The 57,671-nt window shown below is 55.3% G+C and carries 52 protein-coding genes and 1 tRNA gene (2 of these 53 only partly in view); 16 read left to right on the top strand and 37 right to left on the bottom strand.

From position 1 onward, the window contains the following. The 4 genes from EDD53_RS09290 to EDD53_RS09275 form a co-directional block, all read left to right on the top strand. On the top strand, nucleotides 1–1,385 hold the 3' portion of the coding sequence (locus EDD53_RS09290; protein ID WP_425464057.1) for a bifunctional 3-(3-hydroxy-phenyl)propionate/3-hydroxycinnamic acid hydroxylase. Its footprint begins 262 nt before the window's first position; 1,385 of the gene's 1,647 nt are visible here — the last part of the coding sequence; its start codon lies beyond the left edge, outside the window; the stop codon is at nucleotides 1,383–1,385. Between the two features lie 52 nt (nucleotides 1,386–1,437). Continuing rightward, complete coding sequence (locus EDD53_RS09285; protein ID WP_123792935.1) at nucleotides 1,438–1,971, top strand: TRAP transporter small permease; 534 nt, start codon at nucleotides 1,438–1,440, stop codon at nucleotides 1,969–1,971. Between the two features lie 27 nt (nucleotides 1,972–1,998). Continuing rightward, nucleotides 1,999–3,300 (top strand): TRAP transporter large permease, encoded by a 1,302-nt coding sequence (locus tag EDD53_RS09280; protein ID WP_123792934.1) that lies wholly within the window; start codon nucleotides 1,999–2,001, stop codon nucleotides 3,298–3,300. A 90-nt stretch (nucleotides 3,301–3,390) separates the two neighbouring features. Beyond that, nucleotides 3,391–4,398: a TRAP transporter substrate-binding protein gene (locus EDD53_RS09275; protein ID WP_123792933.1), complete on the top strand. Its 1,008-nt coding sequence runs from the start codon at nucleotides 3,391–3,393 to the stop codon at nucleotides 4,396–4,398. Between the two features lie 387 nt (nucleotides 4,399–4,785). Here EDD53_RS09275 and EDD53_RS09270 read toward each other — a convergent pair whose 3' ends face one another. Continuing rightward, the gene (locus EDD53_RS09270; RefSeq protein ID WP_281277948.1) at nucleotides 4,786–5,565 is read right to left on the bottom strand and encodes a helix-turn-helix domain-containing protein; all 780 of its coding nucleotides are present in this window, start codon (nucleotides 5,563–5,565) and stop codon (nucleotides 4,786–4,788) included. Nucleotides 5,566–5,576: 11 nt separating this feature from the next. Further along, the gene (locus tag EDD53_RS14745) at nucleotides 5,577–5,726 is read right to left on the bottom strand and encodes a hypothetical protein (RefSeq protein ID WP_170162730.1); all 150 of its coding nucleotides are present in this window, start codon (nucleotides 5,724–5,726) and stop codon (nucleotides 5,577–5,579) included. A gap of 40 nt (nucleotides 5,727–5,766) precedes the next feature. Here EDD53_RS14745 and EDD53_RS09265 point away from each other — a divergent pair, with 40 nt between their 5' ends. The 3 genes from EDD53_RS09265 to EDD53_RS09255 all read left to right on the top strand — a co-directional run bounded on the left by EDD53_RS09265 (nucleotide 5,767) and on the right by EDD53_RS09255 (nucleotide 8,739). Beyond that, on the top strand, nucleotides 5,767–6,747 hold the full coding sequence (locus tag EDD53_RS09265; RefSeq protein WP_123792931.1) for a VOC family protein: 981 nt from the start codon (nucleotides 5,767–5,769) through the stop codon (nucleotides 6,745–6,747). A 53-nt stretch (nucleotides 6,748–6,800) separates the two neighbouring features. Then, nucleotides 6,801–7,790 carry an NAD(P)H-quinone oxidoreductase gene (locus EDD53_RS09260; RefSeq protein WP_123792930.1) on the top strand — a complete coding sequence of 330 codons (990 nt, stop codon included), beginning with the start codon at nucleotides 6,801–6,803 and terminating at the stop codon, nucleotides 7,788–7,790. Between the two features lie 94 nt (nucleotides 7,791–7,884). Next, nucleotides 7,885–8,739 carry a fumarylacetoacetate hydrolase family protein gene (locus EDD53_RS09255; RefSeq protein ID WP_123792929.1) on the top strand — a complete coding sequence of 285 codons (855 nt, stop codon included), beginning with the start codon at nucleotides 7,885–7,887 and terminating at the stop codon, nucleotides 8,737–8,739. Nucleotides 8,740–10,140: 1,401 nt separating this feature from the next. Here EDD53_RS09255 and EDD53_RS09250 read toward each other — a convergent pair. After that, nucleotides 10,141–10,347: a ParD-like family protein gene (locus EDD53_RS09250; protein ID WP_123792928.1), complete on the bottom strand. Its 207-nt coding sequence runs from the start codon at nucleotides 10,345–10,347 to the stop codon at nucleotides 10,141–10,143. A gap of 112 nt (nucleotides 10,348–10,459) precedes the next feature. On the opposite strand from EDD53_RS09250, the gene map reads away from it, so the two are divergent. Next, nucleotides 10,460–11,302 (top strand): type I methionyl aminopeptidase, encoded by an 843-nt coding sequence (gene map, locus EDD53_RS09245; RefSeq protein WP_123792927.1) that lies wholly within the window; start codon nucleotides 10,460–10,462, stop codon nucleotides 11,300–11,302. 223 nt (nucleotides 11,303–11,525) lie between these two features. Here the strand turns inward: map and EDD53_RS09240 are convergent, their stop codons facing one another. The 6 genes from EDD53_RS09240 to phnD all read right to left on the bottom strand — a co-directional run bounded on the left by EDD53_RS09240 (nucleotide 11,526) and on the right by phnD (nucleotide 16,956). Beyond that, nucleotides 11,526–13,061, bottom strand: a complete 1,536-nt coding sequence (locus tag EDD53_RS09240; RefSeq protein ID WP_123792926.1) for an FAD-binding domain-containing protein — start codon at nucleotides 13,059–13,061, stop codon at nucleotides 11,526–11,528. Between the two features lie 56 nt (nucleotides 13,062–13,117). Further along, a complete protein-coding gene (locus EDD53_RS09235) occupies nucleotides 13,118–13,333 on the bottom strand; it encodes a DUF2805 domain-containing protein (RefSeq protein WP_170162729.1) in 216 nt (71 codons plus the stop codon). Between the two features lie 220 nt (nucleotides 13,334–13,553). Next, nucleotides 13,554–14,351 (bottom strand): phosphonate ABC transporter, permease protein PhnE, encoded by a 798-nt coding sequence (phnE, locus tag EDD53_RS09230; protein WP_123792925.1) that lies wholly within the window; start codon nucleotides 14,349–14,351, stop codon nucleotides 13,554–13,556. Next, nucleotides 14,348–15,139, bottom strand: coding sequence for a phosphonate ABC transporter, permease protein PhnE (gene phnE / locus EDD53_RS09225; protein WP_123792924.1), 792 nt, complete (start codon nucleotides 15,137–15,139; stop codon nucleotides 14,348–14,350). The genes phnE (EDD53_RS09230) and phnE (EDD53_RS09225) overlap by 4 nt, the downstream gene beginning before the upstream one ends. Next, nucleotides 15,136–15,909: a phosphonate ABC transporter ATP-binding protein gene (gene phnC / locus EDD53_RS09220; protein WP_123792923.1), complete on the bottom strand. Its 774-nt coding sequence runs from the start codon at nucleotides 15,907–15,909 to the stop codon at nucleotides 15,136–15,138. The genes phnE (EDD53_RS09225) and phnC overlap by 4 nt, the downstream gene beginning before the upstream one ends. Nucleotides 15,910–15,972: 63 nt before the next feature. Beyond that, a complete protein-coding gene (gene phnD / locus EDD53_RS09215; protein ID WP_123792922.1) occupies nucleotides 15,973–16,956 on the bottom strand; it encodes a phosphate/phosphite/phosphonate ABC transporter substrate-binding protein in 984 nt (327 codons plus the stop codon). Between the two features lie 239 nt (nucleotides 16,957–17,195). On the opposite strand from phnD, the gene EDD53_RS09210 reads away from it, so the two are divergent. Then, the gene (locus EDD53_RS09210; protein WP_123792921.1) at nucleotides 17,196–17,933 is read left to right on the top strand and encodes a winged helix-turn-helix domain-containing protein; all 738 of its coding nucleotides are present in this window, start codon (nucleotides 17,196–17,198) and stop codon (nucleotides 17,931–17,933) included. A 4-nt stretch (nucleotides 17,934–17,937) separates the two neighbouring features. Continuing rightward, nucleotides 17,938–20,442, top strand: coding sequence for an ATP-binding protein (locus EDD53_RS09205; protein WP_123792920.1), 2,505 nt, complete (start codon nucleotides 17,938–17,940; stop codon nucleotides 20,440–20,442). Between the two features lie 519 nt (nucleotides 20,443–20,961). Here the strand turns inward: EDD53_RS09205 and EDD53_RS09200 are convergent. From EDD53_RS09200 to EDD53_RS09160, 9 genes are all read right to left on the bottom strand, one after another. Beyond that, nucleotides 20,962–22,086: an NAD(P)/FAD-dependent oxidoreductase gene (locus EDD53_RS09200; protein WP_123792919.1), complete on the bottom strand. Its 1,125-nt coding sequence runs from the start codon at nucleotides 22,084–22,086 to the stop codon at nucleotides 20,962–20,964. Nucleotides 22,087–22,135: 49 nt separating this feature from the next. Then, nucleotides 22,136–22,480, bottom strand: coding sequence for a RidA family protein (locus tag EDD53_RS09195; protein WP_123792918.1), 345 nt, complete (start codon nucleotides 22,478–22,480; stop codon nucleotides 22,136–22,138). Beyond that, on the bottom strand, nucleotides 22,477–23,877 hold the full coding sequence (locus EDD53_RS09190; protein WP_211331604.1) for an NAD(P)/FAD-dependent oxidoreductase: 1,401 nt from the start codon (nucleotides 23,875–23,877) through the stop codon (nucleotides 22,477–22,479). The genes EDD53_RS09195 and EDD53_RS09190 overlap by 4 nt, the downstream gene beginning before the upstream one ends. Further along, nucleotides 23,877–24,173, bottom strand: coding sequence for a (2Fe-2S)-binding protein (locus tag EDD53_RS09185; RefSeq protein ID WP_123792916.1), 297 nt, complete (start codon nucleotides 24,171–24,173; stop codon nucleotides 23,877–23,879). The genes EDD53_RS09190 and EDD53_RS09185 overlap by 1 nt, the downstream gene beginning before the upstream one ends. Further along, nucleotides 24,166–25,260: an NAD(P)/FAD-dependent oxidoreductase gene (locus EDD53_RS09180; RefSeq protein ID WP_123792915.1), complete on the bottom strand. Its 1,095-nt coding sequence runs from the start codon at nucleotides 25,258–25,260 to the stop codon at nucleotides 24,166–24,168. Before EDD53_RS09180 ends, EDD53_RS09185 begins: the two co-directional genes overlap by 8 nt. 3 nt (nucleotides 25,261–25,263) lie before the next feature. Next, on the bottom strand, nucleotides 25,264–26,058 hold the full coding sequence (locus EDD53_RS09175) for an ABC transporter permease (protein ID WP_123792914.1): 795 nt from the start codon (nucleotides 26,056–26,058) through the stop codon (nucleotides 25,264–25,266). 9 nt (nucleotides 26,059–26,067) lie between these two features. Beyond that, nucleotides 26,068–26,931: an ABC transporter permease gene (locus EDD53_RS09170; protein WP_123792913.1), complete on the bottom strand. Its 864-nt coding sequence runs from the start codon at nucleotides 26,929–26,931 to the stop codon at nucleotides 26,068–26,070. Next, a complete protein-coding gene (locus EDD53_RS09165; RefSeq protein ID WP_123792912.1) occupies nucleotides 26,928–27,974 on the bottom strand; it encodes an ABC transporter ATP-binding protein in 1,047 nt (348 codons plus the stop codon). Before EDD53_RS09165 ends, EDD53_RS09170 begins: the two co-directional genes overlap by 4 nt. A gap of 92 nt (nucleotides 27,975–28,066) precedes the next feature. Then, entirely contained in the window at nucleotides 28,067–29,206 is a 1,140-nt protein-coding gene (locus EDD53_RS09160) for an ABC transporter substrate-binding protein (RefSeq protein ID WP_246002329.1), read from the bottom strand. 57 nt (nucleotides 29,207–29,263) lie between these two features. Here EDD53_RS09160 and EDD53_RS09155 point away from each other — a divergent pair, with 57 nt between their 5' ends. Next, a complete protein-coding gene (locus EDD53_RS09155; RefSeq protein WP_123792911.1) occupies nucleotides 29,264–30,175 on the top strand; it encodes a LysR substrate-binding domain-containing protein in 912 nt (303 codons plus the stop codon). Nucleotides 30,176–30,589: 414 nt separating this feature from the next. On the opposite strand, the gene EDD53_RS09150 is transcribed toward EDD53_RS09155, so the two are convergent. The 9 genes from EDD53_RS09150 to EDD53_RS09110 all read right to left on the bottom strand — a co-directional run bounded on the left by EDD53_RS09150 (nucleotide 30,590) and on the right by EDD53_RS09110 (nucleotide 41,828). Next, nucleotides 30,590–33,898 (bottom strand): error-prone DNA polymerase, encoded by a 3,309-nt coding sequence (locus EDD53_RS09150; protein ID WP_123792910.1) that lies wholly within the window; start codon nucleotides 33,896–33,898, stop codon nucleotides 30,590–30,592. After that, the gene (locus EDD53_RS09145) at nucleotides 33,895–35,349 is read right to left on the bottom strand and encodes a Y-family DNA polymerase (protein ID WP_123792909.1); all 1,455 of its coding nucleotides are present in this window, start codon (nucleotides 35,347–35,349) and stop codon (nucleotides 33,895–33,897) included. Before EDD53_RS09145 ends, EDD53_RS09150 begins: the two co-directional genes overlap by 4 nt. Beyond that, the gene (locus tag EDD53_RS09140) at nucleotides 35,291–35,842 is read right to left on the bottom strand and encodes an ImuA family protein (RefSeq protein ID WP_123792908.1); all 552 of its coding nucleotides are present in this window, start codon (nucleotides 35,840–35,842) and stop codon (nucleotides 35,291–35,293) included. The genes EDD53_RS09145 and EDD53_RS09140 overlap by 59 nt, the downstream gene beginning before the upstream one ends. Before the next feature lie 322 nt (nucleotides 35,843–36,164). Beyond that, entirely contained in the window at nucleotides 36,165–36,860 is a 696-nt protein-coding gene (locus EDD53_RS09135) for a GAD-like domain-containing protein (protein ID WP_123792907.1), read from the bottom strand. A gap of 185 nt (nucleotides 36,861–37,045) precedes the next feature. After that, on the bottom strand, nucleotides 37,046–37,297 hold the full coding sequence (locus tag EDD53_RS09130) for a hypothetical protein (protein ID WP_123792906.1): 252 nt from the start codon (nucleotides 37,295–37,297) through the stop codon (nucleotides 37,046–37,048). A 33-nt stretch (nucleotides 37,298–37,330) separates the two neighbouring features. Beyond that, the gene (locus EDD53_RS09125) at nucleotides 37,331–37,684 is read right to left on the bottom strand and encodes an SMI1/KNR4 family protein (RefSeq protein WP_123792905.1); all 354 of its coding nucleotides are present in this window, start codon (nucleotides 37,682–37,684) and stop codon (nucleotides 37,331–37,333) included. Between the two features lie 246 nt (nucleotides 37,685–37,930). Then, nucleotides 37,931–38,389, bottom strand: coding sequence for a DUF3237 domain-containing protein (locus EDD53_RS09120; RefSeq protein WP_123792904.1), 459 nt, complete (start codon nucleotides 38,387–38,389; stop codon nucleotides 37,931–37,933). Next, a complete protein-coding gene (locus tag EDD53_RS09115; RefSeq protein ID WP_246002327.1) occupies nucleotides 38,370–40,670 on the bottom strand; it encodes a TRAP transporter permease in 2,301 nt (766 codons plus the stop codon). The genes EDD53_RS09120 and EDD53_RS09115 overlap by 20 nt, the downstream gene beginning before the upstream one ends. 102 nt (nucleotides 40,671–40,772) lie before the next feature. Continuing rightward, nucleotides 40,773–41,828: a TAXI family TRAP transporter solute-binding subunit gene (locus EDD53_RS09110; protein WP_123792903.1), complete on the bottom strand. Its 1,056-nt coding sequence runs from the start codon at nucleotides 41,826–41,828 to the stop codon at nucleotides 40,773–40,775. Nucleotides 41,829–41,994: 166 nt separating this feature from the next. On the opposite strand from EDD53_RS09110, the gene EDD53_RS09105 reads away from it, so the two are divergent. The 3 genes from EDD53_RS09105 (at nucleotide 41,995) to EDD53_RS09095 (ending at nucleotide 45,274) form a co-directional block, all read left to right on the top strand. Beyond that, nucleotides 41,995–42,516: a MarR family winged helix-turn-helix transcriptional regulator gene (locus EDD53_RS09105; protein WP_170162728.1), complete on the top strand. Its 522-nt coding sequence runs from the start codon at nucleotides 41,995–41,997 to the stop codon at nucleotides 42,514–42,516. Then, nucleotides 42,513–44,159, top strand: a complete 1,647-nt coding sequence (locus EDD53_RS09100) for a sulfatase-like hydrolase/transferase (protein ID WP_123792901.1) — start codon at nucleotides 42,513–42,515, stop codon at nucleotides 44,157–44,159. Before EDD53_RS09105 ends, EDD53_RS09100 begins: the two co-directional genes overlap by 4 nt. A gap of 551 nt (nucleotides 44,160–44,710) precedes the next feature. Continuing rightward, a complete protein-coding gene (locus tag EDD53_RS09095) occupies nucleotides 44,711–45,274 on the top strand; it encodes a rhomboid family intramembrane serine protease (protein WP_170162727.1) in 564 nt (187 codons plus the stop codon). A 384-nt stretch (nucleotides 45,275–45,658) separates the two neighbouring features. Here EDD53_RS09095 and EDD53_RS09090 read toward each other — a convergent pair. From EDD53_RS09090 to EDD53_RS09075, 4 genes are all read right to left on the bottom strand, one after another. Then, nucleotides 45,659–45,733, bottom strand: a tRNA-Gln gene (locus tag EDD53_RS09090). Between the two features lie 220 nt (nucleotides 45,734–45,953). Further along, on the bottom strand, nucleotides 45,954–47,792 hold the full coding sequence (locus EDD53_RS09085; protein WP_123792899.1) for a capsule biosynthesis protein: 1,839 nt from the start codon (nucleotides 47,790–47,792) through the stop codon (nucleotides 45,954–45,956). Continuing rightward, nucleotides 47,776–48,429 (bottom strand): ABC transporter ATP-binding protein, encoded by a 654-nt coding sequence (locus EDD53_RS09080; protein WP_123792898.1) that lies wholly within the window; start codon nucleotides 48,427–48,429, stop codon nucleotides 47,776–47,778. Before EDD53_RS09080 ends, EDD53_RS09085 begins: the two co-directional genes overlap by 17 nt. Before the next feature lie 198 nt (nucleotides 48,430–48,627). Next, nucleotides 48,628–49,908 (bottom strand): Na+/H+ antiporter NhaA, encoded by a 1,281-nt coding sequence (locus EDD53_RS09075; RefSeq protein WP_123792897.1) that lies wholly within the window; start codon nucleotides 49,906–49,908, stop codon nucleotides 48,628–48,630. A 228-nt stretch (nucleotides 49,909–50,136) separates the two neighbouring features. Between EDD53_RS09075 and EDD53_RS09070 the strand changes: the two genes are divergently transcribed. Beyond that, nucleotides 50,137–50,706 (top strand): uracil-DNA glycosylase family protein, encoded by a 570-nt coding sequence (locus tag EDD53_RS09070; protein WP_123792896.1) that lies wholly within the window; start codon nucleotides 50,137–50,139, stop codon nucleotides 50,704–50,706. A 127-nt stretch (nucleotides 50,707–50,833) separates the two neighbouring features. Continuing rightward, a complete protein-coding gene (locus tag EDD53_RS09065; protein WP_123792895.1) occupies nucleotides 50,834–51,637 on the top strand; it encodes an SseB family protein in 804 nt (267 codons plus the stop codon). A 22-nt stretch (nucleotides 51,638–51,659) separates the two neighbouring features. Here EDD53_RS09065 and EDD53_RS09060 read toward each other — a convergent pair whose 3' ends face one another. From EDD53_RS09060 to EDD53_RS09035, 6 genes are all read right to left on the bottom strand, one after another. Beyond that, a complete protein-coding gene (locus EDD53_RS09060) occupies nucleotides 51,660–52,592 on the bottom strand; it encodes a 2-hydroxyacid dehydrogenase (RefSeq protein WP_123792894.1) in 933 nt (310 codons plus the stop codon). Between the two features lie 33 nt (nucleotides 52,593–52,625). After that, the gene (rodA, locus tag EDD53_RS09055) at nucleotides 52,626–53,774 is read right to left on the bottom strand and encodes a rod shape-determining protein RodA (RefSeq protein ID WP_123792893.1); all 1,149 of its coding nucleotides are present in this window, start codon (nucleotides 53,772–53,774) and stop codon (nucleotides 52,626–52,628) included. Next, nucleotides 53,771–55,690 (bottom strand): penicillin-binding protein 2, encoded by a 1,920-nt coding sequence (mrdA, locus tag EDD53_RS09050; RefSeq protein WP_123792892.1) that lies wholly within the window; start codon nucleotides 55,688–55,690, stop codon nucleotides 53,771–53,773. The genes rodA and mrdA overlap by 4 nt, the downstream gene beginning before the upstream one ends. After that, a complete protein-coding gene (locus EDD53_RS09045; RefSeq protein ID WP_123792891.1) occupies nucleotides 55,687–56,226 on the bottom strand; it encodes a rod shape-determining protein MreD in 540 nt (179 codons plus the stop codon). Before EDD53_RS09045 ends, mrdA begins: the two co-directional genes overlap by 4 nt. Then, nucleotides 56,219–57,163 (bottom strand): rod shape-determining protein MreC, encoded by a 945-nt coding sequence (gene mreC / locus EDD53_RS09040; protein ID WP_123792890.1) that lies wholly within the window; start codon nucleotides 57,161–57,163, stop codon nucleotides 56,219–56,221. The genes EDD53_RS09045 and mreC overlap by 8 nt, the downstream gene beginning before the upstream one ends. Before the next feature lie 63 nt (nucleotides 57,164–57,226). Then, nucleotides 57,227–57,671: the end of a rod shape-determining protein gene (locus EDD53_RS09035; protein WP_123792889.1), read on the bottom strand. The gene runs 593 nt beyond the window's last position; only the last 445 of its 1,038 coding nucleotides appear in the window; the start codon falls outside the window, past its right edge; it ends in the stop codon at nucleotides 57,227–57,229.

Genomic DNA, 57,671 nt, shown 5'->3' with positions numbered 1-57,671 from the left:
GATCGCGGTATTACGACGACGAGGGTAACTGCTTTGCAGCGACGGGGCGGGGGGCGCGCAACTTTGGATTTGCCAAGCGAATTTTCTTCTTCCAGCCCGAGCTTGAGGCGGCGCTGCGCGAAGTGTCGGCACAAAGGTCTCCGGGCACACTGCACTTCGGGGCCCAAGTGACCGATGTACGCAACGGGCCTGATCATGCGCTGGTCACGGTGCAAGATGCGGAGGGTCATAGCCATCAGATCCGCACACAATGGGTGCTGGCCTGTGACGGTGGGCGCAGCCCGATCCGAGAGCGGTTGGGCATTCCCATGTCCGGCAACACATATGCAGAAGACTGGATTGTTGTCGACACAGTGAACGATCCTGACCAGACCCTTTATTCCAAGTTCTTTTGTAGCGGTTCGCGGCCAACGGTCAGCGTGCCTGCCCCGTATGGCGGGCGGCGCTACGAATTCATGCTGCAACCGGGCGAGACCCGCGAACAGGTTCTGGAGGACGGGTTCCTTGAGGCGCTGATGGCCCCTTATCGGCCCTACCGCACCAAAGATATTATCCGCAAAACCGTCTACCGCTTCCATGCCCGCATGGCCGAGCAATTCCAGTCGGGACGCATTGTGTTGATGGGGGATGCGGCGCATCTGACACCGCCTTTTGCCGGTCAGGGCATGAACGCGGGCCTGCGCGACGCGCTCAATGTCGCTTGGAAACTTGCCGCAATCCTGCGCGGCGGTGCCGATGCGCATATCATGCAAAGCTACGAGGCAGAGCGGCGCAAGCCCGCGTGGGACATGATCCAGCTTGCCGTCGCTATGGGCAGCATCGTGATGCCCGCCGGGCGCGACCAGATCGTGTTCCGCGACCTGATGATGCAGGCGCTTGAACCGTTTCCAGCTGTGAAAGACTGGCTGGTCCACATGCGGTTTAAGCCAAAGCCGCGGTATCGTGAGGGTCTGTTTCTGGATCTGGATACCCCTCTTTTCGAGGCATCCTTGGTGGGCGAAATGATCCCCCAGCCTGAGGTGCACAAGGACAGCAAGGTGCAGTTGCTTGACGACGTGACAGGGCCGGGCTTCTGCCTGATCGCACAAAATGCTGCAGGGGCGGCGGCGCTGGCCGCGCTAGAGCAGGACACATTGCTTGACCTGCCGCTGACTGCGATCACGCTAGACACCATGGGCAGCGGAGATCTGGGCGCGCTGAGTCCTGTCGATCCGCAAGCCATCCGCCCGTTTTTGACCCACCGCGACCAGATCATGCTGGTCCGGCCCGACCGGTATTGCGCCGCGGCATTCTACCCCGAGGCATTGTCGGCCACCTTGGAACGCTACGCAGCGCTGTTGACACAGACCGATACGGCACGCAAGGCTGTCGACATGACGGCCTGAGAACGGGGCAGAAAAGAGCTGCCAAAGACATTGCGAGGGGGGAGGAGACCCAATGCAACTTATCTGGAAAAGATCCTATGCTCTGGCGCGGGGACTGGCATTAGTTGGCTTCACTGGCCTGCTGGTACTGGCGCTGATGACAACCTCTGACGTGCTGATGCGCTGGCTGTTCAAGGCACCCCTTCAGGGCGTCAATGATGTCAGTTCGGTCGTCATGGCCGTGGTTATTTCTGCCTGTATTCCCGCCAACCTTGCGATGAAGCAAAACATCCGCGTCGAGGTTTTCGGGGCAATAGCCAGCCCGCGCATGAAGGCATTGCTTGAGGTGTTTTCAAGCGTGCTGACCTTTGCCCTGATCGCGCTGATTGCTTGGCAATTTGTCGGTTACGTCGGCTCACTAAAGGCTAACGGCGACCGGACTTGGGTCTTGGGCTGGCAGGTCTGGCCGTGGTGGAGCGTGGCCACAGTGATGCTGTGGCTGGCGGCTTTCGTGCAGGCAATGGTGCTGATCAGCGACATTTCATCCTTGTTTGGCGGCCGCGACACAGACGCGGCGCGGCCCAACGACCCATCTTCTTCGCTCTGACCGCGCAAAGACTTAAAGGAAACGGATATGGATCCTCTTGTTATTGCCATGATCGGCTGCGCCGCCATGATGGGGCTGATTTTTATGCACGTTCCGATTGGTATTTCGATGGCGCTGGTTGGCGTTGTGGGATTTGCGCAGGTCGTCGGCTGGGGCCCTGCGATTTCGCTGCTGGCCAGCGAACCGGCTTCGGCGATGGGCTCGCTTGATCTTGCGGTGATCCCGCTGTTCATGCTGATGGGCAGCCTTGCCGCAGCAAGCGGGCTGGCATCGGATGTCTATGATATGGCCAGCGCGTTGTTTGGCCATCGCCGTGGCGGTCTGGCGACGACGACCGTTGTGGCCAGCGCAGGCTTTGGTGCGATCTGTGGATCGGGGGTGGCAACAACGGCCACCTTCGGACGGGTCGCTATGCCCGAGATGCTGGCGCGGGGTTATCATCCGGCATTGGCATCGGGCGCAGTCGCTGCAGGCGGAACGCTGGGGATAATCGTGCCACCGTCTGCGATGATGATCCTGTATTCGGTGCTGACCGAACAATCGGTGCTTCAACTGTTTACGGCCGCGATCATTCCTGCCCTGCTGGCTGTTCTGTTCTATGCCGCTGCGGTTCAAGTGACGGTGATGCGCAACCCCGACAGCGCCCCGCGTTCTGACAAACTGCCGCTCAAGCTGCGGCTGGCGGCCATCGGCCGCGCTTGGGGCGTGATCTTGTTGGCGGTTGTGGTGCTGGGCGGCATCTATTCTGGCATCTTCACCGTGAACGAGGCCGCCGCCATCGGGGTGGTCATCACCTTCCTCTTTGCGCTGCTGCGTCGCCGACTGGATCGCGCCACTTTCCTGCGCGTGATGGCCGAGGCCAGCGGCTCTACCGCGATGATCTACATCATGGTCTTCGGCGCGACGATCTTTTCCTACTTCATCTCGGTCACGGGCGGCGCGTCCTATATCGTTGGGGTGATCTCGCAGGCGTCGGTCGATCCGTTGATGGTGATCTTTGGCATCTTGGTCCTGTATATCATCTTGGGCGCCTTCTTTGACGAGGTGGCGGCGATGGTCATCACCTTGCCCTTCGTCATCCCAGTCATTCAGGGGCTGGGCTATGATCTGGTCTGGTGGGGTATCATCAACGTTGTGGTGATCGGCATAGGCCTGATTACCCCACCGATCGGCATCAACGTGATGCTGCTGAAAGTGATGTATCGCGATGTTAGGATCACCACGATCTACCGCGGCATCGTGCCGTTCCTTGTGGCCGATCTGGTGCGGCTGATCATTCTGGTGCTGTTTCCCGCGCTCACACTCTGGCTGCCCAGCATCATCGGCTGACCACCTGTCCATCTTGCGGACGAGTTTGACTGGGCCGTCGAGCGCAACCCGCAACAGCGCTACAATGACGACACAAACAGGGAGGATACCATGAACCTACGACATATCCTAATCGCGACCGCCGCGGCCGTCGCCTTTGCCAGCACCGCCAGTGCCGAGATCTTGCGGTTTTCCAGCTTTGAGCCCCCCGTGGCGCATGTCACCAAGAACATCCTGACGCCCTGGGCGGCCAAGGTGAATGCCGCCTCTGACGGCGAACTTGACATTCAGATCTTTCCCGGCGGCACGCTGGGGCGCAATCCTGCGCAGCAGCTTCAGTTGGTCGAAGACGGCGTGGCCGACATCGCTTGGGTGATCCCTGGCTATACTCCCGGACGCTTTGACCAGGGCACTATCGGAGGATTGCCGTTCTTGGTGCCCAATGGCACGGTCGGCTCAAAGGCGATGTGGTCGCTCTATGAGCAGGGGCTGCTCACCGGCGATTATGAGAAGTTCAAATTGATCGGTGTCATGACATCCTCCCCCAACGCCGTGGCCAGCACCGTCGAGGTGCGCACTCCTGCCGACATGAAGGGCCAGAACTTCCGCGCGCCTGGTCCGACCATGCTGAGCGCGATCGACGCGCTTGGTGCGGTGCCGGTGGGCGGGATCACCGGACCGGGGATGGCCGAGGCGATGAGTCGCGGTCTGATCTCGGGGACATTCACCCAGTTCAGCGCGATCGAAACCTTCCGCGTCGGTGAAACAATCAACTATTATCTGGACATGCCGCTGGGCGCGACGCCGATGCTGATCGTGATGAATCAGGCCAAATACGACAGCCTGTCGGAGAAGGCCAAAGCCGCAATCGACCAATTTTCGGGCAAGGTATTTTCCGAAGATTTCAGTAAATCCTTTGACCAGGACGTCGCTGAAGCACGCGAACGGGTGCTGGCGGCCAACGACATCAGCGTGATCGAGCCAGATGACGCACTGACCCAGCAGTGGAAAGACGCGCTTTCGCTGTCCACGACCGAATGGATCGCGGGCCACGAAAACGGGCAGGTCATCTATGACGCCTTCGTCATGGCGATCGACGAGGCCGCAGCCGCGAATTGATCCAGCGCTCGGGCGCCGCCAAACCCGTCGGCACCGGAGCGGCTTTGAGCAAGGATTCTGGCAATGGATGCAGCCAAAGACATCGCCGAGATCGCGCAGCTGATCTAGGTCTAGGGCCTATGTCGCGACCAGCGGCGCTGAGACGATCCGCGCGCCTACTTCACCCCGAAGGGCACGATCTTTGTCACTCGGTTTCGGGGCGGCTTCACCGATTTCATGATCCAGACCGTTTTTTCCGCGCTCCCTGAACGCTATCGCTATCTTGGCTTTCGTCTGCTGCCTGCGGGCCGGCCTTTTGCAGGACGGGATCATCTGCGACGGCACGCCCGAGGCCGACGCCCTGATCTGGGATGCATATCGCTGGGCGTCGCAGGCGGCGGGGCGCGATTAATCTAGGGTGTCGAGCTGTTCCAACGCGTCGGTGATCCCCTTCGTACTCGCCAACAGCTTGTCGCGATACTGCTCCAGCGCCTTGTCAAAGGACAAGGCGCTGCCAGTCCAGATCACAGTCAGACAGGCCACGACCTGCGCGCCGCGATAGATTGGCGCAGAGATGCTTTGCGTGCCAAGCCGGTAGCCTTCCTTGCGGTAGCCGACGCCCAGTTTCACGCAAGTGTCCAGTACATGCCCCAAGGGCCCGTCTTGCAATATCACCGGATGTTGCAGGCCCTGCCGCGCGCGCAGGCCTGCTAGGGTCTGCTCGCGTACGTCCTCGCGCGAAAAGGCCAGATAGGCGCGCCCCCCCGCGGTATCGAGCACCGGCAATTGCACCCCGACCATCCCGTGGTCGATGGAGTAGGGACTGATGTTATGCGTCGCTTCCCTGATTTCCATTTGATAATCGTTGAACGTCACCAGAGCGAGCGGCCACAGGATTTCGCGCCCTAGCCGCACCATTTCCGGCACGGCGGATTGCATGACCCAATCCTCATGCCGAAACCCAGAGCTGAGCGTTTTGGCCTGCAAGGTCGGGCGCCATTTTTCCGACGAATAGTCGCGGCTCACAAATCCCAGCCCTTCGAGCGTTTCCAGCAGCCGGTAGACGGTGGGGCGCGGAATGGCGGTCACCGCCGCGACCTCGGCCGCTTTCAGCCCGTTGCGTTGGTTCAGCGTCTGAAGGATGAGCAATCCTCGCTCTAGCGACCGGACGGATCCAAAGTTTGAAATGTTAAATCTCCTTATTTCCGCACGGGGCCTTTGTCGATCATGACACCGACACAGGCTAAGTCAACAAAGCGCTGGTTCTGGCGGGGCACACCAGTCGATTTGTCCGACAGGCGAACAAGTGCGGTTGCCGCCAGTGCAAGATCCGCCGCTTGGTTTACCATAGTTTGCAGCACTCGCTTACACCCGAAAGGAATCTGGCCCATGACCCTCAGTTCACTTGGATATATCGGCATCCGGTCCTCAAAGACCGAAGATTGGAGCGGCTTTGCCACCAACCTTCTGGGCATGCAGCAAGTGGATCGCGGCGGCAATTCGCGGGCCTTTCGTATGGACGACCGTAAGCAGCGTCTTCTGGTCACCGATGACGGGCAAGAGGGGCTGGATTTCATGGGGTGGGAAGTGGACCACCCCGACGAGCTGGACCGTCTGGCCAGCCGCCTTGAAAACGCAGGCGTGGCGGTGCGCGTTGAAACCGCCGCTTTGGCCGATCAACGTTTGGTCAGTCAGCTGATTTCCTTTAACGATCCAGATGGCAACCACATCGAAGTTTTTTGGAAACCGCAGATCGCCAGTGATCCCTTCGTCCCAGCGCGACCCATTTCGGGGTTCAAGACGGGTACGCTGGGCATGGGCCATGCGGTGTTGCACGTCGAAGATGCCTCCGCCCTTTTGCCGTTCTACCGCGATCTTCTTGGCTTTAGCGTTACCGATTATGGGCTGACCCCATTTCCGCTGTATTTCTTCCACATTAACGGGCGTCACCACAGCTTTGCCATGGTCGGATCGGGCCGCAAAGGGTTGCATCATTTCATGGTCGAGCTGCAATCTCTGGACGATGTAGGCCAAGGCTATGACATCGCCCAACAAGAAGAGGGGCGCGTGGCCTATACGCTGGGGCGGCATTCCAATGACCATATGATGAGCTTTTACGCCAAAACACCCTCCGGTTTTTTCGTCGAATATGGCTGGGGCGCACGGGTGATCGAGCCCGAGACATGGGAGGCGCACGAAACGACAGACGGACCCAGCTATTGGGGCCACGAACGGGTGCATCTGCCAGACGGCGATCCGGCCCGCGAACGCATGCGCGAGATGCGGATAGACGCGGCCAGCCGTGGCAAGCGCGCCGCCGATCCTGTGCCCAATTGCGCCTGGCTGGATTCGGTTGTTCGGCAGGACTGACCGCGGCCAAAAATACCAGTCGCTATAATCACGGCACGGAGCGATTTATGCGCATGACCAAGTTACCAGATCTTCAGACCGCAATCATCATCTCCGAAGCGGGCGGGCCAGAGGTCTTGCAACCCGCGCAGATGACCCTACCGCAACCTGGAGCGCATCAAGTGCTGATCCGCGTCGTGGCAGCGGGCATCAACCGCCACGACTGTTTGCAACGTGCTGCGGGCATTCACCATGATGGCAACCCGGTACCGGGGCTCGAAGCCTCTGGCGTTGTCGTTGCGCTGGGGCCGGGGGTGACTGAGTTGGACATCGGCGCGCCGGTGATGGCGTTGTTGCAAGGCGGCGGTTACGCCGAATATGCTCTGGCAGATGTGGCCCTGACGATGCCGGTGCCCGAAGGATTAAGCATGACAGAGGCCGCAGCAGTGCCCGAAGCCCTGTTCACCGCATGGTGGAACTTCTTTTTCCTGATGCAGCTTCGACCCGACGAATTCGCCCTGATGCACGGCGGCACCAGCGGCGTCGGCCATCTGGCGCTTCAGGCAATGTCCGGGCTGGGATATAGCGTTCTGGCCACCTGCGGCAGCGCCGATAAGGTCGCCGCCGCCAAACGGTTCGGCGCGCGCAATGCGTTCAACTACAATGACACCGAACTGGCTATGAAAGTACTGGATGCCACAGGCGGTCAGGGCATCAGTGCGCTTTTGGATGTCTCTGCAGGTGCGCATCTTGACGCGGATCTAGAGATGATGGCCCCTGACGGGCGCATTGCGCATCTGTCGGGCGGTGGCGCGCTGAGCGTGCCGCTAAAAAAACTGATGGCCAAGCGCATCTCGATCACCGGATCATTGCTGCGCCCGCTGGCGCTTGCGCGAAAAACAGAGGTGGCACAGATGATCCGCCGCGATGTCTGGCCCTTGCTGGGCACGCAGGTGCGTCCGGCACTGGCCGCTGTCCTGCCGCTGTCCGACGCCGCACAGGCGCATCGGGAAATGGGAAAGGGCCACCACATCGGCAAGATCGTTCTGGCTGTTTCAGACTAGGGCTGTCCACGATGTGGACACGAGCCAATAGGCTGGGGTCCAGTTCTGCCGCTCGCGCTAGAACCCAATCAACACCAATTAACGGAGCTTAGCGATGCGTATTTCTTCTTATATCACTTCAGACGGTACCGCATCTTACGGTATTGTGCAGGACGGTAAACTTCACGACGCAGGCAAGGCGCTGCACGCCACACTCCCCGACCTGCGGGCGGTGATGGCGGCGGGCGCACTGGATCAGCTCGAAGCCGCCGCTGAAACGGGCGAAGTGCTGGACATGGAATCGGTCAAATTGCTGTCGCCCTTGCCGAATCCGGACAAGATCATTTGCATCGGCCTGAACTACATGACCCACATCACCGAAACAGGCCGCGACAAGCCGGCCAAACCGTCGATTTTCACCCGCTACCCGTCTTCGGTGGTCGGCCACGATGTGCCGATGATCCGCCCGCAGGCGTCCGACTGGTTCGATTTCGAAGGCGAACTGGCGGTGATTATCGGCAAAGCGGGGCGCAACATCTCGGAAGCCGACGCCATGGCGTATGTGGGCGGCTACAGCTGCTTTAACGACGGGTCGATCCGTGACTACCAGCGCCACACCTCGCAGTTCTGGGCAGGCAAGAACTTTGTCGACAGTGGGTCAATGGGGCCTTGGCTGGTCACAGCTGACGAGATGACCGATCCGGCAGCACAGACCATGGAAACCCGGCTGAACGGCGAAGTCGTGCAATCGACACCGATTTCTGATCTGGCCTTCAACATCCCCGAACTGATCGCCTATCTATCGATCGTAACCGAACTGCTGCCGGGGGATGTCATTGCCACAGGCACGCCCAGCGGTGTCGGCCTGTTCCGCGAGCCCAAGCTGTTCATGAAAGATGGCGACCGGATCGAAGTGGAAATCTCGGGCATCGGGACGCTTTCCAATCCGATCCGCGACGAGGGCCAGTGATTATACCGCCGGTCTTACGGGCATACATCTGACGGACATTTCTATCAGAGCGTTCTGCGCAATCACCTCCCCAAGTGACAGGCTTGGGCAGGGAGAAAGGTAGACATATGACCAATCCGATTAAAACCAAGCGACCGATCTGCGAGACCGACCTTTACGCCGATGATGTCATCCTCGGTCCACACCCAGTTTACCGTCAGATGCGAGGCACAGGGCCGGCCGTCTGGTTGCCTTAAAATGACCTCTGGGCACTCCATGTGCCTTGAATCGTGATGGCCCAAAAAGAACCCGCAAAACGCGAGTGCGATGGCAAGCTGAGAAGATCGCCGCAAGAGCCATTGCTGATGTCATTGAAAAGAACGAGACTGAGACAAAGGCACTGGAATGAGAGGTCCGCGCGTTATGCACCCAGTCTGATACTCTCGATAATGCTGAACATGAGAACTTGGCGGCTCGTTAAAAAGACCGAAGATGATCGTGCAAACGTCACCAGAGATCGCAGAAAATTGCATCAGGATCGCGAAAGGCTCAATTGAGATCGCGCCAAGTTCAACAAGACAATCGACACGGTGAGAGAGGGCATTCAGCAAATCTTCGATATTGCTGCCGATAAGCTTGGTGTGTCAATCGCGGGTGGAGCAAAAGTACTTGATGATTTGAACACACTCATCAAGGCTGCTGATGAACTGCAGACCGTCGATCCAGATGATGAACTAAGCTTGTGGCAAGCCCCTTTGTGGGATCGTCATATGCAGGCCGCGCCGAAGACGTCAGCAACACCGTCACACCGGCGGGTTCAGAGACGATGGTCCTCTACAAAAAAGACATCCAAAATTTTGCACATTGCTGAAACACCGCACTCAGCAATGTGCTTTCGATCCGTCGTAACAGTGCTCGCTTGCGCTATGCCCTATTACCGCCGTTCGACCGGGGCACCCGGACCCGTGGTCTAAGAAACGGCCGCTGAAGGTAGGAAGGGAAGTTAGTGAAAAAAGAAACGTTGTTGCTATGCTTGATCGGTGTTCAGCGGTTTGAAACGTCAGGCTACACCACGCACTTCAGCATGCATAGGCTTCGGCGGTTGCGCCCTCCCGCATGTAAACATGCTTCCGGGGTCATAAGCCCCAATCAAATGTTCGAGTTTGAAGAAAGAGAAGGGTCGCCAGTCCAGATTACGTGGTCGCACCACAAGGAGCTAACGGCGTACACCTTCCCGATCCGGTATCTTGCAAAGCGCTGGATCGGGATAAAGATGGCAAACTTCCGATACATAAGGGGCTATTCATTTTGCAGCCTTTTTGACAGGCGCGTGGCGGCTTCGCGGACTTTACTGCCGTTTGATGCTGCGGTTCAAATGATCGCTTGATCCAAATCCCAATCTCATTGCGGCAGCACCGTGTCTCAAGCTGCCTCGATCTTCGGCGCCTCCACATTGGCGTTCCGCAGTTGCTGTGCCATTATTTCCGTATATGGCAAAGTTGGATTTGCCTCGGCAAGCATACCGACCTTCATCCAGAATTCGGCCTGCGCATTGATCGAACGGCACATGACCGAACTTGACTTGCGCAGTTCCTCATGAAGGTCGTTCCCTATTTTTACGATCCCCATCGACGTATCTCCTATTTGTCAATATATAAAACATATATGATTCGTATATAATGTGGGTGGCTGCTGGTCAATCAGACCTCTATCGCCACCCTAGATGACGCAGTGAGGATGCATGAAGGACAGTTATATCAATGTGCCCGTCGCACCGAGGCCGCAGGATGCACACAGGACCGAAAGCATCAAGCTTTACGGACCTGACGCCTTTGAAGGGATGCGCCGTGCGGGTGCGCTAACCGCCAGATGCCTCGACGGTGTATCCGATCTTGTCCGCGAGGGCACCGCTTTGTCAGAGATCAATGCCTTCGTTCTCGACTTCGCGGCAGACCATGACGCCACGCCCGCGACACTGGGCTACAAGGGCTATCAGTATGCCTGCTGCACATCGGTCAACCATGTCGTCTGCCACGGCTTTCCAAACGAAAAGAAGCTGCGCGACGGCGATATCGTGAATGTCGATGTCACGCTGATACATAATGGGTGGTATGGCGATTCAAGTCGGATGTATGTGGCAGGCAAGCTGAAACGCACGGCTGAGAGGCTAATCCAGATCGCACATGAGGCGATGATGCAAGGCATCAGGACTGTGCGGCCAGGTGCGCGATTGGGGGATATTGGTCATGCAATCCAAACATACGCACACTCCAAACGCTGTTCTGTCGTCCGCGACTTTTGCGGCCACGGGATCGGTCAGGTTTTTCACGACTCCCCCAATATCTTGAACTTCGGCAGAGCTGGAACCGGCCCAGAACTTCGAGAGGGCATGATTTTTACTGTTGAACCGATGATCAATCTGGGACGCGCCGACGTAAAAATGCTGGCTGACGACTGGACTGCCGTAACGCGGGACAAGTCACTTTCGGCACAATTTGAGCATTCGGTGGGTGTGACATCAGACGGTGTCGAGATATTTACACTCTCGCCTTTGGGCCTTCACGCGCCTGGGATTGAGCTCTGAACCCTTTCCGCTTAGCCGACGTTCATGGCGCTATTTCCCAGCGCCGGCAAAGCGGGACGAAGCAGTCGTCCACCATTCATACGCCAAAGGCTGCTTTCTAAATTTCACACTCATTGCACTGTACTCCTTGCTGATGATCGTCGTGATGAGCATGCTGAATTGAGTGCAACAGCGTAGCGCTGCTTATAAAAACCGAGGTTTTAAACCTAATGACCTTGGTGGTTTAAAATAGCGACAACTGGGCATTATCTTCGGCTTTGGGTTTTTTCTTGCGTTTAGATGCCGATTTCCGGCTTCCCAATTTTACAAAAACCGCTTTCGCCGCGAGCCGAAAATCCGGACTATTGCGCACATCGGTGATCTTCTGCTTTGCTATCCTTGCAGATGCGGCTTGATCAACGATTGGCGCAGGATAATCTTGCCCAAGCGTAAAGTCACGATCGTCGATCAGTGTCTTCTCCCAAGTCCAAGGTTCGTGAATGAATTCATCTGGAATATTCTTGAGTTCGGGAACCCATTTGCGAATGAATGTGCCTGTTGGGTCATGTTCCATGGATTGTTTGATCGGATTATAAATACGCATTGCGTTGATGCCTGTGACACCTGATTGCATCTGAAGTTGGCTGTAATGAATACCGGGTTCATAATCGGTGAACAGACGTGCGAGATGATGCCCCGTGGCACGCCAATCCAGCCAAAGTTGATAGCTGGCAAAACTTACCAACATCGCCCTCATGCGGAAGGTGATCCAGCCTTCAGCCGTCAAATTGCGCATGCAAGCGTCAATGAAGGGGTAACCCGTTTGACCATTTGCCCATGCTTGGAAGTACGCCTCGTTGTGTTCATTCACGCGCAACCCTTCAAAGGCGGGGTGCATGCAATGGGTTTCTATTTCGGGTTGGTCTTCGATTTTTTGGACGAAGTGGCAGCGCCATGCCAAGCGAGAACCGAAAGCTGTCAGATTACGCCCAAAGATTTTTTTCTCATCGGGGGATAATTGAGAGCGGCGTTTGATGATAGATTGGGTAACCTCGCGAACCGATAGGGTGCCCCATGTAAGGTGGGCAGAGAGACGTGAGCAATGAAATTCGGATAAGTCAGGTGCCGAGATGCGGTAAAGATATTGGCGGGATCGGTGGTTTAAGAAACTGCGCAGATCGGTAATTGCATTTTGACGTCCCCCCTTTTGCACTTTGCCAATGGGTATGCTGCCAAACATGGGGTCGTCTTTTTCTGGCAAGGTATCCGATTGACAGGTGGACAGAGGTGTAAGGGAAATTGGCTTTGGCAGTATCTTTTCGGCCATGCGCGCATTCCTGATTTTGGACCAATCATCACGACTGCGTAGTCTGCGTACAACACCGTTTGAGGGGAACTCGTGCAGCGATATACCGTTGGCCGAGCATAGGTTTTGAACTGCGACATCACGTTGGTATGTCCATAGGTTGCCAGTTTCTTCAAAAGCGTAAACGTCGCTTACTTGATGGTCCAAATGAAGGTTTTTGATGATCTCGCTAGCATCGCCAACCTTTATGATTAGGCGTTGACCTAAGTCTGTCAAAGCGATGTTCAGGTCGATAAGGCAATCGTGAATGAAATGCCAATGGCGGCGGGATGCGAAGGGCTGTTCCCAATACTTGGGTTCAACAATGTAAAGGGGTATGACAGGTGCGTTCGCGCGTGACGCTGCTAACAACGGTGCGTGATCATTGATCCGCAGGTCACGTTTAAACCAAACTATGCAGGGCGCTTGCGTCATTGGATTGGGGTCTTCGATATCTCTTTTTCACGGCTCTAGGATAATATGGGAGGCGCCTATTTGTAGTGCTCTCTGCGATCACCAAAATCGCGCACCCGTTTGCGCCAAGCTTTGTAGCTTCCACTTTTGAGCCTATCACGCATCTGCGTTTTAACCTGCTTGTCGCTGATACCATATTCAGCCTGAATATCATGAAGGCTGATGTGATCTGACAGCGCCATTTGTATGATCCCACTCATGTGTTCTGGCGGTAGGGCGGTTATTTTATTCATCGCATTGAGTTAGCGGGATGCCGTCCAAAGGCAAGCGATCCGAGGCTTCAAAGTTCATACATCGATAAACCCAAGGTCATTTAGAATATTTGGGATCTTCTTTTTAAGTTTGAAAACGCTTTTTGGTGCTCAACAAGGCATCTGGCTTGGTCAGATGGTATGTCCTTTAGACGCGGCAAAACATCAGGGCCGCTGGATGATCCAGCAGCCCTGACAGCTATTACAGAAGTTTCTTGCGCATCGTAGAGGAGATCACCTCACCAGCTATGACAAGGGCGAGGATTGTCAGCAGGACCATCGAAACCTCTTGCCATTGAAACGTGTCAATCGCGCCCTGCAAGATAATCCCGATCCCCCCTGCGCCAACAAGACCCAGCACCGTGGACTCACGCAGGTTAATATCCCAACGTAGAATGCTGATCGCAAAGAACGCAGGCATCACTTGCGGCACGATCCCATACATCACCACCTTGAAGCGCGACGCGCCGCAAGCTTCCAATGCCTCAATCGGCGCATGGTCGATTTCCTCAATCGCTTCGCCCAACAGTTTGCCAAGGAACCCGATGGATCGGAACATGATCGCGATGATCCCCGCGATGATGCCAGGGCCAAAGATAGCCACGAACAAAAGCGCCCAGATGATCGTGTTGACCGATCGCGAAGACACCAGAATGAAACGTCCGATCCACAGGCAGACGACATTCGGCGTCGTATTTTGCGCCGAGATATAGGCGACCGGCAGCGACAAAACGACAGCGATCATCGTGGCGATTGTGGCGATGTTGATTGTTTGCCAAGTTGCCTCAAGGATAGAGGGTAGATTGGTCGGATCTGGCGGCACCATGCGGGCGAACAGATCAACCAGCTGGATCGGCGCATCCCAGACCCATTCCCAGATCACATCGATGCTGCCCAAGGCCCAAACAACCACCAGCGTGACCGCCATCAACGCAACATAGCGCTTCATCCGTTGGACTGGTGTGAACCGCGCCCATTCATGTGTAAGTGTCTGTGTCATGTCATCCGCTTTCTGATCATGCCGCTGACGGCTTCGGAAATCAGGATTGCCCCGACGATGACCATCGTGATCGCAAGTGCGAAGTCGTAGTCATAGCGTCCGAACGCATTGGCAAGGGTCGCCCCGATGCCGCCCGCGCCGACGATACCAACAACAGCAGAGGCGCGCAGGTTACTGTCCAATTGATAAATCCCCAGCCCCACCAGACGTGGCATGATCTGAGGCAAAATCGCGTAGACCATCGTGCTAAAGAACGACGCTCCGACAGAGCGCATTGCCTCGACCTGTCCGAAGTCGATCTCCTCGATCCGTTCGGCAAGCAGTTTGGCGACAAAGCCGATCGAATAGACTGTCAGTGTCAGCGCTCCGGCCAAGGGGCCAAAGCCCACGGCTTTCACGAAGATGATCGCGACAATCACAGGGTGGAAACTACGGGCCAGAATGAACGTACCGCGTCCCAACAGATAGACAGGCTTGGGCGAGATATTTCGCGCGGCCATGAACGCCAGCGGCACCGACAGGATCATGCCCAGCGTGGTGGCAAGGATCGCAATTTTCAGGCTTTCCATGAAGCCCGAAATCAAAAGGCCTGAGCGTTCAAAGCTGGGCGGGAACGCTCCGCTAAAAATGCGTTGCGCCCGCGTGAGTCCTTGGGCCGTGCGTTCCCAATCAATCGGCAATGTGGCAATGGTCCCGATCACGTAGGCCGCGACGGCGATGTAAAACACCCAGCGCACAGCGGGCGATTTGATAAACGGCGGTTTGCGCCAGACTGTTTGGGTCGTCATGCGATAGCACCCATTTCCTGACGGTCCTCCGATGGGGTGCCCGCATAGATTTCATCCATTTGCGCGGCGTCCAGTGCGGCAGGCTTATCGTCGAAAATGATCCGCCCGTAGCGCATGCCAACGATCCGGTCACTGTATTCTTTGGCTTCAGTCACGTTGTGGATATTGATAATGACAGGCAAATTCAATTCGCGTGCAAGGTCGCGCAGCAACGACATGATCTGTTCAGATGTTTTCGGGTCCAGCGACGCCGTAGGCTCATCGGCCAACAGGATTTCAGGACGCTGCATCAGGGCGCGAACCACACCGACGCGTTGACGTTCACCACCAGACAGCTCGTCCGCACGCTTGTCGGCATACTGCGCGATGCCGACACGTTCCATCAACTCAAATGCGCGTTCGATGTCTTCCGCAGGATAGCGGCGCGTGACGGCCGCCCATGTCGAAATATAGCCAAGCCGACCCGATTGCACGTTTTCCATAACGCTCAAGCGGTCCACCAGATTGAAGCTTTGGAAAACCATGCCGACCCGACGACGGGCGCGGCGCAGCTCTTTGGGGCCGAGTGTCGTAAAATCGGTGCCGTTCAGTGTGATGCTGCCTGACGTGGGTTCAACCAAACGGTTCACACAGCGCAGCAGCGTGCTTTTGCCCGCACCGGACGATCCAATGATCGACATCAATTGTTCACCCTCAACCGACAGGTTCAGGTCCTTTAGGACAGGCGCACCTTTCCCGTATCTTTTCACAAGATTCTTAATTTCTAGCATGTTGCCTCTCAAACGCAGGAGCCACCCCGACCAATTGGTCGGAGCGGCATTTTTGCGGGGGGATTAATTGTCAGCGAGGCCTTGTGGCGTGTATTCAACGCCATTGGACGCCTGAATTTCACGGATCACAGCCCATTGGTCCTGATAGGTGATCGGGACAAACTTGCTGACACCTTCGAACTCATCACCAAGGGCTGTGCCTTCAAATTCAAACGAGAAGAACGCATCCTTGATCGTTGCGGCCAGCTCTGGGTCCAGATCGTGGGCCAGTGTGAAGGATGTCGTTGGGAACGGATCGCTTTCCCAAATTTTGCGCACATCCGCTACGTCATACAGGCCGCGTTCCGCCATGCGGTCAACCACTTCGGACGCAACGGGGGCGGCGTCATAATCACCTGCGACAACACCCAACATGGATTGGTCGTGCGAACCAGAATAGACGACTTCGTAGTCCTCGTCAGGGATAACGCCTAGTCCAGGAAACAAGGCACGCGGCGCTTGGTTGCCGGAATTGGATGTGGGCGAGGTGTGCGCCACGCGGCGACCAGCCAAGTCGGACACTTCCTGAATATCGCTATCGGCTTGTGTGAACACCTGAAGGCGATAACCGAACTGTCCGTCTTCCGCGCCCATGATCGCAAAAGGCACGGCCCCTGCAAGGTTTACGGCAAAAGGTGTCGGGCCGGTAGAAAAGCCTGCAATGTGCAGACGACCAGAGCGCATGGCTTCAACCTCTGCAGAGTTCGATTGCACTGCGAAGAACTGCACATCTTTGCCTGTCGCGTCTTCGAGGTGCGCAATAAATGGCGCCCAGATGTCAGCGTAAACAGCAGGGTCTTCGACGGGCGTATATGCGAACACCAATGTATTCGGGTCGTTCAATTCAGCTGGATCTGTTGGCGCATCGGCCACAAGGTCACCGTTCGCATCGCAATACAATGCGTCCAGCGCACCGCGTTCTGCGCACTCTTGGGCGGCGGCGGCGGTTACACTGCCAAGTACCAGCAGACTTGCAGCCATAGCTGCATTTGTCACTTTCAAAGTCATATTAATCTCTCCCTAGTTTTCTTTCGCACTCTGGTAGGGTCCTCCAACCACTACCACGCGATCTGGTCAGCCTATGTGCATCGCCTAGCATCACGCGAGGGTGGCTGTGTTAACACACAGTTACAGTGATCGATTTTAATGTTAACAATATTACAAGCGATACCTTCGCACTGTCTTTTCCTTTAAACCCCACGCAGTTTAGAAGAACATAGTGCAACGCTGTTTCGGGGAGGATCAGGGTGACGTTCGAAAATCAAAGCCAAGATCAGTCGCCGCCCGTCGTCGCAATCGTAGATGATGATCAAGAGGTACGAGAGACCCTGTGCGAATTGTTGTCCAGCAGTGGTTTTACCCCGATTGCCTGCGAGGGCAGCGCCGATTTTCACGCGCTTGGTGAACCGCCCGCCGTTGATCTGGCAATCATCGATTTACGGCTTCGTGGTGAATCCGGTTTGGATTTAGCAGTGCAGATCGGCGCGCGCTATGCCTTGCCGATTGTAATGCTGACAGGTGTTGGCGACGAGATCGACAAAATTATTGGTCTCGAAACAGGTGCTGATGATTATCTGATGAAACCCTTCAACCCGCGCGAGCTGGTCGCGCGCATCCGCTCAGTTCTGCGCCGGTACGGGCATGGCGTGAACCGTGCGCAATCCCTGCCCGAGCACACCATCACTTTCGGGCGCAAACAACTTGATCTACAAAGCCGAATCCTGCTTGATCACGCGGGCCATGAAGTCCCCCTGACAAACGGCGAATACCGCCTGCTTGAATATTTGGCACGTAACCCGTCGCGTGTGATTTCCCGACTCGAACTATTGTCCGAACTCGGCTCGGATATGGAACGCTATGTGGACCGCACGATTGATGTGCTGATCCTGCGATTGCGCCGCAAGATCGAGGATACACCGTCAAAGCCGGTTCACCTGCAAACCCGACGGTCTCAGGGCTATTTCTTTAAGCTAGAAGCGGAGTAGCACCATGCGTAGCGTACTCCGTTCGCCCAGCGTCAAGGCACGGCTTTCGATCGCGATCCTGACGCTTTGCGCTGTGACCCTGATCATATCCGTGATCAGCCTTTTGCTGCTGCGCAATGCGGAAAACTGGCTCGATACGATTCACCGCGATACGCTAACCGAAGTGTCACAAGCCTTGGAGCTGTCACGCAACGCCGCTGATCTTGCGACGGCGGCACCGTTTCTTTTGACGGTTCAGGTGCCTTATCAAAGACAAGTGGATGCAGACGCCATCCTGCAAACTATCGAACAATTGGAAACCCTATCAAAGGCCACGGATGACTTATTGCTGCCCCTTGCGCGGATCAGAGTGGCAATTTCCAATTTGTTGCGTGTGTCATTGTCGCAAAGCAGGTTGCAGGCCGAAATTTCACAGGTCGATATCGAGCTGGCCCGCCTGCAAGACCGATTTCAGCGGCAAGCCAGCGCGACTGCCTCATCATCGGATGACCGGCTGGCGTGGGCAGCGCTGAGCCGCCTGTCCAGCGACGCCCGCCGCGTGACCCGTGCTCAGGAAATCATCGAAGTGGGAGAGATAAATCGCCGCTACAACCGCAGTCGTGCAGCGCTTCCAAATATCGAAATTACGACGCAGGGTTTACGTGAAATCGAGGCGATACTGACGCGCCCGACGAGCGATTTATTTCAGCTCAAATACCAATCACTTACCGCCGCACTTGATGCAGAGAACGCGCTGTTTCGCATCCGCCAGCTTTCCAGCGATATAAACGTCTATGCGACGTCGCGGGTTGAAACGGCGCAGGAACGGCTGCGGGTTGCACGCATGCAAACCTCACGGGATTTAAAGCTGGCGCAAACGGTTGTTGCCGTGCTTGCCGCATTTAGTGCCTGCGTTGCGGTGATCTCGTCATTGTTTGTATCGCGCTATGTGACACGCAATCTACGCCTTATCGCAGACGGTATGCGCCAACTTGCGGCGGGCGATCACTCGGTCACCGTGCCGACCAAGAACGCGACGGATGACGAGATCGGCCAGTTGTTCCATGCCTTCGGTGTGTTCCGCTCAAACGCGCGCAAACTAGATCGACGGACGGCGCAAATCACCCGCCAGAACACGCTGTTTTCGAGTGTCTTCAGCGGCATCAAAGACGGCGTCGCGATCCTGACGCCACAAGGCAAGATCGAGGCCGAGAACGACAAAGTACGAGCGCTTTTAAACATTCCCCACGATGCCCTTGCACAGACCATGCAAGACCTGTTCGCGCTGTCGGCATTCAGGTTGCAAAGCGGGTCGGATGACCGCGGCGGGTATGATGAATACACCAACCCCATGGGTGACGTGATCGAGGTGCGGTCTTCGTTTCTGCCCGATGGTCGATCCGTCTGGCTGTTGTCGGAAACCACTGAGCGCAAGCGGATCGAAGACCGTCTTGAGGAAATCCGCCGTGTTGAGGCGCTTGGCAAGGTAACGGGCGAAGTGGCCCATGATTTCGGCAACATCCTGTCGACGATTTCGGGCAACCTGCACCTGCTAGAAACATCCAACGCGACCGCTGCGCCCTTCCGTCTTGGACGGATACGGACCGCCGTGGACTTAGGCGTGTCCCTGACGGAACGTCTTGTAGCGTTCGCCCGCAAACAACACCTTGAACCAGAGCGGGTCGATCTAGGGTCATTGGTTGAGGGCATGCAGGATCTGTTGGACATCGCCCTGCCCGAGAACGTGACACTCTATCTGGATCTGGGTGAAGATCCGGTGCATGTATCCCTTGATCCGGGTCAGCTTGAAAGTGCGTTGCTTAATGTGTGTATGAACGCCGCACAGGCCATGCCCGATGCAGGCAACGTCTGGATCACCTTGACGACGCAGGACCGTCACGCTGTCCTCTCGATCAAGGATGACGGCATCGGAATGACAGAAGAAACCCGCCGTCACGCGTTTGAACCTTTCTATACGGCCCGTCCGAACGGAGAAGGCACAGGACTAGGCTTATCGATGGTATACGGTTTCGTAACCCAATCTGGCGGCACTATCGAAATTTTCTCATCCATGGGCCAAGGCACAGCCATCGTAATTCGCGTCCCTATTATGGACACGCCACCCGTCGCCAAGCCCAAGATACCTTTTGGAGGTACGGCAATCGTTGTTGATGACAATCGGGAAACGGCGGCCGCCTTAAAGGGTACCCTCACGACACTCGGGTTCGATACATTGATCGCCACAACCTATTCGGAGGCGCAAAAAACCATCGAACAGACACAAGAAATAACACTATTGGTTTCTGATCTCAATCTAGACCATGGGCATTCAGGGCTGCAATTGATCCACGCAACACTAGAACGACACCCTTCGGTATTTGCCATTTTGATATCATCGCGCCTACCTGCCCAAGTCCCTATGATTAAGAAATATCGCAACCGTTTTGAAATGCTCCCGAAACCCGTTGATGAAACAGATCTGGTGCATGCAGTGACCGACGCGCGGAAAAGAATAGTAGAAGTTATTTAAATTTCCTGTTCGACAGCACGAGAGACGCCCACCCTCCAGAATGTCCGCTTTTCCATTAGGAGGCTCATCTCAAGCATCCGCAGCGAAAATCCGATTTCCAACGGAAGTGTCGATCGACGCGATCGGCCCTGAGCAGACCTTGGCCGCTCCCTGAAATGCTGCGTTGTAGCTTCTCGAAAGCAGACTGAGATTCCGCGATCCTCGTTGACGCAGGCCCTCCAGCATTGACCCTTCATGCCGACAAGATTCACAATCAAGGGAAACCAACTATGAGCAGTAATTGAGCCGCTTCCCACAGGTTGTCGATTGTTGGTTGATGACGGGCGGCTTTGACTCTTAGATCCGCATCGTCCTGGGTGATCTGCATGAATTTGCACGGTTTTTAACGGCGCCACTGACCAAACTTTCAGGCGTTGTCTCGATTGAAACGTCGATCCAAGTCCGCCGCGTCAAATGTCGCCCCGCACGGCTTGATTAGGTACGGGGCTACATCAAGCCGTCGCGTGAATTCCTAACGCATCAAGCTGCAAAACGGGTTGGCGCGAAAGGCGCAATGGGCAAGGTGGATGCCTTATCGATCACCAATTCGCTGAGAATTTTGCCGCAAACCGGTCCCATTTGATAACCATGCGCCGAATAACCAAAGCTGTGGAACACGTTGTCCGCTTGCCCAGCTCCAATTACAGGAATGCCGTCGGGCATGAACCCTTCGATCCCCGCCCAACACCGTACTATTTTGGCGTTTTTCATGATCGGGAAATAACGCTGCGCTGTTTTGGCATAGGTCGCCAAACCTTCAAAATTCAGATCGGTTTTGTTGATGTCGGGATGCGCCGTGCCGACATGACCACCGCCGATCAGCACGGTTCCATTTGGGAATTGCTTGAACGAAAACGGAATGCCTTGGGCGCCTGCAACGCAATCGATAAAATGAGGCATTTTTTCAGTGATGATCAACATCGGCGCGCGGGCTTCAACATGCAGATCATCGCCTAGCATGGCCGCAATTTTACCGCCCCATGCCCCTGCACAGTTTACGATATTGGGTGCAACAAAAGTGCCATCCGCAGTCTGCACAGACCACTCTGTACCAGCACGTTCGATGCGATCAACGCCGCTGCCCTCGTGAAACGTGACACCAAGCTGTTTGCATTTTTGGTGAAAGGCCTTGATCGTTTGAAAGGGGTTGGCAAACCCATCACCCTTGACCGCCATCGCGCCAATACAGGCAGGAGACACGGCAGGTACCAAGTCGCGCAGCGTCTGCTGGTCGATGATGTGCTCGTGCTCAAATCCAATGTCACGCACTTGTTGAGCGCGCGCACGCAGTTGATCCATCTGTTCATCGGTGTCGGCCAGTTTCACCTGATAGGACGCGACAAACCCACAATCGTCGTCCACCAACGCCTCGATATTTTGCCACATCTGGGCCGAGGCCGCCGACAGCGGCACCTCAGGCAAAGCGCGACCCAAACGGCGCACGCCGCCCGCATTGGCGCTCGAGGCATGGCGTCCGACACGGTCCTTTTCGACCACGATCACCTTCATGCCGCGCAGTGCGAGATGCAAAGCCGTGGAGCAGCCATGCAAGCCGCCGCCAATAACAATCGTGTCGGCTGTGGCCGAATTTGAACTAGATTTCATGTATTTGCCTCGTCGTTGGGATGACAACATCAACGCGTTTTCACGTCTTTTAGTCTTCGTAAGCGGCTGTGATGATCACTTCGACTTTCAACTCGGGCCGTCCGAGTTTCGCCTCGCCACAGGCCCGCGCAGGCGCAAAGCCCTTTGGCATCCACGCGTTCCAAACGGCGTTCATTTCCGCGACGTCGTTGATATCGGCCAGCCAAATAATGGCCTGCAAGATCTGCTTGCGCGATGATCCCGCCTCGGCCAGCAAGGCATCAACGCGCGACAGCATTTCGATCGTTTGCGCGGTCACTGTGTCGCCTTCGCCCACTTGGCCACACAAATAGGCGACCCCGTTGTGCTTGACGATTTTACTCATTTTCTCAGCGGTATGGAGACGTTCGATCATTGCGTTTTGTCCTGATGTATTGTGTCTGACAGGGCCGAAAGCTCTGACAAGGTAACGGGTTTAAGCGGCGCGCGAATGCGAAACGCTCCGACCTCATTTTGAGTGCGTTTGTGTTCCGCTGCGAGAATTTCGGTCACGGTCAGCCCGCAATTGCGCCCTTGGCACGGTCCCATGCCGCAACGCCCAAAGACTTTGGTGCGATTGGGGCCATCACAGCCCATGGCTGCGAATTTGCGGATGTCGCCCGCGCGCACTTCTTCGCAGCGGCAAATGATCGTGTCATCTGCGGGCGCGAAAACCTCCTCTGGCGGGGTGTAAAGCACATCCAAAAATGGCCGAATAGACAGCTCGGACTGGCGGGATCTGATAAGGCCTGCGGCTTGCGTGTCACGCAGTCCCGCGTCGATTTTGCCAATGCTGGCTAAGGCATTCAAAGCTGCCAAACGGCCTGAGATCGCCGCAACTTTTGCGCCGCCAATGCCAGCCCCGTCGCCCGCTATGGAAAACAAAGGATGCGAGGATTGCCCCAAGGCATCTGTGACAGGGTGAAAACACCTTTGGATGTCGTCGAACCGATGATCCAACTTCAAAGAGCGGCTGATTTGCGTATTGGGAACAACGCCTTGGTGCAACAAAACCATATCAGTTTCGATACGGTGATCCTTGCCACCAGCACGAAATGTCACGGCCTGCGCATGATCAGTGCCCTCAACGGCAATCTCGCTGGCAGCGGTGTACCGTGGGACTTTTGCGCGCTTCAAAGTCACCAAAAACCGCATGCCTTTGACCAGCTGTTTCCAGTCTTTCACAGCACCGAAAAAATGCGGCAAAGCGGACATCAGGTTCCGACGTGTTTGCGTTTCCACCAAGGCTTTGGGCGGCGCACCTGCGGCCAACAATTGCGTGGCCACCAAGTACAGCAAAGGCCCTGAGCCCACGAGCACAGCGTTTTGCGCCACAAGCCCGTCGCTTTTCATCATGATCTGCGCGGCCCCTGCGGTGATCACCCCCGGCAAGGTCCAGCCCGGAATAGGCACAGGGCGTTCGGTGGCACCGTTAGCGATAATCACATGTTGCCCGCGCACTTGCCCCGCTTGTTCATTGCGACTGTAGGTGACAGCCCCGTCTTCGCCGACATTCCAGACAGTGACGCCTGCGCGGTGATCGACGGCACTCTGACCGAGCTCTTGCACAAGACGCCCACCAGCAAGGTAATCCTTGCCCAGAATTTTGGCTTGCGCGGGCGTGGTCTGCGCCACATTGCGGTAAATTTGCCCGCCTGCGCGCTGCTGTTCATCCAAAAGACACACAGTTGCGCCGTGCTTTGCTGCCTCAACCGCGGCGGACATGCCCGCGGGTCCAGCGCCCACGACGACGATATCAAATTGGCTCTGCATCATTCTGCCCCTTTGTGCGTATTGGGAACCCGCGAGACCACAAGGCCGTCGGTCACCGGAATTTGGCAGGCTTGAACGGTCACGCCATCAATCTGCACCAAACAGTCATAGCAGGCCCCCATCATGCAAAACGGACCACGTGCCGAGCCGCTGACGGGCGTGTTACGGATGGCATCGGTGCTGCTTTGAAACAGGGCGCCTGCAACGCTCATGCCGCGCGTGGCGGCGACAGGTTTGCCATCGAAGGTAAAAGACAGCTGCTCATCGCTAGGGGGTGTCTCAAGCGGCTTAAACATGGAAACGACTTTCGCTAAAGTGGGACAAATCGGGCGCTGTGTTGCGCTCGAGTATCCAATCGGGAAGAAGGCGCGCATGAGCAGCCGACAGCGTGATGCCGCTGTGGCAAGTCACAAAGGACGCGCGAGGGAATTTGGTGGAACGTTGGTAAATTGGCAGCCCATCTTGGGACATGATGCGCAAGGCGGCCCAACTGCGCACAAGCTTCACCTTGCCCAAATGTGGAAAAATATCGGTGGCGTGTTTGGCCAGTTTGGCGACCGTTGGAATGTCGATGCTATCTATCATCCCCACTTCGGCCTTGCTGGCGCCAATTTGCACGCCACCTTCATTGACCTGCCGCAGTGTTCCTGAGGGATATTTTAAGAAATAGGGCAGCTTTTCGGTGATCAAAACCTGACCCTGTTGCGGGCGAATGGGCATGGAAAACCCAAGGTTATGACCAAGTTGCAAAGCGCCAAGTCCAGCCGCCAAGATAAGACGCTCCCCATCCACTTTGGTGCCATCTTTGAGCACAGCCGCGAAGCCATCGTCCCCCGCCTCAATGTCAACGACCTGCACACCCGTAAAGATGTCACCGCCCGCCTTGCGCACAGCGATTGTGAGCGCGCGCAGCAATTTGAGAGGGTTCACATGTCCGTCCATGGTTGAGAACACGCCGCCAATGACTTTCTCGCCAACTTCAGGCACGCGTTCTTTCACCGCCTCTCTGTCCAAAACGTCAAACGGGTAGTCACCGCCTAAATCGTCACGCAGCTGTGTCAAACGCGCGACATAAGCTTCAAGTTCAGCCGCATCGGTGAAGTATTCGATGCCGCCGGTTTGACTGAGCGAGACATCAACGCCGGTTTCTTCAAGCAAATCAGCTGCATAATCTTGCCAAAGGGCTGCAGACTGGCGGGTCCATGACGCATAGGCTGGTGCATTCGCACCCTTGCCTTGGACCCAGACCAGACCAAAGTTCCCATGTGAGGCGCGAAAATCTTCTTCGGCACCATCCAGAACGACCACAGATTGATCGGTTTTCAACAGGCCGTAGGCTATGGACAGACCCACGATCCCACCACCGACAATAACCACGGGCATGACTCACCCTTTCCCGATGAAGATTTTGTCGAGGCCATAAAAGCGATCCAAAATCAGCATCAACAAGAAGGTCAAAACGATCAGCACGGTCGACACAGAGGCAATCAGCGGATCAATGGTTTGAGTGATGTGGTTGTACATCTTCACAGGCAGGGTTTGCGTTGAGGGCGAGGCGACAAACACGCTCATCGTCAGCTCATCAAAGCTGGTGATGAAAGATAAAATCCAACCACCCGCAATGCCGGGCAAAATGAGCGGCACTGTGATGCGGCGAAACACTGTGAACTTGGACGCGCCAAGTGTCATCGCGGCGTGTTCTGCATCTGTCGACATGCCCGTGGCCGAGGCCAAGGCCAAACGCAAAGCATAGGGTGTGACCAAGATGATGTGTGCGGCTGCAAGGCCGTAAAACGATCCGCCCAAGCCGATTCTGGAATAGAATTGCAAGAAGGCGACGCCCAAAACCAGATGCGGGATCATCAAGGGGGATAGCAAAAACGCCGAGATCAATTCGCGACCTGGAAATTTATGACGCGCCAAGGCCAGAGCCGCAGGCACGGAAATGATCACAGCAACAGTCGCCGAAAATAGCGCCAACCATACCGACATCCCAAAGGCTTCGATAAAGTCGGGATTGTCCAAGATGGCTTTAAACCAGCGCAAAGACAGACCGTCTGTGGGCAGGGATAGATAGCCTTTGTCAGTGAAGGAGACAGCGATCACCATCAGCAGCGGCGCCATGATGAAGGCGACGAATATGGCGTGAAAAATCAGGGCAATAGGTCCAAGGGTTCTCATGACAGGTTCCTATTCAAATACTTTGGCAAAACGGCGCTCTACCAGCTTGTTGTAGCTGACGATAATCGCGATATTTGCAATAAGAAGAAGGACGGCAATCGCCGCACCCAGCGGCCAATTGAGCGTGCTGAGATATTCGTCGTAAGCCGCAGTCGCCACCACTTTGAGACGTCGTCCACCGATGATGGCTGGGGTCGCAAAGGCGCTGGCAGTAAGCGCGAAAACAATGATGCTGCCCGACAGAATACCCGGCATGGCTTGCGGCAAGGTGATGCGGCGCAAAACGGTCATTTTGGACGCGCCAAGGCTGTAGGCGGCATCTTCGCTTTGAGGGTCAATCTTTTGCAAAGAGGCCCAAACGGAAATCACCATGAAAGGCACCAGAACATGCACAAGCGCGATGGTCATGCCCGTAAAAGTGAACATCAAACTGACAGGTTCGTCGCCAAATCCCAAAGCTTGAGAGACCATGCTCAGTATGCCACTGCCGCCGAAAAACAAGGCCCAGCCGAGCGTACGGACGACCACGGAAATCAACAGCGGGCCTAGCACGATCAGCAAAAAGATCGAGCGCCAGCGCGGGTTAAGACGCGATAAAACATAGGCCTCAGGCACGCCAATGGCGACGCAGATCACGGTCACCCAAAGGGCCAGACCAAAGGTACGGCCAAAGATCTTTTGGAAATACGGATCGCCGATCACTTCCGCGTAGTTGCCAAAGGTCCAATCGGATTGAACGCCAAGGTTAAAATCATAGGAATGCAGGCTCAGCAGCAGTGTCATGATCATCGGCGCCCCTAAGAGGGCTGCGAAAAACAGAACGCCTGGGGCCGTCAAAAGATACGGGGTGTTTGGGGTTTTCTCAGTGCTCATGCTTGCACTCCGCCAAACACTGTGAGAGCGCCTTCTTCCCAAGCAAGATATGCCGAATCGCCACGGGCAAACCCTGCGCTTCCTGTGTTGGGTTGGGTGACAAGCAGCTCGCCCATGTCGCTTTCAACGCTGTAAAGCCAGCTCGCGCCCATGAAAATCGAGGCCTTAACACGCACGGGCAGGCCGGCGTTGTCGCTGGACATGGTAAATTTTTCGGGTCGAATAGACAGCGCCACATCCGCGCCAACCACATGCGCTTCGGTGTTGACGGACACCGCGATTTGGTTAACAGACACTACATTTTTGTCAGTGACTTTGCCTTGGAGGATGTTTGTTTTGCCAACAAAATCAGAGACAAAACTGTTGAGAGGGCGCTCATAGAGATCAAGCGGTGCCGCGACTTGTGATACATCGCCTTGCTGCATGACCACGATGCGGTCACTCATCGACAGGGCTTCCTCTTGGTCGTGGGTCACGAGAATTGTGGTGACGCCGAGGTCTTGCTGCAACAAACGCAATTCGATGCGCATGTCTTCGCGCAGTTTCGCGTCCAAGTTGGACAAAGGCTCATCCAACAACAGCACTGGCGGCTCGATCACCAAGGCGCGCGCCAAGGCGACACGTTGCCGTTGACCGCCTGACATATCCTTTGGAAAGCGGTCCACGAACTGCCCCAATTTCACTTGATTCAATGCGTTGTGCGCTCGCTCAAGCCGTTCCGCCTTGCCAACGCCGCGCATTTCAAGACCGAAAGCAACGTTGTCCAAAGCGGACATATGCGGAAACAAAGCATAGCTTTGAAACACGATCCCCAGCCCGCGTTTGTTGGGTGGTGTGTTGGTGATGTCTTTGCCATCTAGAATAACTTTTCCAGAGGTGGGCGACAAAAGGCCTGCAACCATTTGCAAGGTAGTGGTTTTGCCGCAGCCTGACGGGCCAAGCAGTGAAATGAATTCACCACGCTCGACGCTGAGGCTCATATCGTGCACTGCGACGAAATCTCCGAATTCTTTGCGGAGTGAATCAAATTTTAGAAAAGACATGTGTCGGCCCTGAGTATGAGAGGTCACAGGCGCGCACGAGGTGTGATGCGCGCGCCTGATTTTTCCTGATTTTAAGTATCGTTCGGTGAGACTTATTGCTCGATGCGACGTGTCCAAGATTTGGTCCACTCGCCACGTGATGAGTTGACGATCGCGTAGTCGACCTCAATCAGGTTATCTACGATGTCAGCACCAACTGGCAAAGCAGAGCTTTCTTCCTCGGTCAACTCAACGCTTTTGTTCACAGGCGCCCATGCAAGCGTCGTCGCGATCAATTTTTGAGCTTCTGGAGAGGTCACGAATTGAACGAAGTCTTGTGCCAATTCAGGCACATCGGAATCGATCACAGGGCAAGTTGTGACCAACAATTTGATGCCACCTTCCTCAGGGTAGGCAAACGCGCCTGGGAACCCAGAGTCAGCCAATGCTTTCAAACGGCCAGAGCCCCAAACGGACAAAGCGATTTCACCTGTTTGGAACAGTTCAGACATTTTGCCTGATGAAGGCTCAAACACTTTGACGTTCTCTGCGATAGTGTCTTCAAAGGCTTTAAAGCCAGGCTCGATGTCATCAACACCGCCGCCATTCATCATCGCCGTCGCGATCAAAGCGTGCAAGCCATAGCCGTTTGTGATCGGTGGGATAGACAACATGTCTTTGTATTTCGGATCGGCCAGATCTGTCCAAGATGTCGGTGCATCCCAACCTTTTTCAGCAAAGATTTCCGTGTTGTATGCAAGGCCCGTGGCGATAATGCCAACGCCGACCGCCTTGTTTTCGGGCATACGTGCCGCGTCGTATAGGCCGTCAAACGTGGCTTCATTGACTGTCTCACAGTAGCCAAAGCCAATGGCTTGGGTCATGGGGCCATCGTCGATGAAGACAACGTCAAGTTCCTGTGCACCTTCTTGAGCGCGCAGTTTTGCAAGCGTGTCGGTGGATTTTCCAGGCACGTAGACAACTTTTGCGCCCGTTTTTTCTTCCCACATAGGGATCAGTGTTTCGTTGAACAAAGTCTCTGTCGAGCCGCCATAGGCGCCAAGATAGAGCGTTTTGTCTTCCGCCAAAGCGGCTGTAGTTGATAGAGCGAGCAGGCTCACAGCCATAATCGATTTATACATGTTGGTCGACCTCCGAGTCGGTGTTGGTGTAAGTGCGGATTCTTTTTGTGCAGACCCGCTTGTGTTTACAACCGCCAGTAATGCCTTCAACGCAACATCAGTCAAATTCATTATATTGCCCACATCATACGCAAATGTTATGATTTTCTGTAAACAGGGCAAATACTCATGAAAATACAACATCGACAGCTAGAAGCCTTTCGCGCGCTGATTGACACAGGCAGCGTCACTGACGCCGCCAAACGCATCAATGTGACACAGCCCGCAGCCAGTCGTTTGATTTCAGATTTGGAACATAGCGTCGGTTATCCTTTGTTTTTACGTGAGAAAAAGCGGCTCTATCCCACGCCTGAGGCCTTGGCGTTGTACGAAGAGGTCAATCGGTCCTTCATCGGAATTGACACGATTGCAGAAGCCGCCCGCGACATCGGAAACTTCAGGCGCGGATCATTGCGTTTGGTCAGCCTGCCAGCCATGGCGATGAGTTTTCTACCGCGTATGATTGCGAAATTCTGTCAGGATCGCCCAGATATATCAGTCAGCATGCAGATCGAAGGCTCGCAGCGGGTGATTCAATGCGTGGCGTCCCAGCAATATGATTTTGGTTTGGCGGAACTTGGCACCGAACATCCGGGTGTCACCGCTAAGGTTCTGCATGATGCGCCTTTGGTTGCCGTTCTGCCACGGGGTCACGACCTTTTACACCGCGAGGTGCTCACGCCGCAGGACTTCGAAGGGCAAAGTTTTGTGTCTTTTGGCCGCGACAACCCCCGCAGAGACCAGATCGACGCCTTCTTTGTTGCAAACAACGTCACACGGAAAGTTCAAATTGAAGCGCAACTGTCCATGGCGCTTGGAAATATGGTTGCGAACGGCGCAGGGCTTTCCATTATCGACGAGGTCACCGCATGCGGCCTGCGCGACCTTGGGCTGATCGAATTGCGGCCATTTGAGCCCCAAATCCCTTACAGCTACCGCGTGCTTTTGCCAAAACACAAACCACTGTCCAGTCTTGGTGAGGCATTTTTGGACATGGTTGATAGGGAACTGAAAGCGAACGCGCCGCAAAGAGCAAAATAGGAAGGTTGAAGTGTATAGCAGGCAGATCGAACCTGCGCGAACTATAGAAGCCTTAGGGCCGGTTATGAGACATTTTTCCGTATGAGAACTTCAGAATGCTCTAAAGCTGAGGGTGCAGTACTGGGCGCTGTAAAATAGTTTGGGCTTAAATCTGCTATTCGCTACATTTTCAAATTTCGCACAGTGTGCTTGTAGGTCCAACTGTCCGCTTTCTTCACGCTGCCTTGTCGAATGCGCGCGTGCAGCGCAAGTCCGCAATCCGCCGTTTGTTGCCAAAGCCCATTGTATTTAGTCGTTACGGCGTAGGGTGTGGATGGGCGGGCTTTTGTTATGTTCTGCATCTCCAATAGCTTACCATGAAGCTCAAGCGCGTGATGCTTTGCATCCGCGCCTCAGGTCAAACGAATGCGCCTCTCAATGGAAATCGCGGCTCGGAAACAGGCGTTTTGCCTGATCGCGCGGGTGCATGGCGCGGGGCGGGTAGCGCGGCGGTCGGGGGGCGTCGTCCGCTTGGGGCTGAGTGATGCCCACGGCCTCCTCCATCGGGTGGCCAAGGTCTGAAAGCCTGTGCGACAGATCGTCGATATGATCGGCGATGAGATGAACGACGATGCCTTCGCGTTCCAGCCGCCCGCTGACACGCAATAACCGCCCGCCCATTACCGTGCGGCGGAACCGTTCGTAGACCTTAGGCCAGACGACCACATTGGAGACGCCGGTTTCATCCTCAAGTGTCAGAAAAATCACGCCTGAGGCCGTGCCAGGGCGCTGGCGAGTTATGACGAGACCGCAGACAGTGATGCGCGCTAGGGGCGCCGTTGGCAGTCGGTCATGGGGCGTGAGCCCCGGGATTGATGGTCGCAAAAGCTCCATCGGATGGGCGCGTAGAGTGAGGCGGGTGGAGACGTAATCCTCCACAACTTCCTCGCCCATATGCATGGACGGTAGGCACACCTCAGCCTCGCGGATGCCTTCGCCGTCCATCGGATCGGAAAAGAGCGGCAAAGGCTTGGGGGCAAGGATCGCGCGCACCTGCCACAAGGCATTGCGCCGCGTGAGCCCCATGCTGATGAACGCGTCAGCCTCGGCTAACCGTTCGAGCACGGTGGGCGCGACGCCCGCCCTGAGCCAGACGCTTTCTGGGTCTTGATAGCCATTGCCGCGCGCCGCTGTGATCCAGGCCGCGTCCTCTTCGCGAAAGCCTTTGATTTGGCGAAACCCGAGCCGCAACGCTAACGCGCCATCGGCCCGCCGCTCCAAGAGGTTGTCCCAGCCCGAGTGGTTCACGCAAACTGGCCGCACCTCGACACCGTGTTCGCGCACGTCCCGAACGATCTGCGCTGGGGCGTAAAAGCCCATCGGTTGGGAATTTAGAAGAGCACAGGCAAACACCGCTGGGTGGTGGCATTTGAGCCAAGACGACACATAGGTCAGCATGGCAAAGGCGGCTGCGTGGCTTTCGGGGAACCCGTAATCGGCAAAACCCTCAATCTGACCGAAACAGGCCTGCGCGATCTCATGTGAATAGCCATTGCGCATCATGCCGCGCACGAACCGCTCGCGATGCTCGCCGATGGTGCCCATGCGCCGAAAGGAGGCGAGAGAGCGCCGAAGCTTGTCAGCCTCTTCCGCCGAATAGCCCGCCCCGACAACTGCGATCTGCATCGCCTGCTCTTGGAAAAGCGGCACCCCAAGCGTTTTGCGCGTAACCTCTTGGAGCGCAGGACCAAAGGGTTCGGGAGCCTCAAGCCCCTGCCGCCGCCGGATATAGGGTTTGACCATCCCGCCTTGAATGGGGCCGGGGCGGACGATGGCGACCTCGATCACCAGATCGTAAAAAGTCGAGGGGCGCATCCGCGGAAGGAAGTTCATCTGGGCGCGGCTTTCGACCTGAAACACGCCCACCGCATCGGCGCGGGTGAGCATGTCATAGGTCGCGCGGTCCTCTTGGGGCACGGTATCGAGGGTCCGCCGCACCCCCTCATGCGCCTCCAGAAGATCGAAGCTTTTGCGCAGGCATGTAAGCATTCCAAGGCTCAGGATATCGATCTTGAGAATGCCCAAAGCGTCGATATCGTCTTTGTCCCATTCTATACAGGTGCGCCCCTCCATGGCGGCATTCTCAATGGGACAAAGATCGTCGAGCCGCCCGCGCGTGATGATGAAGCCTCCTACATGCTGTGAGAGGTGGCGCGGAAAGCCGATGATCTCGCCGATGAGTTTAATAGTCTGCGCCAGTCGCTGGTCCTTGGGATTGAGGCCCAACTCTTTTACCCGCTCCATATCCGCTCCAGAGTTGCTCTGCCCCCAGATGTCGCCTGAGAGCCGCGCCGTGAGGTCTTGCGATAACCCCATGACCTTGCCCACCTCGCGAATGGCGGCGCGGGTGCGGAAATGGATGACGGTGGCGCAAAGCCCCGCGCGGTGACGTCCATATTTTTCGTAGATCCACTGGATCACCTCTTCGCGGCGCTCATGTTCGAAATCCACGTCGATGTCGGGCGGTTCGCCACGATGACGGGAGATGAAGCGCTCGAACACCATGCCGATCATGTCGGGCGACACATCGGTGATGCCAAGGAGGTAACAAAGGATGGAATTGGCGGCCGAGCCACGCCCCTGACAGAGGATGCCGCGCGATCGAGCCTGCGCCACGATGTCATGAACGGTGAGGAAATAGGCCGCGTAGCCCAGTTCCCCTACGAGGCTCAATTCTTTGCGCATGAGATCATGCACCCGCTGGGCCGCTCCGTGGGGATAGCGGTGTTTGATCCCTTCGCGGGCAAGGCGTTCGAGACGGGCTTGCGGGCTTTCGCCGTCGGACATCTCGTCGGGGTATTCGTAGCTCAGCTCGGATAAATCAAACCCGCAGCGTGCGGCAATCTCCACAGTGCGCCGCAGCGCAGCCGGATGGTTGCGATAAAGCCGCGCCATGTCGGCGCCCCCCTTGAGGCGGCGTTCAGCATTGGGTAGCGCGCGGGTGCCGATTTGGTCAATGGTCAGCCCCTCGCGTAGGCAGGTCAGCACATCGGTAAGCCTGCGCCTGCGCCCGTGGTGCATAAGCACGTCCCCGACCGCCACCATGGGCGTTGCACAGCGCTGCGCAAGCGCCGAGCAGCGGTCGAACCAGCCTTGATCAGAACCGTCATAACAGGGAGCTGCTCCCAAAAATACATGGCCGGGGAAGCGATGGCGGAGCCGCTCAAGCGGTGCGCGCGCATGGTGTAAATTACGTGGCGGCATCGCAATGAGGATCATGCCCAGACAGCCCGCCTCGAGATCGGCCAGATCGAGATGGCATTCTGCCTTGCCTGCGCGCCGTTTGCCCTGTGTAAGCAGCCGCGAAAGGCGCTCGTAAGCGGCGCGGTCAGTGGGCAGCGCCAGCCATTCCACAGGACAATCGCGTAGCACGAGACGGCTACCGACGATGAGCCTCGGCAGTTTCGAGGCCTGTGACGTAGGCAGGTCTTTGGGCGACCCGATCTCTTGACGCGAACAGGAATCAATTTGGTGCGAGGGGCGGATACGCAGGCTTTCGGCCGCCTCTTCGCGGAGCGTCTTGAGCGCCGACCATGCGCGCACGACTCCGGCGAGTGTGTTGCGATCGGTGATCGCCAGCGCCTCAAGACCCAGCTCTGCGGCGCGCAACACCAGTTCTTCGGGATGTGAGGCGCCGGTGAGAAAAGTGAAGTTAGAGGTGACACAAAGTTCGGCGTAGCTCATGCGAATTCCCCCTCCACGCACCAGCTGGGATTTTGTGGCGTATAAAAGAGCCACAGGCGGCGGCCTTCGCGCGTGTCCACTTTCCAGTAATCGCGCAACCCCGTGCGCCATGTATCACCTTCGAGCCACCATTCGGGTGCGATGCGTTCGGGGCCGATGGCGCGCCCCGTGGTCAGCGTCATGCGTCGCCAGCGAAAACGGTCGGGCGGGGTATGACCTCTGCCCGCAATTGGTTCGGGCGGGAACAGGCGCAGCGGGCGTGGACGGCACGTGGACCAGCTGCTGTCGGGGCGAGTGTATGCGGCTGGGACGATGCGAAAAGCGCGTGCCGGAATGTGGCTGTCGGCAGGAAGATAGCGTTGCACGTTGTCGAGGCCGATACGCGTGCCGATGCGAGTTATCAGATCGGCGAGACGGTCGGGGGAGGCTTGGACGCTGCCGATCTGTTGCACCGCGAGCGGTTCGACCTGCGTGGCTTTGAGGCGGATCTGGTCAATACCAAAGCCAGCGTCTACCTCGCCCACACCGCGCTCGAACAACGGTAGAATGCGATGAGGATCGCGCATGGGTGCGGCAAGGCGCAACTCGACCTCTCGGCTGCTCTGATCGACACGGCGCAGCGTGAGGGAGAGTTTGCGCGCGCCCATCTCGAAGCGGTTGAGCTTGTCGCAGAGCGGCACCAGTAGGCGTTCGGTGATGCCCATGACGTCCTCGGTCAGGCCTATCGGTTCAGGCAAACTCATGCGGTTGACGAAACGCGGTGGTTCTTTTTCGGGTGTAACGGGTTCGGGCACCCTGCCCATGGCTTGGTCGAGACGCAGCATCATCTCTGGCCCGAAACGGCGTGCCAAGGGCGCGCGAGCCGCAGTGGAGAGATCGCCGATGGTGCGCAGACCGAGGCGCTGTAGTCCGGTGACCACTTGGGTATTGATGCGCAGCGCAGCAACCGGAAGGTGTTCGAGTGTCTTGCCCGCGCCTCCGTAATGGGCAAAGGCCCAAGCAGCACCGCGCGTGTCGGCGAGGCCAAGGCCGACCGAAAGCCCTGCCCGCGCCGCCCGCGCCCGCATGTCATCGCACATCGCCTCTTCGCCGCCCCACAAATGGGTCGATCCGGTCACATCGAGCACGAGCCCATCCGCGCCATCCCATCCGACCCAGGGACAATAGCGAGTCGCCCACCGACGCAGGATCGCGAGGAAGTGGGCATCAAGATCAGGACGCGCGGGTTGGCTGATCAGGTCGGGGCAAAAAGCGCGGGCATCGGCAAAGCTCATCCCGCGGGTCAGCCCCGCGCGCTCTGCAGGGCTGTTGAGGCAATAAATTCGTTCGGTGTTGTTGGATTTGTGGGTGATTGCAAAGGGGCCGGACACGGGACGCGCACGCAGAACGCGGTCACTCGGCAACCGCGGAAACCACATGCACACGACGCGCTTTCTGATCCCATCGAACATTCCAGGCTCCATTTGTTCCTGATTTGTTCTTAATAATCTCCCAGCGCATGAGAGTCGAGTCTTCCTCTGCGGCATCAAAGCTCGGCGTAGCCCGCCAGCGGGTGTGGGTCGCGTTGGAGCCCATGCCTTCAGGGATGATACAGAGCCCAGTCGTGCCGCCCGCCTTGGCCGCCAGTTGCAGCCGCCGCCCCTCGCGCAGATCGAGTGGGCGGGTGATTTCGAGGATAACATAGGGGAGCACACCGTCTTTCAATGCCTCCTCGGCCACGGCCAAGGCATCGATCTGATCCTTAGGGCGCGCCAGAAGAAGCTGCGTGGGATCAAGATAGCGCAGGAGCCCCTGAGGCGTGATCGTGTCGCCAAGCCAGCCCTCACGGATCCATAGGCACGGACCTGATGCTGCCATGGCCGCAAAGCTTATCGCAGTGGGCCCGCAAACCTCATGAACCCTGGCGGGGCGGAGAGGAAAGATATTTCGAAGATCGACTCGCATTGATGAGAACATACGGAGAACATATACTTTGAGCAACTTCCGTATTTGGCGCTGCATTGCGGAGGCAATCAATCGCTGCACGTCAACTTTGGGTCAGAGTAACAGGGGGATCTGGGCCAATCACCTTTACGTCCTGCAAAACTGAGAAGGGCAGCAAGGTGCCCAGTTTGACCGCCGCGGCGATCTTCATTGGTGACTGTCCTTCACCCAAATCCATTACTGCAAGACAAGTACAAAAGTCTGAAAAGGTACCAGTTTTGGTGCAGTCTTTGATAGGATCGCAGGGGTACCAAACTGGATACGGACCAAATGCTTAGCGATGTTACCCGATTGTTCTTAGGGCGCCTGGCGCGCTGCCAAGATAGTCAACCAGATGGAATTTTTGAAGCTGTGCGAGGACTACAAAATGTTCCAGCGCTGGCACGATCTTGAGGTTTGCGATCTGCGGCGCACCGCCCATTGCCAAGGCTGGGAAAAAACCGAATGCCTGACCCGTCTTCAGTGGACCAAGCGCGCTGACGGCAGGTTTGAACATCTTTTTACCGTCGTCGTCCACCACATCCAGACTGTCGGGCTGATGGCCCAACAGATGGGCGACAATCGATGCATTCTCATTATGCTTTTTGCTGGGGTCAGTCAGCCCAGATGCGGAGACGCGCCCATGCAGCAGATCTATTCTGACGATCCAGTGGCGCGCGCTCCAGACAATCAGATTTCCAAAGGGACCGTAGCCAATAACATGGCAGTCTTTGTGTGAAAAATCTTTGTCTGCCTGAAAAACCTCGGATAAAAGGCCATCAAACTCATCCGGCACGCACAGGCGCATCACCCCGCCCTGAAGCGCCCCGAGACCGTGATTGCGCCAAAAATCGATCAAGATGTCAGGCAGGACCCCAGTCCAAGCCTCCAGCGTGGCCTCGGGCACGACGGATGCACCGATGAGAGGCCCTGACCGTTTCAGCACGCTATCGATATGATCTTTACCGCTGCGGCCTTTGATTTCGCTAATGTATGTCATTGGCTAGGGCCCATTTGAGATCGTGCCAATCTGGCCTGCGCTATGATCCATTCGGCAGCTTGCTCAAAGGTACCACGCGCGCGGACGGCAAAGTCTTTTAAAACATAATCTCTGTTTTCTTCCAGTCCATGGCGCGCGCAATAGGCAGGAATCTTGTCAGGGGGTACGGACATATTCACTCTTTTTCACTCTTTCCAAAATTTATAGGCGCGCGCGAATTTTTCGGCATCTTTCACAACAAAGGCCACGGCATCTTCTTCGCTGGGCCAAGCGCGATATCCGCCTTTGCTGCCGCGTTCGCTGTAATAGGTGTACCAGACGCCATCGATTTCTTCGATGCCATGGATGTCGCCCCCGCCAAGTCCGCCATGACTGTAGGCGGTTCCATCTTCGACACCATGAGCGGCCAAATAGGTTTTCATTTCAGCGAGCTTCATGGGTAAAACACCTATATTAATGTTGCTTAGCGGTCAAAAGTCTAACCGCACATTTTTGATGCCTTGCAACAGCGCTGGACTGTGCTCTTCCTTGAAGAGATCCAAATTGGATAGGAACGCATCAAAGTCTTTTGCAACAAGGGCCAACGCCTTTGGATTGGTTTCCCCGTCTTGGCATTTGTGATGCCAGAATTTAATCTGCCCCGTCACCGTATCAATCACGAAAAGATTGCCCAAACCATCATCGGCAAATGGTATACATCGCCCTGCAAAACGCCTGCGATAGTTGGTGTCTTGCGCGACGATACCGTCCTTGCCAGAGGTCAAACCAAACAGCGTCAGAACCTTTTGACGACCCTCTTTGTCCGTCAAGGGCGTGCGTTCCATCACTTTGATGCGCACGGAGCCGTTGAAAAAGGCGGGGCCCTTGATGGGGGCTCAAAGGTCAATGAGTGCTCTCGGCAAGGGATGACCAATTGCGTGCTCCCCATCTACGCCGGTTCGCCAATGTTCACCTAGTTCTAGGCCTTTAGGTTCAAGTTGAATCTGCTGATTGAGCGCCATCAATAATGTTTCCCATGTCAAAAGCACCCTAGAGGTGGCTGGCCCGTTTTAAAACCAAGACGCCCATTCTCAGGTGAGCGCGTATAGATCCATGATCACGCTGGCCTCCTTGCGCTCACCAGTTCCGACAAACAGCGTTCGATTGACCCAGTCATAGCGCGGATCACCGGTTTCTAGACGGGCATGGGTGCGCATAAAATAACTGTCATGGGCCACATCTTCGCCCCGCGCTATGGCGGCGATAACCGCAGGCGGGCCGTGGCGAAAACCGTAGTTGCAGACTTCGATCAAAGCCCCGTCATCGGTCTCAAATGCATAACGCGTATCAAGCTCTGCCGTCTGATCTGCGAAGATCGTCTGCCAATCGGCCCCAAGGTTCAAAATGCGCCCAGATGCCTTGGGGCCGCTCACCGTACCGCCAATGATCGGAATGATCCGGCGGTGACCGGCACGACCAGCCCCCATTTCGCGGATAGGGCCAAGGCTGACCTCAAGGTGAAACGCGAATTCAAGCTCTGGCGGTCGCATCTTGTCTCCTTGATAGAACAATATGCAGCGCAATAATGCCCGACCCTGCGATGATGCCAAACCACATCACGGGCGCGGTCTTCCACAGGATCAACACGGCGAGGCCAAGGCGGCAGGCGACTTCCCAAGAGGGGATAGGGCCTCGATCAAAGCGCGCCAAAGCCGATGCCATCAGGTAAAGCGCAAGGATCAAACGTGCGGACAACCATGCCAATGCGGCCATGTCGACTTCGCCGCTGTAGCCTTGGATCAAGGCGCGCGCACCGCTATCATCAGTAATCGTCACGGCCTCGGGGATCAGCAACAGTTCGGGATACCACGCGAAGATGAAGGGGATCGTGAACATCACAATGCCCACACGAACCGCGGCGACACCAGTGCGCATCGGCTCCGCACCCGTGATAGATGCGGCGGCAAAGGCAGCGACGGCGACAGGTGGGGTGATCGCAGAGGCCACGGCGAAGTAGAACACGAACATATGCGCGGTGAAGAAGCTGACACCAAGGTTTGCCAGCAGCGGCCCAAGCAGTAATGCCACGTTCACATAAGCTGGCACCGTCGGCATGCCCATGCCCAACATAATGGCGCAGAACATCGCGCAGGTCAGTGCCAGCATCAGATATACGCCACCCACGACTTGCAGTTCAAAGCCAAAAATGCGGATCACTTGCGCCTGTTCGAGCCATGAGGTCACGGCGCGGGTCAACTCTCCGGTGAGACCGCTTTCGTTCAGAAACGCCGAGATGATGGAGACTGCAAACAACAACAAAAACAGTCTTGAGATCAGAATCCCACCGTCAGCGAGGGAGACGAGAATTTTGGACGGTTTGGCGCGGGTTTCAGGGTCGAGTAGCAGTAGCGGTATCAAAATCGCAACCGCCCACCAGCCCGCAGAAACAGCATCGCCCGTAGAATTGGTGATCGTGCGGATCACGGCGTCAGGCAAAAGCATGGAAAACAGCCCACCGCCGATGTTGTCCTTATTGCCCAAAAGCAGGAAGAGGATGGTCAGGATCGGCACGATGATGATGATCAGGTTTAGCCAGTCCTGACGCTCCATGATCAGGTCCTCGGGGACTTCACGCATCGCCACGACCTTTTCGCGCCGCGCTTGGAAAATCACCGCCAGAAAGATCGAAAAGAAAAAGAACATTGCAGGCAGAAAGGCAGCGGTGATGACTTTCGTATAGGGTACCGCCGTCAGCGCCACGAGGACGAAGGCCGCCACGCCCATAACAGGCGGCATGATCTGCCCGCCCGAGGAGGCCGCGGCCTCAACACCACCAGCAAATTCCTTGGAAAACCCGTTGCGGCGCATCATTGGAATCGTCAGCCGCCCTGTGGACAACACGTTGGTCACAGGCCCTCCTGTGATCGTTCCAAACATCGCAGAGGACACAATGGCCGCGTGCGCTGGTCCTCCGCGCAAGTTGCGCGTCACCCGCACTGCCAGTTTGATCAGAGACGTGCCCCCCGCAGAGGTGCCAAACAGCGCGCCCAAGACGACATAGGGGAAGACCTGATTGACGATAATATCCATGAAACGGCCCATGAAACCGTCGGGTGTAACAAAGACATTGGTGGCCTTCTGAATCGCGGCGGCCAAAGGATCGCCGCCATCCGCCCCCAGCTTGGTGAGCAAGAAGTTGTTGTCAGACAGATCAAACACCCAGATCAGCGCGGTGCCGATCGTGTAAAGCACAACGACACTGGCAACAGCCACCAGCGGCAGGCCCCAGACGCGAATGTTATAGAGGAAAAACAGAGTGATGATGGTGAACAGCAGGGGAATAATCCAGACCCCGAAACGCGCCTGACACGACGGGACTTCTGCCTCAAAGGACATCCCCGGGATTACGCCCGCAGAGCGTTCGGCGGCATCTTGGATCAGGCGTGCGCGCTCGCCACTGATCTGATCGATCAGACAGATGGAGTCGATTTCGACCATAAAACCGAACGCCGCCAGAAACGCCGCCAAAAGCAACCCAGCATCAAGCAAAAGCCCGAGCCATGCCAGATGGGGTTTGTCCTTGCGCCACGCGCGGTAGACGCTGGCATCTAGCGCAACGATCGTCATCATCAGCAAGAATACCGGTGGATAAAAATATTCGGGCGGAAAGTTCGAGACCCTAAAAAATCGTTGTCCAGTGATGTCACGGGCCAAGTCTTGCAGGCCAGAAATTTCTGGCATGGTGTTCAACATGCCGAAAAAGACCAAGATCAACGCAAGGAACACGGCGATACGCTTGCCCATTGGCGGGCGTTCAGGGTGCAAAGTCATGATGTTTTTCTTCCCCATAGGAATGGTCGAGCACTGAAGATATGCGCGGGTTGGAAAGGTCAGCCGTTCCAAACGGTGGCCGGCCTTTCCTGAGCTTGTAGATTAGGGGCGCAGACAGTCTGCGACGCTATGACCTGCCTCTTCAAAGGCGCGGATCGCACCCTCGTGCATCTTGATCTGAACTGCGCCACAGGCCCCTTGGGATGTGCCGTCAACATCGCCAAAGCTCAGCATCAAGAAAGGCCCGCGTGGCGATCCTTCGAGAAAGCGCTTCTGGCCTTCGAGGTAGGCTTTGGTGATTTGATAGGCCAATTCGTCGTCCATCGACACGTTTACGATCTGGCCGAATGCTGTGGCAAAGCTGTCGAAGGTGTCATCGTCGGTGACAATGGTGATATCATTGCCTGCATAGGCCGCACGGAAATCTTCAACCGGAACCGAATAGGGCGCATGGCCCGGAGCAGCCATAATTTGTTGGCCCAATTCGCTCGCAAGAAGATCAGACGGAACGTCATGGATGGTAGTGCCGCCCGCTGCAGCAATCGCGATTTGACGACCTGATGGCAGGCCTTCGGGTATGGTCCATGCATCTGCCCCGCCGCCCGTGATGCTTGATACCGTATCAGGCCAATCGTTCTGGATTCCCTCGTAGTCTTCGCCCTCCTTCCCACCGGACAGCAATTGGATCATTGCGCGGCCCGAGGTCAGCGCTGCACCGCGTGGTGGCCCGTTCCAGATGCGTTTGCCGGCCAGATTACGGATGTCTTCGACTGGATTGTTGTTGTAATAGCCGAATATCTGCGCAGAGCCAGAGTTCCAGAACAAAACCCGCAGATTGGCGGCGATTGCGGCGCCATCCTCGGGATCAACGCCACTATAGGGCCCGATGCCACGCGACAAAAGAAACGGCAGGATCAGCGGCGCGGGCGCCATGTCCAACCGTCCTTCTGCAACGGCTTGGACCGAATTGGTCAAGGTCGCACCTTCGGTAATCTGCATTGCGGCCACGCCTGCGCTATCAAGCACGGCGGCCAGCGTGGTGTCGATGTAATGGGGGGTCGAGCCCGGTGCTGTCGTCTCGGCCGTCAGTGTGACCTGCGCGGATGCAGCAAACGGCGCAAGTGCGACGACCACACCCAAAAGTGTTGATTTCATCATGTTGTTCTCCCTGATTTCCGCGCATTCCTCCACAAATGCGCAGGTCCGGCTCACACCGATCCTGTGGTGAGGCTTGCAGAAAATATATGACTTGTCACGTATTATTTTTACGATAATGTTTGTACCAAGCAATGAGAGCAGCCAAACAAGTAAGGCACAAAAAGCGATGACAACAAAGATTAAGAGCAATGCCAATCAAATCCGTTCCCGCAAGGAACGCGAAGGGTTGAATATCTTTTCACGCTTGCCAGCCGTCTATGCAGCGTCACGCACTCAAAGCAGAAACTTTCTTGAGTTGGCTGGTGGTTTGTCGGTCGTTGAATGGCGCACGCTTTGGGATCTTGCCGAAGCAGGCCCTTTGACAATTCGCGATCTGGCAGCGATTCAGCGGGCGGATCATTCCTTGCTGAGCCGCGCCCTGCCTGAGATGCGCAAAAAGGGATATGTGACGATGCAGCGGGATGCGCGGGACGGGCGACAAACCATTGTTGAGCTAACTGAGCAAGGGCGCGCTGCCTATGACACGGCGGCCCCTGTTATGGCCAAACGTCGTGCGGCCCTGAAAGAGGTTTTTTCCGATACTGAAATCCGCGAATTCGCAGGATTTCTCGATAGGCTGGAAGACTTTCTGCGGGTTCCTGCAGAAGATTTATTGGCAGGCCAAATGGCGCAAGAGGATACGCAATGACCGATCAACCAAACGTTTTGTGGATTATGGCAGACCAGCTTCGGTTTGATTACCTAAGCTGTTACGGTCACCCGCATTTGCACACCCCCAATATCGACGCACTGGCCGCCCGTGGTGTGCGTTTCACCAATGCCTATGTGCAATCACCTGTCTGCGGACCATCTCGGATGTCGGCCTATACGGGGCGCTATGTGCGCAGCCATGGTTCAACTTGGAACGGGATGCCCCTGCGTGTGGGCGAACCGACCTTGGGCGACCATCTGCGCGAAGTCGGCGCGCGGGCGGTGCTTGTGGGTAAGACCCACATGACTGCTGATGCGGAAGGAATGGCGTGGCTTGGAATTGATCCCGCAAGCGAAATTGGCGTGCGCGTGTCGGAATGCGGATTCGAGCCGTTCGAGCGTGACGACGGCCTTCACCCCGACAGCGCGCGGCAAAACTGGTCGGCTTATGATGATTACCTCGTATCCAAGGGCTTTGTCTCGGATAACCCTTGGGAAGATTTCGCAAATTCGGGCCTGAATGAACACGGTGATCTGCTCTCGGCGTGGTTGCTCAAGCACTCTCGACTAGAGGCCAATATCCCCGAAGAGCACTCCGAGACGGCCTATATGACCGACCGGGCAATCGACTTTATGAAAGGGGCCAAAGAAGACGGTCGGCCTTGGATGTGCCATCTGAGCTACATCAAACCGCATTGGCCTTATATCGTGCCCGCGCCCTATCACGACATGTATGACGATTGCCATATTGTGCCCCCGATCCGCGACGGGGCCGAACATGACACCGACCACCCTTTGATGCAGGCCTACCTCAAAGCGCGTGTTTGCCAAAGTTTCGCGCGTGACGACGTGCGCAAACACGTGATCCCCGCCTATATGGGGCTGATCAAACAGCTCGACGATAATCTGGGGCGCTTGTTTGCATGGATGGACGAGACAGGGCTGAGCGAGAACACGATCATCGCGGTCACATCGGATCACGGCGATTACATGGGCGATCACTACATGGGTGATAAGGATTTCTACCATGAAATGGCAGTGAAAGTGCCGTTGATTATTGCTGATCCCCGCAAGGAGGCGAATGACACCCGTGGTTTGGTCACAGACAAACTGGTCGAGATGATCGACCTTGCGCCGACCTTTATGAACGCGCTTGGCTGTGCACCCAAACCTCATGTGATCGAGGGTCGCGACCTGACGCCGATTTTGCACGGCACAGACGGATTTTCGCGCCGCTACGCCATCAGTCAGCACGATTACCATTGGTCCGATATGGCGCGCACGCTGGACCAGCCGCAGGAAGATGCCCATACCACGATGATCTTCGACGGACGCTGGAAATACATCCGCTGCGAAGGCTTCAGGCCTGTTTTGTTTGATCTGCAATCTGATCCTCATGAACTCTGCGATTTGGGAGCCTCCCAAGAAGCAGAGCACGCCGCCGTTCGCACGCGGATGGAAGCCGCCCTGCTGGATTGGGCCACGCGCCACCACACGAGGATCACAGCGACTCCAGCCGTTTTGGCGCGGCAAAAGAAAGCCGCCGAAGGGGGCATTCTGATCGGATTCTGGGACGAGAAGGAATATGAAGAGACCACCGGTATCGCCTTTGACAGCCTAACACCCGTGGGGCGTGGATGATCTTTTTATCCGCAGACCAATTTGGTCGTGCAGGATCACAGGTTCTTCTCCCGCGTTGCAAATATGGTGCTTTTGCCTACACCACTAAAGGCCTTCACTGATACCATGCCAGAGGTTAAAGCCATGCTCCGGCTTTGCGCACGAAATCTATACGGATGGCAATGCGATCATGTGAGCCAAAAGACGACGAATGAGGCGCTAGATGCATGGAGTGACTGGAGTTCTTACCCAAAGAGTTGGCCGAAGAACCAGAACGACGCAGCACCGCTCGGCATCATGAAAATCAATGATGATATTTGTGCCTCCGCACAACGGCGTTGGAAGGCGATACAAGATGGTCTGGCGCATGCTGGCTAATACGACCCCAAGCATGAAGTGCTCTCTGCCCTTGCTTATTGGAAACTCGATCCGAATAAAGGGCTGGGCTGATTGGTTTTGCTGCTGAGAGTCGTTCTAGAACGTTGGCAGCGTGTGGATAAAGAGATGTGTGGTACAGGCTATTTCAGGTGGCATTCGGATATTAGAGGCAAGGGCTAAAATTGCGAAACTATATGAAACGGTTCTTTTGGCTTGCTGTGCTCTTGGGCGCAATCTGGGCTGTAGAAGTGGTGAACCTCATCTTAGGCTACCGTCTCAATGACTGGTTTGGTCTGCGCCCTCGATCCTTTGAGGGTTTGGATGGGGTGCTTTTCATGCCTCTTCTGCACGGCTCACTTAGTCACGCGGCCAGCAATTCATTTCCTTTGGTAATCCTTGGCGGAATTATGACCGCTACAGCCCGTAAAGTAGTTCTAGTGGCATCAGCGATTATCATTGTGCTTGGAGGTCTTGGCATATGGGTGTTCGGCGCGACTGGAATTCATATCGGTGCCTCTGGCCTAATTTTTGGTTGGTTTGGCTTTCTGATGGCTCGGGGCCTAATTGAAAAGCGTATCGTTCCTTTTTTAGCTGCCGCAGGGATTGTCCTAGCATATGGTTCGATGATTTGGGGCGTTCTGCCGGGTCAGCCTGGGGTCAGTTGGGAAGCACACTTTTTTAGCTTCGCGGCTGGGGTTTTAGCTGCATATGTCTTGCGCAGTAGATTGGCTTTGATGCGTCCGTCTGAGAAAGTGTAAGCATCATCCACCCATTTATTACCTCTGCATCAAACGACTCGATGCGAGGGCTATCTGAAACGGATGAAGGTCCATGAGAGATCTACTCGGGGTGAGGTGATTGGCCTCTAGGTAAGGGAGGAGAGATTGTGCATGAGGAAGAATTACGGGCCGCTCCAGCCTTTCTTGTTCATTATTTATTATGTCGCGGAGTTCTCGTGCCTAATCCCTCTAAACCCTAAGGAAGCCCCATCGTAGCGTTGGTGGAGGCTCGATCACCTAACCTGCCGCAATTCAGACTGCGTGTCCCGTCACACCCGAGGCGATCCCTGAGGGGCGTGCATAAACGGGGACATTCACAGCGGACCTGCGCGGCCAGTGTTATGTTTTATGCTACTGTGGAAATGGCTGGGGTGGTAGGATTCGAACCTACGGTACACGCTACCAAAAAGCGTTGCCTTACCGCTTGGCTACACCCCAACTTGACGCGTTGATTAGTCTTTCGACGCAGGCTGTGCAACCCTTTTTTACGCAAAAATGTAACCTTGAACTAAAATTTTTAACGAAGGCCTTCTGGGATGGATACCAATGCGGCTTCTCGTGTCTTTGCGCGCAACTTAGGGCGTGGCACCTTGAGAGGGCATTGAAGCTCGGAACAGCCGCATGGGCGCGCCTGTTCTGTGTTTGAGGGTGCCTGCCGTTAGGCTGAGACTTGTTCACGCAATACGGCGGCGGTCAATGAGGCCAAAAGATAAATGCCCGAAAACAGCAAGAATGCCAAAACTGTATTTTCGAACTTGCGCGGATAAGTTGGCTCATCTGGGGCCACGGGGCTAGAGCTGAGTGACAAATACCGCGTTTGGCGGTTGGCTTCCACACGGGCAGCTTCTAGGGATTGTACCGCTTGTTGCGTCATCATCTGGCGTGTTTGTAGATCAACTTCGGCCATGCGCAATTCAGCCGATATGCGCGCCAACGATCCTGATGTGCCTGTGGCCTGTGTCATTTGAGACCGCAAATTCGCAACGATATTTTCTAGGCGTCCGATGTCTCCACGGGTGCCTTCAACGCGCGCTTGGTTGGGGCGTGCGTTGTCTAGAAGTTGCTGAAGTTGTAATTGCTTTTGTTGTAGCTGGGTTTCAAAGGTTGAAATTTGTCCCATCAGCGCACCTGTTTCAGCTTCAGGAGAAATAACGCCAAGTTGTTCTTGCAAAACCACAACGCTTTCTTGTGCTTCTTGCATTTTCCTCTCGGCATCTTCCAAGCTTTCACGAGCACCTTTCATTTGGTCTTCGCGTTTGCGCTGGGTCAAATTGTCGACGCGCTCCTCGGCGTATGTGATCAGGGCGTCACTGAACTGTTTTGAAACCTCTGGATCGGCTGCAACCACTTCCATTTTTAAAAGGCCCTCGGTGGGGTCATAGCCAATAGAGACACGGTCTTTGTAGACTTTATAGGCCTTTTCGTTTGTCGGTTGCGCTGGAAGGCGCTGGATTGGGTCGATGGCTTCCGATGCGAAATGGTTTTTAAATCCAACATCGGCATCAAGGCGGAGCATAGCATCGCGGCTTTCCAAATAGTCTTGTACTGCGATGGAATCTTGTGATCCGCCAAAGGACGTACCAGACAACAATCCACCACTTGCGGCACCGCCAGCGGCATCTGCTTGTTGAATAACAAATGATGATTTGGTCGCATACATTGGTGTCGCGATGGTGTAGTAATACAGCCCCGCAAGGAATGTGGGAATACCCACAAACACAGCAATTCTGGATGCCAACAAGAGAGTTTTGCGGCGTCTACGTTTTGCGATATCTTGCTGAATTTGCGAAATCTCATTTTCGCGAGACAGGCGTTCCATCAACTCTGGCGGTAGAGACGCTTTGGCTGTTTCGATGGTCTTGGGCAGTTTGTTGCCTGTGGTCGCGGGCAGTTGTGCCTGTTCATCTTCGGTTGTGACCATATCTAGCATCGCTGTGCGTTGGAACGGATCTATCCCTTGAGCGCGCAGTAAGCGTACGGCGTCGAAATCAGATGTCGGGGCCAGATTGTGCTTTTGCGCCAGACGACGTGCCATGCGCAATTGCCGCCCCGTTAAGCCTTCGCGGCGAATAGCATCTATGGCTTGATCGACGCCCATTTCATCCGCTGGGGTCACATCGCCTGTTTGAGCGGTATTTTCTTGATGCCCCTGCGGTCTGGAAGATTGGGGAGAACTGGATTTGTCGCCCAAGGTATTGGAAATCGCCCCGCGTGAGACACGTCGTTGCGCGGCTTGAGCTGTGGTTGCATTCTGTGCCGCCGAGCCAGGAAACGGCATATCGCCAAAACCGTCTGCATCTGCTTCATTATCGAATAGGCGCGCATCATCTACATTGCTGGGCTGGGCGCTGGCTGCGGGCGTGGGGGCGGCTTGGCTCGGGTGTTCTACCGCTGGCGCTTGTTCTGCCGCCATAGCGCGCGCCGCCGCATCAGACACACTGGCTGCACGGGGGGATCTGCGCACACGAAACTTCTGGGCTTTAGGCTTCGTAGTCATAGAGTACTTTTGCCTCTTCTAAAGTGTCAAACATATGCAGTTGTCCTTTTCGGAGAACGGCTGCGGATCGACAGAATTTTTCCAAAGTGGAGGCCTGATGCGATACGACAATAATTGTCGCTTTTTCAAGCCGTTCGCGCAAGATTGCGCCTGCTTTTCGGTTAAAGTTAACATCCGCAGTTGATGGCATACCTTCGTCGATCAAATAGATATCAAAGTCGAGCGCTAAGAGAAGGGCGAATGACAGGCGCGCCCGCATCCCCGATGAATAGGTTCCGACAGGCATCTCGAAATACTCATTTATCTCGCAAAGCCAGCGACAAAATGCTTCGACATAGTCGGGATCAAGATCGTAAAGCTGGGCGATAAAGCGCACGTTTTCACGCCCTGTATGTTTGCTAATCAAACCACCCATAAATCCAAGCGGAAATGACACGCGACAGCCGCGGCGGATTTCGCCGTCATCGGGTTTTTCCAGACCACTCATCATATTGATGATCGTGGTCTTGCCCGTTCCATTCGGGGCCAAAATACCAAGCGAATTGCCCAACTCCACGCGAAACGACGCGCGTTCAAGGATGACCTTGCGCTGGGTGCCCGTCCAAAAGGACTTGCTGACATTATCGAACTCGAGCATGCATTTGCCTCGAAACTGCTGCGCTCATTTATCCTTAACGGACTTTTGTTAATGAGAGTTTATTTGTTTATTTTTTATACACTATGTCGCTTGATCGGATGAGAATCTAGCTGTGAACATCCTTTAATAAAAAAATGGGACCAAATTCGCAAGAATTCAGCCCCATTTCCAACTCTTAGCGCGGTTTTGCGCTGAAAATTAATGTGTCTTCTTTTCCACACGGCATAGTTTGCCCGCGATAATCGAAACACCCGCCGCTGCGAATGACAGCAAGGCTCCCATTTTCGCTGCATCTTGAACAGGTGCTCCGTTCAACATTGACGTGCTGTCAAAGGCGACTGAGGCGATGAACAAGGATACTGTAAATCCAATCGCAGCCACGCAGCCAATCACCAACAAGTCGATCGTGCGCATTCCTGCGGGCAGCCCCAGTTTGAAGACATGTGCCGCCAGAGCGCCCATGATCAAAATACCCAAAGGTTTCCCAATCAAAAGGCCAGCCAGAACCAACCAAGTTGGCGATCCGATTGCGTTAAATTCAACGCCAGCATTCAAAAGACCGAAGAAAAACAGAATGACTTCTACAGGTACTTTCAACTTGTGTTCAATGTCGTTCAAAAGGTCTGTCAGGTGCTCTTCTGCGGCTGCAAAGATCCCGAAAGCGCGATCTGCATGGGGGATCGTTGGCACGATTGGCAACAGACCCAAAGCAGGGTGAATACCAGCCATCATGAAGCCGTACCAAGAAAAACAACCGGCGATGAGGTATGGCCAGAAGTGCAGCTTTTGACGGACCCATGTTGAATTCTTGCGCAGCTCGTTGCCGCGATCCAAACGGCGTGGCAGCCAGTTGGCCAAGAAAAACACAGCCAATGCGGCAAAGGCTGACAAAAGCAACCATTCGACGGCCAATTCAGACGTGGGGTAGAAAATAGCAAGGATCACAAGACCTGCAGCATCATCCGCAATGGCAAGCAACAAAAGGAAACGAATAGCAGGGTGGCCTGCGCCAAAAACGATGCGGCCCACAAGGTATGCAAAAGCAATATCTGTAGCCACAGGAACAGCCCAACCGTTTTTCACAGCATCGTATGTGTCAGATCCAAGAACAGCGGCAAGACCAAGGTAAATCGCGATAGGGCCAACCATACCGCCGAGCGTCGCAACCAAAGGTGTCGCGGCTTTTTTACCACGCAAAGAGCCATTTTTTAGAATGACAGCTTCCCAAACTTCTTTGGCGGCAATGGCAAAAAAGAAGGCCATCAAAAGATCGTTAAACAAGTAGTGCAATGTCAAAGTGCGATGTACATGACCCGCCTCATCCATATGCGGGTGGCCGATGAAGAAGTCATCAACGATAACGAAATCCACCAGCGCGTGATAAGAATGGGCGTCAATATTGGCCCAAATCAGCGCGATCACCGCGCCTAAAATCAATAGAACCGAATATCCGGTTATAAAATTCCACACTCTGTACATTTTTGCCCTCCAACCCCATTCTGGGTCTCAAATTCGTTATCTGTGGGTTACTTGATGGGGCCTGATCACGCAAGTAACCAAGGCGGCATATAGATTGCCGTATGGTAATTTATTCGTGTATCGATCAATTATTGCCCAGCCGCGCGATCAGGACAAAGCTTGTGGTTGCTAAATAGAGGCCTTGTATAGCGTGGAAATGGGGTGAGGCGGTTGGAACAAAACGCAAAGATGAATGATCTCAAACGTAGCATGGCGGGCTGTACTTTATGCAGTGATCTGCCACTTGGTCCTCGACCGATTTTCAAGATTTCGTCACGGGTTAAAATCTTGATTGCTGGCCAAGCGCCGGGGCGGTTGGCACATATCAGCGGTAAAGCGTTTGATGATCCATCGGGGGATCGGTTGCGCAGATGGCTTGGGGTCGGGCGGGAGCAGTTTTACGATGACCCGCGTTTGGGCATCTTGCCGATGGGATTATGTTTTCCTGGCAGTGGCGCGCGCGGGGATCTTGCGCCGCGAGATATCTGCGCTCAGACATGGCGCAGCGCGGCCCTTGCATCGATGACCGATATTGAATTGACCATTATTTTGGGCAAGCATGCATTGGCTTGGCATCTGCCAGATCAAAAGCGTCATACGATTTCGCAGTCCGTGATGAAAACGTTTTCGATTAACGGGCCAGAGCTCGTGATGCCGCATCCCAGTCCTCGCAATGCGATGTGGTTTAAGCGCCAGCCATGGTTCGAAACTGAAATGATACCGCGCTTGCAACAAAAGGTGCGCGAATTACTAGATTAAGCAAGCTGGCCTTGTGTCTGACCCTTGCCACAGGCGATTGAGCGCAATACGGAGTGAGGCACGAACAGATTTCCCCACGCTGGCCGCGATTTTGGCATCGAGTCAGGGGAACGTGACAGGAGCCTTTATGACCGATCAGCCATCCCACGACATCACGCCCATTGATCTGGCCCATGCCGCGATGGAAGCCGCACCGAATGACGACACAGAGCGCTTGCGATTCTTTGAACGGCTTGCGGATGGTGAATTGTTCTTGCTTTTAGAGAAAGAACATCAAGGCGATGCACCTATCGAGCCGCGTGTTTTTCCTGTGGAAGATCAGAGTTATGTATTGGTGTTTGATCGCGAAGAACGCTTGGCAGAATTTGCAGGTTCTGCGCCTTACGCGGCTTTATCAGGACGCGTTTTGGCAGGCATGCTGGCGGGACAAGGCATAGGTTTGGGGGTAAACTTAACTGTTGCACCATCGGAAATTCTATTACCGCCTGATGCAATGGATTGGCTGAAAAATACACTGGATCACGCGCCATCCGAAGCAGAAGCAAAGCCAGAAGAAATTACTCCACCACATGGCCTGCCCGAACGGTTGATCACAGCACTTGATGCGAAATTGGCGATTGCGGGCGGATTAGCGCGGGTCGCATATCTGGCTGGGGTCACCTATGAAGGCGGCGCGAAATCGCACCTTTTGGCCTATGTTGACACAGTGCCGGGTGCGGATGGCGCATTGGCGCAATTGGTCGCCGAGGCCTTGACGTTTTCAGGTATTGAAGCTGGCGCATTGGATGTGGCCTTTTTTGATGCCAGTGATCCACTTTGTGCGACACTTGCGCGCCATGGTTTGCGGTTCGACCTGCCTGAACCTGAACAGCAATCTTCTGGCCCGTCTGCACCTGGAATGGACCCAAGCAAGCCGCCGATTTTGCGGTAATCTTCACAAGGCGCGACGCGGGTTAATATCCTGCGCTGCGATCCACCAGATTTAGCAGAGTGGCACCTATTTCACTGCGTCGTATGTTTTGGGCAATCACAAAAGACGCAGTTTCAGCGCGTGTTTGCGCTGCGATATGCGGGGTCACAGTGATCTGCGGGTGATGCCAAAACGGATGATCTTGGGGCAGGGGTTCGACACGAAAGACATCCAATGTGGCATGTAAGATTTGCCCTGAGGCAAGCGCGTCAAGTAAAGCATCGTCATCTATTAAAACGCCACGCCCTGGATTTAGAATGACCGCGCCTTTTGGCATCCAGTTCATGCGTTCTGCGTTCAAAATATTTTGTGTAGATGGCGTGTTTGGAAGCAATGTCACGCAGATTTCAGCGTCGATAAGTGCCTGCTTTAGTCCCGCATCGCCATGCAAACAGGTGACACCTTGCATGGTTTTAGGGCTGCGCGACCAGCCCGTCACATCAAAGCCCAAATCGACTAAGGTCTTTGCGGCTGACGTGCCGAGCATCCCCAGTCCTAAAATTGTAACCTTACGATCGCGTGCCAAAGGGGGCGCTGTTTTATCCCACTGACCTTTCAACCCGTGAATATGACGGTCCAACCCCAAGTGATGACGCAAAACATGGCCTGCGACCCATTCACGCATACCGAGTTCTAGCCCGTCATCCACCATGCGGCACAAAGGCTGTGTGAGGGTTTGATTGTTCACAATGGTTTCGACCCCTGCCCAAAGGCTCATAACCGCTTTGGCATGTTTGAAAGGGGTGAAGTCCGTCAATGAATCATTGGGCGCATAAACAATGTAATCTACGCTTTCTGCGGGTAGATCAGTGCTTATATGCGCGTTTATGTCGTGGTCTTTAAGTCCCTTTGGTAAGATGTCTTTGTACTCATCCCAAAGGGGTTCTGGGCCAGAAAAAAGAATGTTCAACGGCATAAGCGCCCCTTTGATATTGAATGTGGCTTACGGCTACGATTTGCGACGCGGGCGATGAACATGGGCGGATTGCACGATGCCAAAGGCGACCATAAGCACCAGCATCGCAGAACCGCCGTAAGACACCATCGGTAACGGCACGCCAACAACAGGGGCCAACCCCATTACCATCGACATATTCACCGCAAAGAATAAAAAGAATGTAGCCGCGATGCCCAGCGTGACCAAAGCGCCAAAGCGGTCCTTGTTATTCATCGCCGAAATAAGGCAAAACCCGATGACACCTGCATAAAGCAGCAACAATGAAATCCCGCCAAGAAACCCAAATTCTTCGGCCAAGGTGGTAAAGATAAAGTCGGTGTGTTTTTCAGGCAAAAAGTTCAGTTGTGACTGCGTGCCTTGCATAAACCCACGGCCCGTCCAGCCGCCCGACCCCAAAGCAATTTTGGCTTGGGTGATGTGATACCCTGAATCAAGTGGATCTGAAGATGGGTCCAAAAAGGTGTCAATGCGACGGTACTGATAGTTGTTGAGCAATTGCCAGCTTTGACCCCTTGATTGAAAAACTGCGGCGATAAGTCCAGCGCCAGCGGCAGCAACTGCACCAAAATACCACCAGCTGACGCCCGCGGCGAACATCACAATCGCGCCTCCAAACACAAGCAAAAGCGCTGTCCCAAGATCAGGTTGTTTCAAAACCAAAGCTGTAGGCAGCAATATCATGATAACGGGGATTGCTACCCAAAGAGGGTGCGAGACTTTTTTGACATCCAGCCAGTCATAATACCACGCCAAAAACATGACCAAGGTCACCTTCATCAATTCGGAAGGTTGCAAGCGCATGAAGCCAAGGTCGATCCAGCGCTGCGCGCCCATGCCGACATCACCGAAAAATTCTACCACCAGCAAAAGAACCAAGGATAGCGCATAGCCAACACCCGCAACCGTGCGCCAAAACCAAATAGGAACCATGGCGATGATCAGCATCAAAACCATGCCCACACCAAAGCGCTTCATTTGCGGTTCAGCCCAAGGGGTAAAAGACCCCCCCGCGTTGGAGTAGAGCATGATAAACCCGACACTGGCGACCGCAGTCAGCAGGACCACCAGCGGCCAATTGATATATAGCACCTTGGAAATGCCTGTCGGAACGGTTTTCAGGTTTTGCTCTAGATAACTCATGCGCTGGTGCGTTCCCCGCCTTGCAACGTGTCTTCTCGAAGCGTTAGATTTTTTAGTCGTTCGCGGATCGTTCCTTGTTGAGACTGAGGATATGAGCTGAGGGGCGGCACGGTTCCGTGCTGCGCGAACAGCATCAAATCGCGTGCCACAGGCGCCGCAGCAGACGACCCGCCGCCGCCGTGTTCAATAACGACAGACAGCGCATATTTCGGAGCATCATGGGGCGCGAAGGCGACGAACAGGGCGTGATCGCGTTCTTCCCATGGTACATTTTTATTATTCACCACCACGTTGCGTGTTTGGCTCGTGCCTGTTTTGCCTGACATGCGCATGCCATCGGCAGAGATGCGCGAAGCATAAGCCGTACCGCGTGAGTTATTGGTCACTTCATACATGCCTTGACGCACGGACCTGAGCATATTTTCATTTATATCTAGGGGCTCATTGCCGAATATAGGCTGTTCAATCCCGTCTATCGACTTGATGAGGCGCGGCACCACTGCACGCCCAGTGGCCAAGCGCGCGGTCATCACCGCAAGCTGCATCGGGGTCGTCAAGACAAAGCCCTGACCGATTGAAGCATTCAAGCTATCGCCCACAACCCATTCTGCTCCACGGTTATCGCGTTTCCATTGTTTGTCGGGCATCAAGCCCGATGACAGGCCTGGAAGCGGCAGATCATAACGATCCCCCAATCCCAATTTACGGCCCATAGCTGCAATGTTTTCGATACCCGCGCGCTGGGCCAATTCGTAGTAATAGACATCACATGAATGGCGTAGGGAGCCCGTGAGATTGACGTTGCCATGCCCTGCACGTTTCCAGCAGTGAAACCTGCGCCCCCCCACTTCGACGTAGCCGGGGCACCGCACAGTTTCGTCTGGCGTCACCACACCTGCTTCCAATGCGGCCAAGGCGGTGACCATTTTAAAGGTCGATCCAGGCGGGTAAGCGCCCTGCACAGATTTTGAAGGAAGAGGGCGGTATATGTTTTCTAAAAGCGCATTATAATTGGCAACAGAAATACCGCGCACAAACAGATTGGGATCAAAAGCTGGCGTTGACCCCGCTGCAAGAACATCGCCCGTTTCCACATCTATAATGACCGCAGAGGCGCTTTCACCTGCCAACCTTGCTTGGACAAAGTTTTGTAGTCTGTGGTCGATGGTCATTTGCACATTCGAGCCTGGTTCGCCTTCTTTGCGTTCCAGTTCACGTATGATGCGACCATGCACATTTTGTTCCACGCGCACCGTGCCTGCCGACCCGCGCAAGGAGTCTTCTAACATGTTTTCAATGCCAGATTTTCCGATGGGAAATTTCGGAATACGCATCAAAGGATCGATGCGATCCATGCGTGACAGATCGTAATCTGACACAGGGCCAACATAACCAGTGAGGTGCGCAAAATCATCCTTCAACGGATAGTTGCGGGACAAACCGACTTCAGGTGACACGCCGGGCAGGGCGGGTGCATTGGCTGCCACTGCTGAAAACGCCTCCCATGTCAGGCGGTCTAGAATGGTAACGGGTGCTGATGGTCCTGCATCTTTTAGCTCTTTACGTACGCGATCTTGGTCTTCTTGAGACAGGCCGATAAGGCGCTGAAGTTCAGCCAAAACGATATCCAGTTCACCTGCATCCTCTTTGCGGATCACAATGCGAAAGGTCTGTTCGTTTTCTGCGATTACTGTGCCGCTTCGATCATGGATTAGGCCACGAGCAGGGGGCAAAAGATGGATTTTTAATCTGTTTTCATCTGCCAAAAGACGAAACTCTTCGGCTTGATCGACCTGCATATAACGCATCCGCAGCCCCAAGGCGCCCATAAAGGCGAGTTGACTGCCGCCCAAAAACAGCGCGCGGCGCGAAATTTTGCGAGCGCTTTCAGCGGTGTCTGTGGGTGATCTTCTCATCGACTAAACCCTAAAACTTCTGCTTCTGCTGCTGTGATTTTGGTCACACCCATCACGGATGTCGAGATAAAAACCACGAGAGGATATATAAACAGCGTCGAAAGCTGTTGTAAGATCACTAGGCCAAATGATGCTTGCTGTACCAAAAAGACGCTGAGTAAGACGCGGTAGATGACTGCCAACCCCAAAAGCACAGCCGATATCATCGCCCATTCAACAGGGAAAGGAATGTCACGGGATCGGCCTTCGCGGCGGCGCAAAAATTCTATTCCTAGCACGCATAACGCTGCCCAAAGTCCCGGAGGGCGGACCAACATAAAGTCGGCAATCAAAAAGACAGGGCCAATGAGCAAGATCGGCACATAACTTGGTCGACGCAGTACCCAAGCGAAAGCAAAAGCTACGATTAGATCAGGTCCAGGCCAGCGCCCTTCGCCAAACTCTAGTGGCAGTAGATAGATGAAGAGGGCGACAAGGCTGAGCAAAACGAAAGCGCAGCGGTAAGCCCATTTTTTAACGCCCCAATATTCACCCATTGCTGCCCTCTGATGTTTCAAGCTGGTCAGCTGTTTCGCTTGTGGTGTTGTCGGGAGCTTTGGGGGTGACAATTGGCGCGACGGGTAAAATAAGCGAACCGGGGTCGATAATTTGTTCGCTTTCAAGGCTACGAAGAACGCGCAGGTAATCTAATCGTTCGTAATCGGCTGCCAAGACAACCCGCAGGCGTCGATCTGCCCCCAATGCCACTTGGCCGATCAAAAGCCCCGCAGGGAAAACACCGCCATCGCCCGAAGACACAACGCGGTCACCAGGGCGGACCAATTCAGGGCTTTCGATAAATTCCAAAGGCGGACGTGCTGTATTATCTCCTGATAAGATAGCGCGTTGGCCGGAGGGCTGAATGGTGATGGGCAGGCGCGAATTGCTATCAGTCAGCAGCACCACGCGGGCTGTGTTAGCGCCCAGCCCCGATATGCGCCCCACCAAACCAACGCCGTCCATTGTCGCCCAGCCATCCATAATGCCATCACGTGCGCCAACGTTCAAAAGCACCGACTGCCGAAACGGCGACCCGCTATCGGCCATCACCACGCCTGTGATATAGGTGTATTTCGGATCTAGGCGCACTTTGTTGAGGTCCAACAATTTGGCGTTTTTCTGTTCCAGTTGAAGTGCGGCTTCTTTCCACGCCTGCATTTGGCGCAATTCACGGCGCAGCTCTTGGTTTTGCGCGTAAATGCGACTGTAGCTTTGAAAGTTTTCGACCATTTCAATGGACTTGGTCACAGGCACCAAAGCCCATTCAAAGGACGGTACTATTGTGTCAACAAGTTGCGCGCGCATACGCTCGACGCGCGGGCTGTCAATGCGCCACAAAATGAACAAGCCGATCAGCACGAGGATCACCAGCGTAGACAAAAGTCTGCGCAAAGGGCGAATGAAATCGTCTGATGTTCCAGTGTCTTTGGCCACGTTCACTCCGAACCTTTAGGTCGCAGGCAAAGGCACGGAAATCCGCGCCTAAGCGGCTTGTGATCAGCTGTCGTAATCAATCACGTGACGCAGCTGTTTTTCATATTCCAGCGCTTTTCCTGTGCCCAAAGCCACACAATTGAGCGGCTCATCAGCCACAGAAATCGCCAATCCTGTTTGTTCGCGCAGCGCCAAATCAAGATCGCCAAGCAAAGCGCCACCCCCTGTCAGCATCACGCCGCGGTCCACGATGTCTGCGGCTAGATCTGGGGGGGTTGTTTCAAGAGCAGCCATTACAGCTTCAACGATTTGCTGAACGGGTTCTGACAAGGCCTCAGCCACTTGGGCTTGCGTGATTTCCAATTCTTTTGGCACGCCGTTCAAAAGGTCACGTCCACGGATGGTCATGGCGGTTCCGCGCCCGTCATCTGGCATCCGCGCTGTACCGACTGTGGTTTTGATCCGTTCCGCGGTGCCTTCCCCGATCAAAAGGTTTTGCTGGCGACGC

The sequence above is a fragment of the Pacificibacter maritimus genome (genome assembly GCF_003814915.1).
GTDB classification, from domain to species: Bacteria; Pseudomonadota; Alphaproteobacteria; order Rhodobacterales; family Rhodobacteraceae; genus Celeribacter; species Celeribacter maritimus.
This window is presented reverse-complemented; position numbering and strand designations above follow the sequence as displayed.

Bases quoted from the DNA above. Each gene is read 5' to 3' on its own strand.
- EDD53_RS09285 (WP_123792935.1), top strand. From the start codon at position 1,438: ATGCAACTTATCTGGAAAAGATCCTATGCTCTGGCGCGGGGACTGGCA.
- EDD53_RS09280 (WP_123792934.1), top strand. From the start codon at position 1,999: ATGGATCCTCTTGTTATTGCCATGATCGGCTGCGCCGCCATGATGGGG.
- EDD53_RS09275 (WP_123792933.1), top strand. From the start codon at position 3,391: ATGAACCTACGACATATCCTAATCGCGACCGCCGCGGCCGTCGCCTTT.
- EDD53_RS14745 (WP_170162730.1), bottom strand. From the start codon at position 5,726: ATGGTAAACCAAGCGGCGGATCTTGCACTGGCGGCAACCGCACTTGTT.
- EDD53_RS09265 (WP_123792931.1), top strand. From the start codon at position 5,767: ATGACCCTCAGTTCACTTGGATATATCGGCATCCGGTCCTCAAAGACC.
- EDD53_RS09260 (WP_123792930.1), top strand. From the start codon at position 6,801: ATGACCAAGTTACCAGATCTTCAGACCGCAATCATCATCTCCGAAGCG.
- EDD53_RS09255 (WP_123792929.1), top strand. From the start codon at position 7,885: ATGCGTATTTCTTCTTATATCACTTCAGACGGTACCGCATCTTACGGT.
- EDD53_RS09250 (WP_123792928.1), bottom strand. From the start codon at position 10,347: ATGGGGATCGTAAAAATAGGGAACGACCTTCATGAGGAACTGCGCAAG.
- map (WP_123792927.1), top strand. From the start codon at position 10,460: ATGAAGGACAGTTATATCAATGTGCCCGTCGCACCGAGGCCGCAGGAT.
- EDD53_RS09240 (WP_123792926.1), bottom strand. From the start codon at position 13,061: ATGACGCAAGCGCCCTGCATAGTTTGGTTTAAACGTGACCTGCGGATC.
- EDD53_RS09235 (WP_170162729.1), bottom strand. From the start codon at position 13,333: ATGAATAAAATAACCGCCCTACCGCCAGAACACATGAGTGGGATCATA.
- phnE (WP_123792925.1), bottom strand. From the start codon at position 14,351: ATGACACAGACACTTACACATGAATGGGCGCGGTTCACACCAGTCCAA.
- phnE (WP_123792924.1), bottom strand. From the start codon at position 15,139: ATGACGACCCAAACAGTCTGGCGCAAACCGCCGTTTATCAAATCGCCC.
- phnC (WP_123792923.1), bottom strand. From the start codon at position 15,909: ATGCTAGAAATTAAGAATCTTGTGAAAAGATACGGGAAAGGTGCGCCT.
- phnD (WP_123792922.1), bottom strand. From the start codon at position 16,956: ATGACTTTGAAAGTGACAAATGCAGCTATGGCTGCAAGTCTGCTGGTA.
- EDD53_RS09205 (WP_123792920.1), top strand. From the start codon at position 17,938: ATGCGTAGCGTACTCCGTTCGCCCAGCGTCAAGGCACGGCTTTCGATC.
- EDD53_RS09200 (WP_123792919.1), bottom strand. From the start codon at position 22,086: ATGAAATCTAGTTCAAATTCGGCCACAGCCGACACGATTGTTATTGGC.
- EDD53_RS09195 (WP_123792918.1), bottom strand. From the start codon at position 22,480: ATGATCGAACGTCTCCATACCGCTGAGAAAATGAGTAAAATCGTCAAG.
- EDD53_RS09190 (WP_211331604.1), bottom strand. From the start codon at position 23,877: ATGCAGAGCCAATTTGATATCGTCGTCGTGGGCGCTGGACCCGCGGGC.
- EDD53_RS09185 (WP_123792916.1), bottom strand. From the start codon at position 24,173: ATGTTTAAGCCGCTTGAGACACCCCCTAGCGATGAGCAGCTGTCTTTT.
- EDD53_RS09180 (WP_123792915.1), bottom strand. From the start codon at position 25,260: ATGCCCGTGGTTATTGTCGGTGGTGGGATCGTGGGTCTGTCCATAGCC.
- EDD53_RS09175 (WP_123792914.1), bottom strand. From the start codon at position 26,058: ATGAGAACCCTTGGACCTATTGCCCTGATTTTTCACGCCATATTCGTC.
- EDD53_RS09170 (WP_123792913.1), bottom strand. From the start codon at position 26,931: ATGAGCACTGAGAAAACCCCAAACACCCCGTATCTTTTGACGGCCCCA.
- EDD53_RS09165 (WP_123792912.1), bottom strand. From the start codon at position 27,974: ATGTCTTTTCTAAAATTTGATTCACTCCGCAAAGAATTCGGAGATTTC.
- EDD53_RS09160 (WP_246002329.1), bottom strand. From the start codon at position 29,206: ATGAATTTGACTGATGTTGCGTTGAAGGCATTACTGGCGGTTGTAAAC.
- EDD53_RS09155 (WP_123792911.1), top strand. From the start codon at position 29,264: ATGAAAATACAACATCGACAGCTAGAAGCCTTTCGCGCGCTGATTGAC.
- EDD53_RS09150 (WP_123792910.1), bottom strand. From the start codon at position 33,898: ATGAGCTACGCCGAACTTTGTGTCACCTCTAACTTCACTTTTCTCACC.
- EDD53_RS09145 (WP_123792909.1), bottom strand. From the start codon at position 35,349: ATGTTCGATGGGATCAGAAAGCGCGTCGTGTGCATGTGGTTTCCGCGG.
- EDD53_RS09140 (WP_123792908.1), bottom strand. From the start codon at position 35,842: ATGCGAGTCGATCTTCGAAATATCTTTCCTCTCCGCCCCGCCAGGGTT.
- EDD53_RS09135 (WP_123792907.1), bottom strand. From the start codon at position 36,860: ATGACATACATTAGCGAAATCAAAGGCCGCAGCGGTAAAGATCATATC.
- EDD53_RS09130 (WP_123792906.1), bottom strand. From the start codon at position 37,297: ATGAAGCTCGCTGAAATGAAAACCTATTTGGCCGCTCATGGTGTCGAA.
- EDD53_RS09125 (WP_123792905.1), bottom strand. From the start codon at position 37,684: ATGGAACGCACGCCCTTGACGGACAAAGAGGGTCGTCAAAAGGTTCTG.
- EDD53_RS09120 (WP_123792904.1), bottom strand. From the start codon at position 38,389: ATGCGACCGCCAGAGCTTGAATTCGCGTTTCACCTTGAGGTCAGCCTT.
- EDD53_RS09115 (WP_246002327.1), bottom strand. From the start codon at position 40,670: ATGACTTTGCACCCTGAACGCCCGCCAATGGGCAAGCGTATCGCCGTG.
- EDD53_RS09110 (WP_123792903.1), bottom strand. From the start codon at position 41,828: ATGATGAAATCAACACTTTTGGGTGTGGTCGTCGCACTTGCGCCGTTT.
- EDD53_RS09105 (WP_170162728.1), top strand. From the start codon at position 41,995: ATGACAACAAAGATTAAGAGCAATGCCAATCAAATCCGTTCCCGCAAG.
- EDD53_RS09100 (WP_123792901.1), top strand. From the start codon at position 42,513: ATGACCGATCAACCAAACGTTTTGTGGATTATGGCAGACCAGCTTCGG.
- EDD53_RS09095 (WP_170162727.1), top strand. From the start codon at position 44,711: ATGAAACGGTTCTTTTGGCTTGCTGTGCTCTTGGGCGCAATCTGGGCT.
- EDD53_RS09085 (WP_123792899.1), bottom strand. From the start codon at position 47,792: ATGACTACGAAGCCTAAAGCCCAGAAGTTTCGTGTGCGCAGATCCCCC.
- EDD53_RS09080 (WP_123792898.1), bottom strand. From the start codon at position 48,429: ATGCTCGAGTTCGATAATGTCAGCAAGTCCTTTTGGACGGGCACCCAG.
- EDD53_RS09075 (WP_123792897.1), bottom strand. From the start codon at position 49,908: ATGTACAGAGTGTGGAATTTTATAACCGGATATTCGGTTCTATTGATT.
- EDD53_RS09070 (WP_123792896.1), top strand. From the start codon at position 50,137: ATGAATGATCTCAAACGTAGCATGGCGGGCTGTACTTTATGCAGTGAT.
- EDD53_RS09065 (WP_123792895.1), top strand. From the start codon at position 50,834: ATGACCGATCAGCCATCCCACGACATCACGCCCATTGATCTGGCCCAT.
- EDD53_RS09060 (WP_123792894.1), bottom strand. From the start codon at position 52,592: ATGCCGTTGAACATTCTTTTTTCTGGCCCAGAACCCCTTTGGGATGAG.
- rodA (WP_123792893.1), bottom strand. From the start codon at position 53,774: ATGAGTTATCTAGAGCAAAACCTGAAAACCGTTCCGACAGGCATTTCC.
- mrdA (WP_123792892.1), bottom strand. From the start codon at position 55,690: ATGAGAAGATCACCCACAGACACCGCTGAAAGCGCTCGCAAAATTTCG.
- EDD53_RS09045 (WP_123792891.1), bottom strand. From the start codon at position 56,226: ATGGGTGAATATTGGGGCGTTAAAAAATGGGCTTACCGCTGCGCTTTC.